The organism is Pseudomonas sp. RIT-562 (genome assembly GCF_026241895.1).
GTDB classification, from domain to species: domain Bacteria; phylum Pseudomonadota; class Gammaproteobacteria; order Pseudomonadales; family Pseudomonadaceae; genus Aquipseudomonas; species Aquipseudomonas mandelii_F.
Genome location: NZ_JAPJIV010000002.1, coordinates 114,387 through 169,618 on the forward strand (window position 1 = coordinate 114,387; position 55,232 = coordinate 169,618).

At 57.9% G+C, this 55,232-nt stretch carries 65 protein-coding genes and 1 pseudogene (1 of these 66 only partly in view); 27 read left to right on the top strand and 39 right to left on the bottom strand.

Annotated elements, in window-relative coordinates; all coding sequences use genetic code 11:
- Window positions 1–527 precede the first annotated feature (527 nt).
- From ORL50_RS03270 to ORL50_RS03290, 5 genes are all read left to right on the top strand, one after another.
- Window positions 528–695 (top strand): hypothetical protein, encoded by a 168-nt coding sequence (locus tag ORL50_RS03270; RefSeq protein WP_266009791.1) that lies wholly within the window; start codon window positions 528–530, stop codon window positions 693–695.
- Between the two features lie 393 nt (window positions 696–1,088).
- Window positions 1,089–1,775: a hypothetical protein gene (locus tag ORL50_RS03275; protein ID WP_266009792.1), complete on the top strand. Its 687-nt coding sequence runs from the start codon at window positions 1,089–1,091 to the stop codon at window positions 1,773–1,775.
- Window positions 1,776–1,918: 143 nt separating this feature from the next.
- The gene (locus ORL50_RS03280; RefSeq protein WP_266009794.1) at window positions 1,919–2,431 is read left to right on the top strand and encodes a hypothetical protein; all 513 of its coding nucleotides are present in this window, start codon (window positions 1,919–1,921) and stop codon (window positions 2,429–2,431) included.
- 403 nt (window positions 2,432–2,834) lie between these two features.
- Entirely contained in the window at window positions 2,835–3,047 is a 213-nt protein-coding gene (locus ORL50_RS03285; protein WP_266009796.1) for a hypothetical protein, read from the top strand.
- A 70-nt stretch (window positions 3,048–3,117) separates the two neighbouring features.
- Window positions 3,118–4,074 carry a DUF4238 domain-containing protein gene (locus ORL50_RS03290; RefSeq protein WP_266009798.1) on the top strand — a complete coding sequence of 319 codons (957 nt, stop codon included), beginning with the start codon at window positions 3,118–3,120 and terminating at the stop codon, window positions 4,072–4,074.
- A gap of 152 nt (window positions 4,075–4,226) precedes the next feature.
- Here ORL50_RS03290 and ORL50_RS03295 read toward each other — a convergent pair whose 3' ends face one another.
- Window positions 4,227–4,997 carry a hypothetical protein gene (locus ORL50_RS03295; protein WP_266009800.1) on the bottom strand — a complete coding sequence of 257 codons (771 nt, stop codon included), beginning with the start codon at window positions 4,995–4,997 and terminating at the stop codon, window positions 4,227–4,229.
- A 583-nt stretch (window positions 4,998–5,580) separates the two neighbouring features.
- Between ORL50_RS03295 and ORL50_RS03300 the strand changes: the two genes are divergently transcribed.
- The 3 genes and pseudogenes from ORL50_RS03300 (at window position 5,581) to ORL50_RS03310 (ending at window position 7,442) form a co-directional block, all read left to right on the top strand.
- Entirely contained in the window at window positions 5,581–5,814 is a 234-nt protein-coding gene (locus ORL50_RS03300; protein WP_266009802.1) for a hypothetical protein, read from the top strand.
- A gap of 168 nt (window positions 5,815–5,982) precedes the next feature.
- Window positions 5,983–6,711: a hypothetical protein gene (locus tag ORL50_RS03305; protein ID WP_266009803.1), complete on the top strand. Its 729-nt coding sequence runs from the start codon at window positions 5,983–5,985 to the stop codon at window positions 6,709–6,711.
- A 23-nt stretch (window positions 6,712–6,734) separates the two neighbouring features.
- Window positions 6,735–7,442, top strand: a pseudogene (locus ORL50_RS03310) (SOS response-associated peptidase family protein).
- Window positions 7,443–8,067: 625 nt separating this feature from the next.
- On the opposite strand, the gene ORL50_RS03315 reads toward ORL50_RS03310, so the two are convergent.
- The 35 genes from ORL50_RS03315 to ORL50_RS03485 all read right to left on the bottom strand — a co-directional run bounded on the left by ORL50_RS03315 (window position 8,068) and on the right by ORL50_RS03485 (window position 37,576).
- Window positions 8,068–8,862 carry a DNA adenine methylase gene (locus tag ORL50_RS03315; protein ID WP_266009805.1) on the bottom strand — a complete coding sequence of 265 codons (795 nt, stop codon included), beginning with the start codon at window positions 8,860–8,862 and terminating at the stop codon, window positions 8,068–8,070.
- Between the two features lie 150 nt (window positions 8,863–9,012).
- Window positions 9,013–9,558 (bottom strand): lysis protein, encoded by a 546-nt coding sequence (locus tag ORL50_RS03320; RefSeq protein ID WP_266009807.1) that lies wholly within the window; start codon window positions 9,556–9,558, stop codon window positions 9,013–9,015.
- Window positions 9,540–10,199, bottom strand: a complete 660-nt coding sequence (locus ORL50_RS03325) for a glycoside hydrolase family 19 protein (RefSeq protein WP_266009809.1) — start codon at window positions 10,197–10,199, stop codon at window positions 9,540–9,542. The genes ORL50_RS03320 and ORL50_RS03325 overlap by 19 nt, the downstream gene beginning before the upstream one ends.
- A gap of 57 nt (window positions 10,200–10,256) precedes the next feature.
- Window positions 10,257–11,300 (bottom strand): phage late control D family protein, encoded by a 1,044-nt coding sequence (locus ORL50_RS03330; RefSeq protein WP_266009811.1) that lies wholly within the window; start codon window positions 11,298–11,300, stop codon window positions 10,257–10,259.
- 68 nt (window positions 11,301–11,368) lie between these two features.
- Entirely contained in the window at window positions 11,369–11,575 is a 207-nt protein-coding gene (locus ORL50_RS03335) for a tail protein X (RefSeq protein WP_266009813.1), read from the bottom strand.
- Entirely contained in the window at window positions 11,550–12,395 is an 846-nt protein-coding gene (locus tag ORL50_RS03340; protein WP_266009815.1) for a phage tail protein, read from the bottom strand. The genes ORL50_RS03335 and ORL50_RS03340 overlap by 26 nt, the downstream gene beginning before the upstream one ends.
- Before the next feature lie 11 nt (window positions 12,396–12,406).
- Window positions 12,407–15,847, bottom strand: coding sequence for a phage tail tape measure protein (locus tag ORL50_RS28950; protein WP_323055218.1), 3,441 nt, complete (start codon window positions 15,845–15,847; stop codon window positions 12,407–12,409).
- Between the two features lie 154 nt (window positions 15,848–16,001).
- Entirely contained in the window at window positions 16,002–16,301 is a 300-nt protein-coding gene (locus ORL50_RS03350) for a phage tail assembly protein (protein ID WP_266009816.1), read from the bottom strand.
- Window positions 16,302–16,313: 12 nt separating this feature from the next.
- Entirely contained in the window at window positions 16,314–16,817 is a 504-nt protein-coding gene (locus ORL50_RS03355; RefSeq protein WP_266009817.1) for a phage major tail tube protein, read from the bottom strand.
- Between the two features lie 12 nt (window positions 16,818–16,829).
- Window positions 16,830–17,993, bottom strand: coding sequence for a phage tail sheath family protein (locus ORL50_RS03360; protein ID WP_266009818.1), 1,164 nt, complete (start codon window positions 17,991–17,993; stop codon window positions 16,830–16,832).
- Window positions 17,994–18,060: 67 nt separating this feature from the next.
- Entirely contained in the window at window positions 18,061–19,173 is a 1,113-nt protein-coding gene (locus ORL50_RS03365; protein WP_266009819.1) for a hypothetical protein, read from the bottom strand.
- Window positions 19,174–19,198: 25 nt separating this feature from the next.
- Window positions 19,199–19,513, bottom strand: coding sequence for a hypothetical protein (locus ORL50_RS03370; RefSeq protein ID WP_266009820.1), 315 nt, complete (start codon window positions 19,511–19,513; stop codon window positions 19,199–19,201).
- 12 nt (window positions 19,514–19,525) lie between these two features.
- Window positions 19,526–20,443: a hypothetical protein gene (locus tag ORL50_RS03375; protein ID WP_266009821.1), complete on the bottom strand. Its 918-nt coding sequence runs from the start codon at window positions 20,441–20,443 to the stop codon at window positions 19,526–19,528.
- Between the two features lie 16 nt (window positions 20,444–20,459).
- Window positions 20,460–20,819, bottom strand: a complete 360-nt coding sequence (locus tag ORL50_RS03380) for a hypothetical protein (RefSeq protein ID WP_266009823.1) — start codon at window positions 20,817–20,819, stop codon at window positions 20,460–20,462.
- Complete coding sequence (locus ORL50_RS03385) at window positions 20,816–21,907, bottom strand: phage tail protein I (protein ID WP_266009824.1); 1,092 nt, start codon at window positions 21,905–21,907, stop codon at window positions 20,816–20,818. Before ORL50_RS03385 ends, ORL50_RS03380 begins: the two co-directional genes overlap by 4 nt.
- Entirely contained in the window at window positions 21,900–22,742 is an 843-nt protein-coding gene (locus tag ORL50_RS03390; RefSeq protein ID WP_266009825.1) for a baseplate assembly protein, read from the bottom strand. The genes ORL50_RS03385 and ORL50_RS03390 overlap by 8 nt, the downstream gene beginning before the upstream one ends.
- The gene (locus ORL50_RS03395; RefSeq protein WP_266009826.1) at window positions 22,739–23,065 is read right to left on the bottom strand and encodes a GPW/gp25 family protein; all 327 of its coding nucleotides are present in this window, start codon (window positions 23,063–23,065) and stop codon (window positions 22,739–22,741) included. The genes ORL50_RS03390 and ORL50_RS03395 overlap by 4 nt, the downstream gene beginning before the upstream one ends.
- 5 nt (window positions 23,066–23,070) lie before the next feature.
- The gene (locus ORL50_RS03400; RefSeq protein ID WP_266009828.1) at window positions 23,071–23,292 is read right to left on the bottom strand and encodes a hypothetical protein; all 222 of its coding nucleotides are present in this window, start codon (window positions 23,290–23,292) and stop codon (window positions 23,071–23,073) included.
- Window positions 23,293–23,347: 55 nt separating this feature from the next.
- Window positions 23,348–23,941 (bottom strand): phage baseplate assembly protein V, encoded by a 594-nt coding sequence (locus ORL50_RS03405; protein WP_266009829.1) that lies wholly within the window; start codon window positions 23,939–23,941, stop codon window positions 23,348–23,350.
- Entirely contained in the window at window positions 23,938–24,468 is a 531-nt protein-coding gene (locus ORL50_RS03410) for a hypothetical protein (RefSeq protein ID WP_266009830.1), read from the bottom strand. Before ORL50_RS03410 ends, ORL50_RS03405 begins: the two co-directional genes overlap by 4 nt.
- A complete protein-coding gene (locus ORL50_RS03415; protein WP_266009831.1) occupies window positions 24,461–25,126 on the bottom strand; it encodes a hypothetical protein in 666 nt (221 codons plus the stop codon). Before ORL50_RS03415 ends, ORL50_RS03410 begins: the two co-directional genes overlap by 8 nt.
- Complete coding sequence (locus tag ORL50_RS03420) at window positions 25,123–25,443, bottom strand: head-tail joining protein (protein WP_266009832.1); 321 nt, start codon at window positions 25,441–25,443, stop codon at window positions 25,123–25,125. Before ORL50_RS03420 ends, ORL50_RS03415 begins: the two co-directional genes overlap by 4 nt.
- Before the next feature lie 2 nt (window positions 25,444–25,445).
- Window positions 25,446–26,441, bottom strand: a complete 996-nt coding sequence (locus ORL50_RS03425) for a major capsid protein (protein WP_266009833.1) — start codon at window positions 26,439–26,441, stop codon at window positions 25,446–25,448.
- Between the two features lie 62 nt (window positions 26,442–26,503).
- Window positions 26,504–26,848: a head decoration protein gene (locus ORL50_RS03430; RefSeq protein WP_266009834.1), complete on the bottom strand. Its 345-nt coding sequence runs from the start codon at window positions 26,846–26,848 to the stop codon at window positions 26,504–26,506.
- Window positions 26,845–27,999, bottom strand: coding sequence for a head maturation protease, ClpP-related (locus ORL50_RS03435; RefSeq protein WP_266009835.1), 1,155 nt, complete (start codon window positions 27,997–27,999; stop codon window positions 26,845–26,847). Before ORL50_RS03435 ends, ORL50_RS03430 begins: the two co-directional genes overlap by 4 nt.
- Window positions 27,996–29,477, bottom strand: coding sequence for a phage portal protein (locus tag ORL50_RS03440; protein WP_266009836.1), 1,482 nt, complete (start codon window positions 29,475–29,477; stop codon window positions 27,996–27,998). Before ORL50_RS03440 ends, ORL50_RS03435 begins: the two co-directional genes overlap by 4 nt.
- Window positions 29,477–29,683, bottom strand: coding sequence for a phage head-tail joining protein (locus tag ORL50_RS03445; RefSeq protein ID WP_266009837.1), 207 nt, complete (start codon window positions 29,681–29,683; stop codon window positions 29,477–29,479). The genes ORL50_RS03440 and ORL50_RS03445 overlap by 1 nt, the downstream gene beginning before the upstream one ends.
- Window position 29,684: 1 nt before the next feature.
- Entirely contained in the window at window positions 29,685–31,700 is a 2,016-nt protein-coding gene (locus ORL50_RS03450; RefSeq protein ID WP_266009838.1) for a phage terminase large subunit family protein, read from the bottom strand.
- A gap of 4 nt (window positions 31,701–31,704) precedes the next feature.
- Complete coding sequence (locus ORL50_RS03455) at window positions 31,705–32,310, bottom strand: terminase small subunit (protein ID WP_266009839.1); 606 nt, start codon at window positions 32,308–32,310, stop codon at window positions 31,705–31,707.
- 166 nt (window positions 32,311–32,476) lie between these two features.
- Complete coding sequence (locus ORL50_RS03460) at window positions 32,477–32,821, bottom strand: phage holin family protein (protein WP_266009840.1); 345 nt, start codon at window positions 32,819–32,821, stop codon at window positions 32,477–32,479.
- Window positions 32,822–33,014: 193 nt separating this feature from the next.
- Window positions 33,015–33,689: a hypothetical protein gene (locus tag ORL50_RS03465; protein ID WP_266009841.1), complete on the bottom strand. Its 675-nt coding sequence runs from the start codon at window positions 33,687–33,689 to the stop codon at window positions 33,015–33,017.
- Window positions 33,690–33,825: 136 nt separating this feature from the next.
- Window positions 33,826–36,525 carry a bifunctional DNA primase/polymerase gene (locus ORL50_RS03470; protein WP_266009842.1) on the bottom strand — a complete coding sequence of 900 codons (2,700 nt, stop codon included), beginning with the start codon at window positions 36,523–36,525 and terminating at the stop codon, window positions 33,826–33,828.
- Window positions 36,522–36,728, bottom strand: coding sequence for a TraR/DksA C4-type zinc finger protein (locus ORL50_RS03475; protein ID WP_266009843.1), 207 nt, complete (start codon window positions 36,726–36,728; stop codon window positions 36,522–36,524). Before ORL50_RS03475 ends, ORL50_RS03470 begins: the two co-directional genes overlap by 4 nt.
- Window positions 36,721–37,209: a phage regulatory CII family protein gene (locus tag ORL50_RS03480; protein ID WP_266009845.1), complete on the bottom strand. Its 489-nt coding sequence runs from the start codon at window positions 37,207–37,209 to the stop codon at window positions 36,721–36,723. Before ORL50_RS03480 ends, ORL50_RS03475 begins: the two co-directional genes overlap by 8 nt.
- A 139-nt stretch (window positions 37,210–37,348) precedes the next feature.
- Window positions 37,349–37,576: a transcriptional regulator gene (locus ORL50_RS03485; protein WP_266009847.1), complete on the bottom strand. Its 228-nt coding sequence runs from the start codon at window positions 37,574–37,576 to the stop codon at window positions 37,349–37,351.
- A gap of 99 nt (window positions 37,577–37,675) precedes the next feature.
- Between ORL50_RS03485 and ORL50_RS03490 the strand changes: the two genes are divergently transcribed.
- The 10 genes from ORL50_RS03490 (at window position 37,676) to ORL50_RS03535 (ending at window position 43,236) form a co-directional block, all read left to right on the top strand.
- Complete coding sequence (locus ORL50_RS03490; RefSeq protein ID WP_266009848.1) at window positions 37,676–38,425, top strand: LexA family transcriptional regulator; 750 nt, start codon at window positions 37,676–37,678, stop codon at window positions 38,423–38,425.
- 139 nt (window positions 38,426–38,564) lie between these two features.
- Window positions 38,565–38,774: a hypothetical protein gene (locus ORL50_RS03495; RefSeq protein ID WP_266009849.1), complete on the top strand. Its 210-nt coding sequence runs from the start codon at window positions 38,565–38,567 to the stop codon at window positions 38,772–38,774.
- On the top strand, window positions 38,771–39,142 hold the full coding sequence (locus tag ORL50_RS03500) for a hypothetical protein (protein ID WP_266009851.1): 372 nt from the start codon (window positions 38,771–38,773) through the stop codon (window positions 39,140–39,142). Before ORL50_RS03495 ends, ORL50_RS03500 begins: the two co-directional genes overlap by 4 nt.
- A 10-nt stretch (window positions 39,143–39,152) precedes the next feature.
- Window positions 39,153–39,428, top strand: a complete 276-nt coding sequence (locus ORL50_RS03505) for a hypothetical protein (protein WP_266009853.1) — start codon at window positions 39,153–39,155, stop codon at window positions 39,426–39,428.
- On the top strand, window positions 39,425–39,799 hold the full coding sequence (locus tag ORL50_RS03510) for a hypothetical protein (protein WP_266009855.1): 375 nt from the start codon (window positions 39,425–39,427) through the stop codon (window positions 39,797–39,799). Before ORL50_RS03505 ends, ORL50_RS03510 begins: the two co-directional genes overlap by 4 nt.
- Window positions 39,796–40,038 (top strand): pyocin activator PrtN family protein, encoded by a 243-nt coding sequence (locus ORL50_RS03515; protein WP_266009856.1) that lies wholly within the window; start codon window positions 39,796–39,798, stop codon window positions 40,036–40,038. Before ORL50_RS03510 ends, ORL50_RS03515 begins: the two co-directional genes overlap by 4 nt.
- Before the next feature lie 59 nt (window positions 40,039–40,097).
- Window positions 40,098–40,448: a YfdP family phage-associated protein gene (locus ORL50_RS03520; RefSeq protein ID WP_266009857.1), complete on the top strand. Its 351-nt coding sequence runs from the start codon at window positions 40,098–40,100 to the stop codon at window positions 40,446–40,448.
- 42 nt (window positions 40,449–40,490) lie between these two features.
- Complete coding sequence (locus ORL50_RS03525) at window positions 40,491–41,303, top strand: DUF2303 family protein (RefSeq protein WP_266009858.1); 813 nt, start codon at window positions 40,491–40,493, stop codon at window positions 41,301–41,303.
- 491 nt (window positions 41,304–41,794) lie between these two features.
- Window positions 41,795–41,992: an excisionase family protein gene (gene xisR, locus ORL50_RS03530; protein WP_122588920.1), complete on the top strand. Its 198-nt coding sequence runs from the start codon at window positions 41,795–41,797 to the stop codon at window positions 41,990–41,992.
- Entirely contained in the window at window positions 41,959–43,236 is a 1,278-nt protein-coding gene (locus ORL50_RS03535) for a site-specific integrase (protein ID WP_266009861.1), read from the top strand. The genes xisR and ORL50_RS03535 overlap by 34 nt, the downstream gene beginning before the upstream one ends.
- A 3-nt stretch (window positions 43,237–43,239) precedes the next feature.
- Here ORL50_RS03535 and ORL50_RS03540 read toward each other — a convergent pair whose 3' ends face one another.
- Genes ORL50_RS03540 through ORL50_RS03550 form a run of 3 tightly spaced genes read right to left on the bottom strand, consistent with a single transcriptional unit; the run spans window position 43,240 to window position 45,230 of the window.
- Window positions 43,240–43,923: a hypothetical protein gene (locus tag ORL50_RS03540; protein ID WP_266009863.1), complete on the bottom strand. Its 684-nt coding sequence runs from the start codon at window positions 43,921–43,923 to the stop codon at window positions 43,240–43,242.
- Complete coding sequence (locus ORL50_RS03545; protein WP_266009865.1) at window positions 43,877–44,497, bottom strand: hypothetical protein; 621 nt, start codon at window positions 44,495–44,497, stop codon at window positions 43,877–43,879. The genes ORL50_RS03540 and ORL50_RS03545 overlap by 47 nt, the downstream gene beginning before the upstream one ends.
- Window position 44,498: 1 nt before the next feature.
- A complete protein-coding gene (locus ORL50_RS03550) occupies window positions 44,499–45,230 on the bottom strand; it encodes a hypothetical protein (protein WP_266009867.1) in 732 nt (243 codons plus the stop codon).
- A gap of 267 nt (window positions 45,231–45,497) precedes the next feature.
- On the opposite strand from ORL50_RS03550, the gene mutS reads away from it, so the two are divergent.
- The 9 genes from mutS to ORL50_RS03595 form a co-directional block, all read left to right on the top strand.
- Entirely contained in the window at window positions 45,498–48,065 is a 2,568-nt protein-coding gene (gene mutS, locus ORL50_RS03555; RefSeq protein WP_266010592.1) for a DNA mismatch repair protein MutS, read from the top strand.
- Window positions 48,066–48,206: 141 nt separating this feature from the next.
- Complete coding sequence (gene fdxA / locus ORL50_RS03560) at window positions 48,207–48,530, top strand: ferredoxin FdxA (RefSeq protein ID WP_266009869.1); 324 nt, start codon at window positions 48,207–48,209, stop codon at window positions 48,528–48,530.
- A gap of 162 nt (window positions 48,531–48,692) precedes the next feature.
- Entirely contained in the window at window positions 48,693–49,661 is a 969-nt protein-coding gene (locus ORL50_RS03565; RefSeq protein WP_266009870.1) for a LysR family transcriptional regulator, read from the top strand.
- Between the two features lie 125 nt (window positions 49,662–49,786).
- Entirely contained in the window at window positions 49,787–51,241 is a 1,455-nt protein-coding gene (locus ORL50_RS03570; protein WP_266010594.1) for a 2-hydroxymuconic semialdehyde dehydrogenase, read from the top strand.
- 17 nt (window positions 51,242–51,258) lie between these two features.
- Window positions 51,259–52,071 carry a fumarylacetoacetate hydrolase family protein gene (locus tag ORL50_RS03575; RefSeq protein ID WP_266009871.1) on the top strand — a complete coding sequence of 271 codons (813 nt, stop codon included), beginning with the start codon at window positions 51,259–51,261 and terminating at the stop codon, window positions 52,069–52,071.
- A gap of 14 nt (window positions 52,072–52,085) precedes the next feature.
- On the top strand, window positions 52,086–53,039 hold the full coding sequence (locus ORL50_RS03580; RefSeq protein WP_266009872.1) for an acetaldehyde dehydrogenase (acetylating): 954 nt from the start codon (window positions 52,086–52,088) through the stop codon (window positions 53,037–53,039).
- Window positions 53,036–54,073, top strand: a complete 1,038-nt coding sequence (gene dmpG, locus ORL50_RS03585; protein WP_266009873.1) for a 4-hydroxy-2-oxovalerate aldolase — start codon at window positions 53,036–53,038, stop codon at window positions 54,071–54,073. The genes ORL50_RS03580 and dmpG overlap by 4 nt, the downstream gene beginning before the upstream one ends.
- Window positions 54,070–54,858 (top strand): 2-keto-4-pentenoate hydratase, encoded by a 789-nt coding sequence (locus tag ORL50_RS03590; protein ID WP_266009874.1) that lies wholly within the window; start codon window positions 54,070–54,072, stop codon window positions 54,856–54,858. Before dmpG ends, ORL50_RS03590 begins: the two co-directional genes overlap by 4 nt.
- On the top strand, window positions 54,855–55,232 hold the 5' portion of the coding sequence (locus ORL50_RS03595) for a RidA family protein (protein WP_266009875.1). The gene runs 48 nt beyond the window's last position; 378 of the gene's 426 nt are visible here — the first part of the coding sequence; it begins with the start codon at window positions 54,855–54,857; its stop codon lies off the right edge, out of view. Before ORL50_RS03590 ends, ORL50_RS03595 begins: the two co-directional genes overlap by 4 nt.

Below are 55,232 nucleotides of genomic sequence, written 5' to 3' on the forward strand. Positions count from 1 at the left end.
CCTCCTTTGCCCTACACCTTTCAACGAATTTGCCTGATATCCGATGAATAAAGCGCTCTCCGATCTGTCCTCCCACACGCCGATTGTGTTGGAGTATGAAGACGAAAACGTGCTATAGCCCCTCCCCATAAAGCCTGTAGGGCTTCTTTGACAAATTACTGAAAGTGTTCAGTTGGCATTGAGTGGCATAGATTGGCGGTCGGTTTGCCCCATTTTCGCCCCACGGCTTTCAAGCAATCGCTCCGACGATGGATTGGACTGACTTACCGCCACACACCAGAAAATAAAGGCTCAGATGACGGCCAAAAAAACCTCCGTACCAATTTCGTACCAGCAATATTCGCCCATCATTAAATTCTGTTTCCTCTCCTCCCCCTGTAGCAAATTTTAAGCAACCGTTTTCGACTCCAATCCCGAGCACTGTCGCTACTGTCAAATACCTTGGTGCATTGGCGCCCAGCCTCTTTGACTCCACCCGACTCATGAAGTTTTCAAGCTGCTACCGCTTTCCTCTTCACGGAATCGCGATGCCAAATACAGACCTGCTCCCTTCCCTGCTGTACAAAATCAATGAAAACCAGCTCGCCCTGGAAGCCGCAATTTTGGAACTCTCAAATTGGGTTGAGCAGCGTGGTTCGGCCGAGGTTGCCGGCAACGTTCGCGGCACCCTGACGGCTATCGACCGCAATAAATAATTCATCATGATGACGACCGCGGTACTGATGACACCGGATTGACTGCACAGCCAAAAGTGGACTTGGACGAAAGCCTCTTTTCGAACTATTGGTTGACCGTCAGATTTGTCTAAGATACCCGGGGCGGCTCAGTCCCCGGCCATCTTGATTGGGCAATGAGCGCTTTCCAATGCAGTCCCGGGGGTTGGTAAGCGTTCCAATGTCTCTGTACCAGTTAACGTTCAGCGTGCTGGCTTACGGCTCTTAAGCACATGCGAGGACCGCCACCTAATCTTACCGATTCTGGTGCGTTCACCGCACACTCAGTAGTGGCTCAATCGTCAAATGAAAAGCTGAAGCCGATCACTCTGTGATGCGCTACGCTCCAGCACAAACATCAGTGGAGACATCTTTATGAGAATTGTCGATTCAGTCGCCAAAGCAATTGCTGACTGGCAAAGTGGAGATTCTGAGTCGGCCATGCTGCATGCATGCAACGCAGTCAACGGTACAGCGACTAAAGCTTACAAAAGTATCGAAGGGGATAGAGCGAAGTTTACAACCTTGTTGCGTGATAATTACTCAATTCTTGGGCCAATGGGAATACCCGGAGTCGATTTGGACAAAACTCGATTTGGAGTAGATCTTAAAAAATCCAACCCCCAAATCAAGGAATTTGATTTGGCAGATTTGATTTATAAGATACACCGATGCAGCCACGGCCATGGAGATGAGTTACTTAAGGGTTTCGAATTGATCCCTGACGCCGCCGGCCCGCATGGGACAACTCATTTCAAATTGGATCTTGTGGATGGGACAGTCAGGTTAAGCGATCGAATAATTTTTGGGATGTTAGGTGTCGTGGTTTTTTCGCCAGTCAATGCGCACCAGAAATCTGATTATGAATACTTTTTGTCTTATGATGGGGTCGAGCTTCCGATAAATGAATGGTGGGGACGGACTCGCGATTTCTTGGAAATTGTAAATAGCGGGCGTAGCCCAGTTATAAATATTTATGAGTTTGGCTCGGACGAACCTGCACCTGCTCGAGTTTCCGGAGAGATGCATTTTAAATTGTTTGGAGAGTCGACTCTAAAATAGTAATTTCTGTACAAATTCCTCGGCCTGAGTCCGTTCGACCTGCGAAGCAGGTAAACTGCTTGCCGGTCTGATGACTGGGTCGGTTCGCTAACCACTCAGAGTCAAAAACTCCCAAAAACCCCGTACGCCACTATGGTATAGAAATGGATCTCGATGAAATCGCAGTAAATTACTATCATGATTCTTTGGAGCTGGCGCAAAAAGCATTAATATCTGGAGTAACCGTTTCCGGAGTCGCTTATTTCGTAGCTATATCAGAGGCGAGCAAGGCTCCCTATATAATTCCATTTTTGGAAATTGAAGTAAACTCATTAAGATTCTTCTCGACATCCTTGTTAATTCTTTATTTTGCGTGCGGCATGCTTTGCTTATATGGTGTGCAGAAGTCAATCGACAACTGGAAGCTTGTTTCAAATGAAGAGTTGTCGCTTAGATTACTTCATGTACCAAATATACTGTTGGTGGGAACCATTTCTCGAGCCTGCCTTTATGGGGGGCTTTTCATGGTTGGAGCCAGCCTGTCGTCACAAATTCTGGAAATTGAAGGATGGATAAATTCTTTGGTTGGCAGCTTATTGGCCTCTCCGTATTTCGTGGCGTTCCGATGTTCCTCGGATCTTAAAGACAATGCCAAGAATAAATCACTGGCTACCTAATAGGTGATTCAAGGCATTCTCCACGTCCATCAGGAAATGCGCATACCGCGCTCGCTTAGAGAATATCGGCTTTGGGTCGAATGTGAGCGCGCACGTAGATAGGGATTCGAACCCCTTCTTTCGTATCTGAGGGCCGCTCTAGGCAACAGAAAAAGGGATTACCGTGCTCAGCATAAGGCGTAAAGCCGCTTGAAACGGACCTGAATTTGCCCTGATTTTGCCAAAAAAAGATTCCGTTTGATGGGCTAGTTCCGGTAAAGCCTGCCCGCCAGAAATGGATCGGTGCGACCTTTCATACAGCGGCCTGACCTCCCTTTCCCGTCGACACCTTTTCGCGACCATCTGCAGCAACCGGGGGCCACGTGACTGCTATGCTTGGCTTTTCTCAAATGGAGACGATGTTATGCCAGGCGAATACTCAATGTCTGATCTACTAGAAAGGATCTATCACAACCAACTAGCCCTTGAGGCAGCGGTGATGGAGTTGACACTGTCGGTCGAAAAGCAGGGTTTAATAGAAGTTGGTGGAAACGTACGCGGCGCGCTGGACACTATTGGCGACAACGCTGGCCACATAAAACAGGCATTAGCTCGTTTGCGCTCTGCAAAATTCTGATTAGTCACTCCATTTGACTTCCATGCTGTTGAGAGGAGGTCGCCAATATCTTATTTACCGTAGGACAAAAATGAGTACCGACGCCAGAAATCATCATTACGTACCTCAGACTTATCTCCGAGCATTTACAGATGGGGAGTCGAAAAAATCAAAATTCACCGTTTTCGATGTTGCTACGGAAAAGCGATTTGAAACCGTCCCACGAAATGTCTGCGCAGTGCGAGACTTCAACCGAGTTTCTATTCCTGGGATGGACGCCAATGCTATTGAGTCTGGGATGGGTATTTTCGAATCCCTCATAGCCCCTGCCGTCGCGGAGATTAACCTGACTAATACGTTTGAGGGCGAGGCGAAAAATACCATCTTGAACCTTATGGCATTACTGGCAGTTCGGCATCCAGATCGACGAGAGAGCATGCGCAAGTTTCATTCTCAAATTGCCAAAATCACGATGGGAATGTTGCTCAATCGCCGCGAAATGTACGACAACGTTACAGCCGAAATGAGATCTGAAGGAATAATCAGTGAAGACAGCCCGTCCTATACTGACGTTAAAGCTTTCTTCGATGGTGGCCAATATGACATAGAAGTTACTAACGAAAGCCATCTAAATTCCGAGCAAACAATGCACGAAACTGCTTTGCCTCTACTTGCGGAGAGGAGTTGGATGCTTTATAGAGTCAATCCAAAAGACGGACACTTTATCACAAGCGACCATCCCGTATCCATCACTTGGCGTAATCCGTCCAACATTCCTCCCCTGTACAGACATAGCCCCGGATTTGGCATGCGTGATACAGAGGTGCTTTTTCCGCTAACAAAAAACTTAGTTTTGATCGGAATTTTCGACGGTGAGAGCGGATATCAAATTGCAAGCCCTTTGCTTGTAGCGGCAAGCAATTCCCGAGTGGCGAATTACTGCAGTAGGCAAATCTACTCGTCAAAGCGTTCGTTTACTGCTTTGAGCCCTCAAATGGAGATTATCAACGGACCCGATCTCCTTAAAATGCACCCGGCCAGTCGTTGATCCCTAGCGACGTCTGCCGATCCCCTCACGCGCGCCACTGCCACCAAGGCCAGTGGCTGTTTTCTGCCCGTAACGTATCGGATAATTCTGAACAAGATTGAATATGAAAAGACCGACGGATTGCCGGCCATAATTTCGACAATCGTGCAAACTTATTTCGTACGCTCTAATTGTGTGTAACGCAAATTCAACCGATATGACAACGAACAGTTATAACATCTAAACGGCGCCCAAATCTTATCCAACGGAACTGGAATCTTCGCCTCACACTCACAAGTCGCTGTAAAAACTTTCACAGGAACAAGTACTTTTGCACCTTCTTCTGTCACAACTTTACGGTATAGAGCATTGCACTTACTATTTCCACATACAGCAAACTCATCATTTTCGAACTCAAACTCACCGATGTGAACTATATTGCCGCAATCGCAGTTAGCGTTAATTACGTTTTTCGTCGCAAGGATCAATGTTGCACTTCGCACTCTCTCCAGATCAGCGATCATCGTAGCTAACGATTGACTCTGCAGGATTTTTGAGCCACCGCTGTCCCGTGCAGCATGGAGATAGCTTCCTAACTTATTGTAGTATTTTCTGAATTCCCTCCAGCTGACCGCCTGCGTACTTCCGACAGCAATCCACTCTTCTGGCAGCGCTCCATCTGGGGATGGGTAGCCTATGTCCATCTTTCCACTCTGATCAGAAAAAGGATCAAACGACGCCAAGGTTCTAATAATTTGATCGGGTTTCCATTCTTTTGATAAAGATCCCGGTACTACGTCGCCATATTGACTGAGTTGGCGATAAGCTATCAGTTCAAAGCAAAATCTTAGCTCTAAGCATGCGTATCGTAAGGAGTGCACCTCGTCACGTTCGACAAGCTCTTTTGCTCGATCAAGGTGTGGTGATATTTCAAACAGATCCACTGGCTTCCCTCCCATAGTTGAGCGAATCAGCATAATGCTCAAAGAGTAGCTAGTACACGAAAATCCTGTGGCGGCGAACGACAAAGCACGCCAGGTCAACAGCCATCCTCGATCAGTAAAGGAGCAACTTGCGGAAGAGGGCGGCCTAGATCTGGCCGATGTCGGCTAATCGCTATCCGAACGGCCCAATAGAACCCAGGATCGGAAAAGTTTTACCCCTTACCGGAGAAATCTTTCCGGCCCCTATAATCGACCCTTATTAAGGAAAGGAATCTCCGCAAATGCTGACGATTGATCCCCTCGCACTGGACGCATAGGCCGTTCATCTCTCCGGTTCTTAGCCCGCAGGCCAAGCGGTGTCAGACGCAGTAGACGCGCTAGAGACTGCGGCAAATGTGGGTAAAGAGGCTGAGCGGCTAGCCTGTCATAAAGCTTTGTATCGTGCCGCTGAAGAGCGAGAAGACGCATTTATCGACTTGGAAGAGGCTGTGCGCGGGGCGCTTTACGGGTCCGATGAAGATGCCGAAGAAGGCTAAACCTGATTCGTTTGGAGTAACAAAGTGAACTCAAAGGAGCCCTGTTCATGCCTCTCAATTCCAGTGAAGCCATAAAAGCACAGCGACTGGCGCGATTGCGCGAAGAAATTAGTGACTTACAGACCGACGGAGACCCCGAATCTTGTTCTTGGCGTCGGCCCATGATCGGGGGACGCATGCTTGAGCTGAAAGAGTTAGGAATTTTCGATCAAGACGATTTCGACGTATTCAATGACGAATTCAACGATGCGCTGTTGGCCAAGAAAATCGCGAGCAGGTGACGGCGCGTTACGAGAAACGTCCCGTGGCTGCGCGCTTGCCACGACCCTCGCCGCATTACCGCCCTCGGCTCGACAGAGAATCACTTCCCCCCTCGTCGCCTTACTCTCGCCTGAAAGTCACACCTAGATTACTGTATATAAAACCAGTACAAGGCAGTGAACCTTCTCATGAACTTCGATCAGGCCAAAGCGCTGAGGCTGCAACAGTGGCGCTCGACCCTCGACGACCACGACTTTCGTATGCAAAACCCTGAGGCCTATAGGCAAACACTTCACTCCATGAGCGCCACCCTGACGGCAGAAAGGGTAATTGACGAACTCCAGCGCTTTGACTTGAACGAGATGGCCAACGCCGCTTACTGGCATGCCGTTGAAGAACTGCAAACCTGTGCGGCCCACTATTGCGGTGCCTCGACCTACGACGTCATCAGCCACGGCAGCACCGAGCTGTTCGGTAAAATTGGTCGTTCGATTTTCTACGCCTCGGCGACGCTAACGGACGGTACCCGTCCCGCTTACGACGGGAAGATTTACCGCGATGCCAATGGAGCGGACTTGGTGCTCAACCCATCCGGCGCGGTGGGCAGAATCACTGGACTTATATTGACCCTACCAGATGGCCAAATGTACGACCTCATCGAAACGGGAAGAACCGTCGAGGGCGTCTCCCATGTGCCGATCGAGGATCCAGATCTCTACCGTGCCCTTGTGGACTTGGCCCAAATGGCACAGGAATGCCGAGACCTATGCGCGTTCGAAAAAATACGGCCATTTATTGACTTGGCCAAGTTTCGTTGCTGCCCTACATGCTTTGATCGATTCGACAAATGTGAGGATTGCTCAACCTGCTCGGGTAAAGGTTTTGTGACGAAGCAGGCCGGCACAGGTCAACCTTGAAGACATAGTCAGAGGAAATCATTATGTGCGGACGACTCAGCCAGTATCGGGGCATTCACGACTTTGTCGCGGCGCTGAGCATTCCTAACGTCTCGATCAACTATGCCGGCGACCAGCCTTTCGAGCGTTTTAACGCAGCACCGAGTACACGCCTCGCCCTCTTCCACCGAGAAGGTGAGTTTCTGCGTGCCGACATGGTTCGCTGGGGGTGGCGTCCGCACTGGGCAAAAGACCGTGCCGAGCCGATCAATGCCAGAGTCGAGAAAGTCGCCCATGGTCCATTTTTTCGCGCAATCTGGCCGCACCGGTAAATCATTGCCATCGACAACTGGTTCGAGTGGGTTGATGAGGGAGGCCCGAAGAAGCAGCCCTACCTCATACGTCACAGGGATCAGTCGCCCATACTTTGCGCTGCCATTGGGCAGTATCCAATCGCAGAACATGAACCAGGCGAGCACGATGGTTTTGTCATTATCACGGCGGACAGTGCAGGCGGTATGGTGGACATCCACGATCGCCGGCCGGTCGCATTAACGGCGAAACTGGCCCGTGAATGGCTGTATCCGGCCACGCCGGAGGAACGAGCCGAGCAGATGGCATCGCTCCAAGGTGAGCCGACCGAGGCATTCGAGTGGTTCAAAATTGACCGTGCAATTGGCAATGTGCGAAACCAGAGCCCCGATCTGATACTGCCGGCGGAGGAAGCACCTGCTGGTGATGAACTGTTTTAAGTCGACGTCGATGAGTAATTTTGGCGACCATCAACCTCGAGTACATCGAAATGATGCTGCGTGGCGTTTCTTTCTTCAAAGCGTTAAAGCGTTAAAGCGTTAAAGCGTTAAAGAGTTAATTCTTTAATTCTTTAATTCTTTAATTCTTTAATTCTTTAATTCTTTAATTCTTTAATTCTTTAATTCTTTAATTCTTTAATTCTTTAATTCTTTAATTCTTTAATTCGTTAATCGCTAATTCGCAGAGCTATTCCAACGTAAAAATTTTTCAACTCACATCTATCAAACCACGAATCTTATTCGTTGCCATACACCCTTAACCCTAGGGCAAAATTCATTTATACACCTATAGCCCGGGGGCACACTCCTCGCATACACCCATTGCCCAATGGCCAGTTCGCATCCTGATTAATAACATCCCGCTTGACGTCCCCCACAAATTAAAATTAAGGTATTACACGTCTAACGATACAAGTAAAAGCAGCAGCCGCACTAAGCACGTAAACCCTCTAACCACTTCGAGAAAGTCAATGAAGTTCATTAGCTCTGTACGACTGTGCCTAATCCTTGCCATTGAGACTATTCGGCTAATTCACTTTTTTGCCAAAAAACTCTTTGGTGAGGACTAAAACAATCCTCCCAATGCTTCCGGCGCCCAATTCATGATCACCAGCTCCCCGCTGACCTCGGTCTTTCCTTGCCTTTGATTGGTGTTGCAATAGCGGATATCCAATGTTTCGAAGTGAAAGCCCTCGAACACCCGGCGAATGTCTGGATGGTCGTTGATACTGACCATCACCTTGCCTTTGCATCGGCGCATGAAGTCGGCCATCCGCTCGTAATTCTCAAACGGAAAGTCCACCCCGTAGCCTGCGGTCTGCCAGTAAGGTGGATCCATGTAATGGAAGGTATGGGCACGGTCGTAGCGTTCCGCACATTCGAGCCAAGGTAGGTGTTCGACGTAGGTTCCAGACAGGCGCTGCCACGCGGCCGAGAGATTTTCCTCGATCCGCAGCAGGTTTATGGCGGGGCCAGTGGTCGCAGTGCCGAACGTCTGCCCGGTGACCTTGCCGGCGAAGGCATGGTGCTGCAGGTAGAAGAATCGGGCCGCGCGCTGGATGTCGGTGAGTGTTTCGGGGCGGGTCATTTTCTGCCACTCGAATACCTGACGCGAGCTTAGCGCCCATTTGAATTGGCGCACAAACTCTTCGAGGTGGTTCTGCACTACACGGTACAGCGTGACCAAGTCGCCGTTAATATCGTTGAGGACTTCAACGGGTGCAGCCTGGGGGCGCATGAAGTAGAGCGCGGCACCGCCGGCAAAGACTTCGACGTAGCATTCGTGGGGCGGAAAAAGAGGAATGAGACGGTCGGCCAGGCGGCGTTTGCCGCCCATCCAAGGGATGATGGGTGTGGACATTGATAGCAAGACCTTTACTGTATGGATAAACAGGTGCTAGGCTCGCCGCGCTTTGTGCACGGAGCGAGAGCCTTGGCTGGACTTGCAGGGATGTTCTGCAGGGACGGCGGCTGGGCTGGATGTTGACGCATCCACTCCGGCCGCTCTTTTTCACTTCGGTGTCGAGACTTCTTTGGCGTAGGCCTGACAGGCCGCCAGCGCAATCAATCCTCGGTCACCGTCGCCGGTGATGCCGACAATTCGTTGAGCATGCGCTGGGTCAAGTTCGGCTCTTGTGCCTCCATGAACCACGCCGCCGGTGCCGGCAACGGCTGACAGGCCGCCACCGCCTGGACCGAAGGGACCGGTGCTGAGTAGGACTGACAACCTGAGATTGGCAGTAGCAAGGCTACTAACCAGGAGCTGCTGAGCTTTCTGCGCATCAGAGAGTTTTCCATAATGGGTTTCATCGTTAGTTTTCAAGCGCCCCTCAAGAGCAAGGCGCTTGGTTTGTTCGGTCGTCAGAGTGGCCAGCACCGCGTCGACGCGAGCGGTGGCTTGTTCGGCGGCAGTGCGCGCCCGTGCCTCCAGCTCCTGGCCATAGCGCCAGTCTTGAACCACCCACGCGCAACCCGCAGCGGCACCGGCAATCACCATCAGCACCAGGGCGATCGCACAGGGACGCAGCGCCGGCGGAATCAAATCAAGGACAGACATAGAGCCTCCTTGGCGACCTTCCACAGCTCACGCCGCTCGGCGGCACCGTTGCCGCCGCCGTTAATCACTTGCGAGATGCGATCGAACTGGCCAGCGTCGGCCAGCTCGTTCAAACCGCGATCCCACCAGAACCAGGCCGCCGACAACGCGGCGAATTCGGCTTGTTCCAGCAGCTCGGGCTGCTCCAGCAATGGCAGGCCCAAAGCCTTGCCGCACAACCGGTAGTTGTCATGGAAGGTAATGCCGAGCAAACCCCGGCCCCGGTATTTGTAACCATCACCGGTGGCCTCAGGCCCGTTACCGTAACGACCGCCATACACGCGGTTGGCCATCTTTTCCGAGTTGCGCAGGTAACCCTGGGCGAAAGCCACTTCGGCCGGATCGACGCGCCCGTTGTGGTTGAGGTCAAAGCCATACTTGAACAACTGGGCGACCCGCTCAGCGTCCTTGTAATAGAGGCTTTCCGACAGCTTGGTCAGTTGCATGGACTCATGCCCGACCTGAGCAAGAAAAGCCGCTTGGCGCACTGGTGATCCAATGTCGAAACGCGCCATGGCGCGATTTAGGGCAGGCACAAAAACGCCCGCGACTGGGCGGGCGTTGGGGAGGATTCGCAGCAACTGCTGCAGAGTGAGAGGCATACAAACTCCAGGCATAAAAAAACCGCTCAAGGCGGCAGGGGACGCGCCAGGGCGGCGCTATTGCAGGTTGACGACTTTGACCGGCTTGGCCTCTTTCTTCTTGGCCTTCGCCGTGGCTTTGCCTTTCTTGCCGCCGTTGCACTCGACGGTGGTGGTCCAGCCCGACTGGGTGAATACCTGTTCCACTGAATCCACCAGATACTCGCCATCGAGACCGACCTTGAAGCCTTGGGCGTTGATCGTGACTTCGGCAAACAGATCCGTGCGCCCGACCATTTCTAGGCGCACGCCTGCAGTCGAACGGTTGAACGCCGCCAGGCGCGCTTTGGCGGCGGCCTCGGCGGCTGTCTTGTTGGGGTGAATGTGCCTATCGGTGTGCACGGCTGGCAGACCGGCCGGTGAATCGTCGTTATCCAGGGTGACCACCGACACCTTGCCGGTCTTCTTGTCCTGATGCTTGGTTGCCACGGCCTTGTGCGTGTTGCGATCGCCCAGGCGGAACTGCCAGCGGCTGACATCCCGGCGCGTCAGCGTGAGGGTGCCCAGGGGCTTGCCGCTCGCGCTTTCACCGCCTTGCCGGGGCATGACCAACAGTTTGCCGTCGCCGACTTTGGCGGTGCAGTCGTGCAGCTTGGCCAGGCGCGTAATGAAATTAAAATCCGACTCGCTGAGCTGGTCCGCCCGGGGCACTTTGGTGGCCACGTTGCACTCCGGCGCCCAGCCATTGCGCTTGGCCACGTCGGCCACGATCGCCGACAGCGGGACGTTATCCCAGCTCCCGCTGCGCGTGGTCTTGCCGCTGCCGCGCATGTCGCTGGCCTTGCCTCGGATCACGATCGTATCCGGCGGGCCGGAGACTTCCACCTCGTCGACCACGTAGCGGCCGAGTCGGGCCAAGTCCGCGCCGGCATAACCCAAAAATATCTCGATGCCGGCACCCCGGGCAGGCAACGCCACGGCGCTATCCCGATCGTCGATGCGCAACTCAAACTCGTCGGACTCCATCCCGGGTTTATCGGAGGTGCGCAGCAACAACAGCCGATCGTTGATCAGCGCCGTAATGTCGGCCCCATCAGCGACGATGCGAAAGGTGGGAGTCATGGATTTTTTCCAAAAGAAAACCCGCACAAGGCGGGCTAGGTCGGTGGGTCGTTACGCGTAACGCGGGGTCAGTCCCACAACATCACGACTTCCTCAGTCGCCACCGGCATATCCGGCAGCACGATCAGCAGGCCAGCGCGAAACGGTTGCGGCTCGCCGGCCAGCTCCGGATTGGCATCCAACACCAGCTCGACGCTGCGACTGAGGTGGCCATAGAAGTTATGGCAAATGGTGTCCAACAGATCCCCGTCAGACGTTCTGCAGGTCGTCGCCATAGCGGACAAACTCCAAGGTAAAAGCCTGTTTGCGTGGAATACCGCCCTGGAGCAGCGCGCTTTGTTCTTCCTCAATGCTTTTCAGGCACCAGTTGCCCAGGACGTGGCCATAACCAGTGGTCAGGCCCAGCGGTTTCAGTTGCCCGCCGATCCGGCGCAGTGTGTCGAGCTGCTTGATGCCGCCCTTGAAGCTCGGAAAGATCGCGCCCTTGAGCGTGATCTTTTCGTCCCCCATACCGACCGCTTGTTGCGCCGGTCGACGCGACAAGCGCTCTTGGGCCGCCCAACGGAATTCCGTCGATCGCCGCAGCTCGTCGAAAGCGGCCGTGTCCAGATTGAAGAAATACGGCTGCTCCTTGGGGTCGAGCGGCTGGATGATCAGCAGATGCGGGAACGGCTTCACAGCCTCCGGCGCCGGCGTGCTGATGCCACCAAAGGCGCCCGTGGGAATCACGTTGCCCAGCGCCGGGCTGATTTTGCCGGCGATCTTGTTCGCCGCCGTCATCGCCCGCCCGGCCTGATCCTTGAGAACGCCCAGGCGCTCGTCAATTTGTGACACCGCCCGGGTGGCCTTGCCGTAGGTGGCCACCACCTGGCCGACTTTCGACTGCGCCGCATTCACCCCGCGCAGGACGCGTTGCAGCTTTGCGCCGATCGCCGGGCCAATGATCGGCAGTCCTTCCAGCTCCGACGCAGCGCCGCTGATTTCGCCTATGGCGCCATTCACCGGGCCCATCATCCCATCCAGGCTGCGCCGTCCCGCCTCACCGGCAGAGGCGAGGTGTTTCAACCCGGCCTCCAGTTGCTCCATGTAGGGCATACCCCCTCCTGTTAAACGTGTGCTGCGTCATACAACGTGCGGCTAGACAACTGCTGAGTGATTTCGCGCATCTGCTGTTCCAAGAGCGGACGCAACTCACGGACCAATTGAGCCGGGTCTTTCACATCGCCCTGAACCGTCAGTGTCAGCGGTGCACTGATCTCGATTTTTTGCTCGACCTTCACCGGCGCCGCCTTTTGTGCAACCGCCGCCAGGAACGGCGCGGCGGCCTGCGCGGCCTTGGGCGTTTTCGGTACCGCCATAGAGCGCACCACATCCCCCGGACGGCTTTCGGCTTCCGGCAACATGGCTTTGGACGGATCGAATGCCGTTGGTGCACTGGAAGGCGCCACAGCTCCAGCTGGCAGTTCTGCCGGTGGGGGGCTAGACACTTTCACACTCAGCGACACCGGTCCCGGCGCCTCCGGACGGGCCGCTCTGGCCGCCGGCGAGCTGTTCAACATCACCGGCGCCGGTGACGGCACGCGCGGTGCCGGTTGCGGACGTTCCACCAATGGCGCAGTAGCGGCCGGGGCATTGACCACAATCGACGGCGCCGGTGTGTTGGGAACCGGCTGCGCACGCTCTACCGAAGGCGCAGGCGCCGCCGGCGGATTGAGCAACGTCAGCGGCGCCGGGGCTGGCACGCGCGGGGCAGGCTGCGCACGCTCCACCAACGGCGCAGGGGCTGCCGGGGCATTGACCACCACTGACGGTGCCGGCGTGTTGGGCACTGGCTGCGCACGCTCTACCGAAGGTGCAGACGCCGCCGGCGGACCGAGCAACGTCAACGGCGCCGGTGCTGGCACGCGTGGAGCCGACTGCGAACGCTCCACCAACGGCGCAGGGGCTGCCGGGGTATTGACCACCACCGACGGTGCCGGCGTGTTGGGCACTGCCTGCGCACGCTCGCCCGAAGGCGCAGGCGCCGCTGGCGGATTGAGCAACGTCAGCGGCGCCGGTGCTGGCACACGCGGTGCCGGCTGCGAACGCTCCACCGCCGGAACAGACGCGGCCGGGGCATTGACCCCCACCGACGGTGCCGGTGTATTAGGCAACGGCTGGGCAGACTCTACCGAAGGCGCAGGCGCCGCCGGCGGATTGAGCAACATCAGCGGCGCCGGTGCCGGCACTCCCGGCACCGATGGCGAGCGCTCCACCGTCGGCGCAGCGGCTGGGGCATTGACCACCACCGAAGGCACCGGCGCCGAACCTTGACGCTCAACCCGGGGCAGATCCGGACGCACCACCACATTCGCCGGACGTTCACCATCAGCCGGCGCGGTAGGTGCCGGCAAGGCCAACATTAACGGCGCCGCCGGCGGCTTGAATGATCCAGCAATGTCGCCCAATACCGGCGCGATATTCTGACCGGCATCGGCCATCATCAACGGCCCGGCGGTCGGCATCGAGGTCGACGGCTCATCACCGCCAAACATCGCTTTGCCCAACACACTGCCCAGCGCGTCACCGCCCATATTGCCCAGGGCCGCACCGACCAGGCCACCGACCACGGTGCCGATCACCGGCACCACCGAGCCAATGGCCGCACCCGCTGCAGCGCCGGCGATCGTGCCCGCGAAACCACCCACCGCCTCGCCGTAGCCCTCGGCCTTTTCATCTTTGGTTGTGGCGTTGTCGTAGGTGTCTTTGGCCTTAAACCCGGCATCTATCGCGGCCAAAATGGCTGGACCTTTGACGCCATCACCCAGCGGCCGACCACGACGAACCCGCCCGCCTTTGCCGCCCTTCTTGTCCTTGCCGCCGCTGTCTGCGCCGCCGGCATCCAGCCCGCTCCCACCGGCCGGCAAGTTGGTCACGATCACTTTTTGCGGGATGTTGGGGTTACCCATCAGCGAACCGCGCCCGAGGTTCATCAGGCCTTTGCCGATCTTCACCCCGTTGACCACGGTGCGCACCGTAATAAAGCCCGCGGCTACCGTGGCCACCGCCTGGACCAGTCGCGGCGACTCATCGGACACCGAGCTAAGCCCCCGGCCAACCGAGGCCAAGCCATCCGCCACGGCATCGGTCACGGGCCGCAAAGCGTCCCCCACGGCACGCATTGAGTCGTCCATGCCCTGGGCCATTTCGGCCCACTTCTGCGCCGACGTTTGCCGGCGTTCTTCCAGGTTCTTATCCAGAATCCCGGTCGCGCTGGCCGACTCCTTTTTTAGCTTGTCGTACAGATCCTTGTTCTGCATGTACGCGGTCAAGGCGCCCTTGACCTGCATGTCCGCAAACAGATCACCGGTGCGCAACGCTTGCTCCAGGGACACCATCATGGCCTTGGCTTTTTCCGGGTCCGTCTCCTTACCGATTTTCGCCGTGGCTTCGGCCATGGCGGCAGCTTTCTTCGGATCGGTCGCGGCGATGTACTTTTGCGCCAGGGCAAAGCTGGATTCCAGCGTCGACATACCGTTCTGCAGACCGGTTTGCATCGAGCCCTGATAGTCGATCCCTACGTCTGCATACGCCTTAACCGTGTCGCCGGAGCCGATTTTCTCCATCCAGTTTTTGAGGTTGTTCGCCGCCTCATCGGAGCCACCAGCGGTTTTCATTTGCACCTGCAGCATGGCGCCCAGTTGCGTCACCGAGTCCATCCCGGTGATACCCAACTTGCCCATGCCTGCCAGCAGCTCAGGGAACCAACGCGCCATGTCGGCCGCTTCAAAGCTGCCTGCCTGACCTTGAAAGGCGATCGCCTCCAGGGCCTTTTGCATCACGGCCGGGTCGGTGATCCTGGCGTTCTGCCCCAAGGCGTTGATCATCTTCGCCGTTTCGCCGCCATCCGAGCCTTGACCGATCACGAACTTAGCCGCCGTCGGGGCATAGTCCAGGGCCTTACTCAGATCCATGCCGGCACCGACCAGCGAGTTCACCACCTCGGCCACTTGGTTGCGGGCCATGCCCGAGTCCCTGGACGTCTCGATGATCGTCTTGGACATCTGCGCTTCTTGCGGCGTGCCGGCTATCCCCGCCTTGATCGAGATGTCCCGAATGATCGCGCCATAATCCGCGCTGACCTTGGTCGGAATCGCCATTACGGCGGCGCCGGCCGTGGCCTGGCCGAGCGTACTTTTCAGCCCGTCCCGACCCTCTTCAATCTGCTTGTGACCCTGAGCTTTTAGCTCAGCCTTGCGCGCGGTACGGCCCAGCGCTTCATAGGCCTTGCCCAGCCGCCCAACCTCAACGCCCTGTTTCTTCAGGCTGGAAAGGTTCGCCTCCAGCTTACGCAACAGGCCGGTCGCGCCCTTGTCACCGGAGTCATGGGCCTTTTTCCATTCATCCCGCAGGCGCATGGTGTCGCCAATGGTGTTTTGCAAAACACGCGCATTGGCTCCCACCGCCTCCAGTTGTTTAATCTTGTTTTTGACGTCCTTGAACGCCGCCCCCAAGGAGGCATTGACCGCCCCGCCAATCACCAGGCCGAGCGCTAACTTATTCGCCATGTCTGTGCCCTATACGTCGGGAGGATCAAGGGCGGCTCAATCCGTGAGCCACCAGACCATTTCGGAGAACGGCATGGCCATGATCTCGGCGGCCGAGAAATTAAACTCGGACGCCAAGCGCTTGGCCAAACCCTTCATTTCGGTGGGTATGAAGTTATTCGTCACTGACCAGGCGAAAATATCCGGCCTGCAGACGCGCATGGTCGACCAGTTTGAGCGCGACCAGGTCGTTTTCACCGACCTGTGTCAGCGAGGCAAACATCACCATTTCACGCTTGTCGTCGTCGCCATTGGCGGCCGCGTTGGCCGCGCGCAGGTCACGCACGCAGGGGGCGCGCATAAACAGCTTGTCGGTTTTGACATCGGTGACGTCGATCGGATACTTGAGCGTTACGGTAACGCCCTCGTCAGTCACTTCCATCCACTTCGGTAGAGCTTTGATTGCTTGAGACATGTTGGTTAATCCTTAAAGGCCCAGGTCTTGGCGCATGGACGCCAGTTGGTCAACGCCGTCGATCACCAGCACGGCGCCGACCATGTCGATTTCATAGATCAGGCGGCCGTCGACTTCCAATTTGTAGTAAGTCAGCGCCATGGCGTGTTTGATTTCGGCTTTCTCACCGGCCTTCCAGTCGCCCGGATCGACCTCTTTGAGCATGCCGCGCACGGTCGCGATCACCGCCTTGGTCTTGCCCTTTTGGCCCTTGAACGAGCCACGGAACACCGCGTTACAAGCGGTCTGATCAGCCAGGCCGAAAAACTTCATCGACTCACGGCGCGCGCCGGTGGTGACAAACGAGGCCTCGAGCTTTTCGACGCCCATGTCCATTTCGATCGCGCCGGCCATACCGCCGCCGCGAAACTCTTCGGTCTTGATCGTCACCTTGGGCGGGGTGAAGCTCGGAACGTCGCCGGCGAAGCTGGTGCCGTCTACAAACAGGTTGGTGTTAGTCAGTACTTCAGGAATCATCGAGCGGCCCTCTTAGGCGGTTTCAAGTACTTCGGTCAGCCACTGGTTAGTGACCTCGACGCGGAAATTCGGGTTTTCGGCCGGCGGTACGTCGGTGAAGCGGACGTTCCAATAAACCTTGCCCTGCTCCAGCTGACTGGCGGTGTTCAACTCGCCGTCCGCGTACACCTCGAAATTGATCACGGCGCCCTGATTTTTCAGGTCACGCATGAAGTTGGTCAGGCCGTCCGTAACGTCCTTGATGTAGGTCTTGGTGATCGAGCGATCGACCGCCCACTTGTGGCCGTACAGGATCGCGTCCATGACCATGTCTTGCGTGCGCACACGGGTGACAAACATCCACTTCGGATCAGCGGAACAGGTGCGGTTACCCCACAGGCGGAACCCGTCGTCACGAATGATGGTGGTGATCCCGGCGTTGTTGAGCAGGTTCGCCCGGCAGGTTTCGTCGCCGTCGAGGAATTCGATCGGGCGGCCGGTACCGGTGATGCCCACAAACTCTTTGTTCGACGGCGACGCCCAGAAACCGTACTCGGCATCCGTCCAGGCAAACATGCCGGCGACCCAGGCCGAGGCCGGTGCATCGACGGTCAAGCTGGTTCCGGTGTCCCAGTACTTGATCCCCGGATCAACGAAAAACGCGCGCTTGCTGCCGAAGCTTTTGCGGTACAGCACCGCTGCCTCGTCGGTGGTGTTTGGGCCGTCGATGATTGCGACCGCGCGCAGCTTTTCGGCCAGGCTGACCAGCGCGGTACCGACCGCCGAGGTGGCGGTGTGCTTCGGTGCGATCAGCAGTCGCGGCTGGGCGTTGAAACGGCTCTTGCCGTCCAGCAGCGCTTGCATGCCGGTCCGTTTGCCGTCGGCCTGAACGCCGCCGATGATGGCCGACGTCAGCAGCGCGCCGTCGGCCACCTTGGCCACACCCACACCCACAATCACCGCCTTGGAACGGGCAAAAATGGCCTTGGCCGCTTTGGTGATCGCCGCGTTGGGCCCCCAGGCCGCCACCGCCTCGCTTTCGCGGGTGATCAGCAGCAGCTCATTGGGCTGAGCGGTCGCTGCCGGCAACACTTCAAAGGTGTCGCACAGGCCAATGATCGAGGACGACGGCAGCGCGATCGGGCGCGAACCGGTGTCGACGTTCGTTACAGTAACGCCGTGAAAAAAACCAGCCATAAAGGTCAATCTCCAGAAACGAAAAAGCCCCGCATAAGCGAGGCTGAGAGGTGAAACAGTTCAAGCGTTACAGGACGAAAGCAGGCCGGGCACCGAAGTTGGTAGCGCCATAAGCGCGGGTGTCGCGCAGGTACAACGCACGAACCCCAGCCAATGCACCATCGGTCCAGCTACCGCCACGCCACGCCATGCGCTCACCATAGTTGCGCGCGTGAATAATGTCGCCGTCAGCCACATCCTTATGCCGGAACAGACCGAGAGCCAGCATCAAAGCCGGAGCAGTGACACCTGCGGCGGCGGTCATCGTGTTGAATACGCCCTGTAAAATGCCGAGGGTCAGGGAGTTATCACCTATGGTCCCGTTACGGTTGATGATGTCTGCACTGAGAATTGGCGTTCCGCCATTACCAACGACGGTCGCGATCGGTGAATCCAATTTGGCGGTACCGGCGGTGCCCGGCGCAACCAAAGCACCATCACTTAGACGAATTGCTTTCCAAGCAGCGGAGGCAGCAGACAGATCGGCCGTTACCGCATCGTTGTTGGGAATAATCTGGAATTCACCATCAAACAGGCGCATTCCCGCCTGAATTTCCCAGACATTGCCCACCATATCGGAAATACCATTGGCCGAATTATCGTGCCGCCAGCTCGCCGGACCGGAGCCCGTCAGGGTTGCAGGGTCGGTAGTGGTTGTCCCTGGGGGGCCGCCATCCACGCGTCGAGCCGTTTCAAAGGTTGCGTCCGAGCTTCGGCCGTAGTTGGTGCTTCCGCGCGGAGCGAAGCCATTCTTGCTGCACCACAGCATCAGAGCCGCCCATTCGGCATTGGTGCCGAGGTGCCAACCTGCGCCAGCAGCGCGCGCGGCATTACTGAAGGTGTCGAAGTTGTTGCTGCGAGCCGGATTCACGTTGGGCAGGCTGAGCAACTCGCCATTCTTAATGGCACCCGGGTAGGCACCGTAAAAGAATTCTGATTTTTCAATGCCGTTGACAATGAATGCTGGGTGTACACCCACCCCCAAAGAACCCGGCGCTTCGGCCACGTCTTCAAGCATGAACTTGGGAATTACGTTCATATAGCTCGGCTGACCTTTTGCGGTATACAGCACGGTTTGACGGCCGCCACTGGCTGCCTCTACTGCCGCGCGCAGGTCGTCTTTGATGAAAATTGTTGGCATGTGAAAGCTTCCTTAAGTTGCGCGCTTAGGCAGTTGGCCAAAGGGTGATAACGAGGGTGTTCGGGTCCAGCGGGAGACGTTGCGCTGGGGTGATCAACTCACCTTCGTCGCCGTGAATGGCCTCGCTGTACTGCGCTGGCGGTACTTCGATGATCGCGAGATAAGCACCATTCCCGCCAACCTGAGCGGTCGCACCGTTGTGGCGAATCTCGACGACTTGGCCAGAATCGGATTCGTGCTCGCTCGCGTCGACCATCACGCCGGCAACGGTGATTTGCGTACCGCTAACGCCGAAGTCAGCCACCGGCTGGCTTGGCTGCATCAATTTAATCTGAGGCATGGAAATCTCTCGTTAGTTGTTGAGTTTGCTGACGCGGTAGCGCACCCGCACGTTGTCGGCGGCAGAAGCCAGCTCAAGGGTGAATCCGTTGGTGGCACGGCTTGCGACGTTCAGCGACTTGCGCTCACACGGTGCGCCCTCGGCGCTAACCACTTCAAAGTCGATCCGGTAGTCGTTGGCCGACAGCGTGCTGATCGCCACAAACTGACTGACAGGCGTGTCCAGGTACTGCGGAAACCCCAACTCAACGCGACGCAGACTGGTCAACGTGATGTTGGCCAGGGTCGGATCGGTGGCATCGGTGCTGTTCGGTGGAATCGTGACGGTGTACAGCCGGATCGCGCCGACTGGCACCGTCTCACCGATGGCCGTGACGGCCATTTTCCAGCCGTTGGCCGACAGGTACAGATAGACCACCACGCTCGCGCTACCGGTGGAAATGTTGCTCGGGACCGAGGCCATGTTGTTGCCGCTGAGCACCGAGAAGGCCCGCCCCTTGGCGAAACACACACCCGCGTCCAGATTCAGGTTGCGCGCCGCCGTAGTGGACTTGGTGACCGTACAGCCGGACACCACGCCCCGGTTTTCAATCAGCAGCTCGCCTTCCTGCTGTAGTTGCTGCTTCAGCGCCTGCACCGAGCGGTTGGCCACGCCGACCTGATCCAAGGCGTATTTCACCGCCGCCGTCAGCTCGTCGATGTATTCCGGCGACAGTGACGCCTGTGTTTGCTCGATGCCGGTCAAACGATCGGCCAGGCTGGCTTTGCCGCCCCGGGCAGTGTTCACCTCATCGGCGAACGCCTTGAGAAACACGTCGTTGTCGATCAGGGTTTGATAATTGGGGTTCCAAGTATCCGGGTGTTTCGGGTCAGTGGTTTCCAGCTTGCGCAAAAGCGCCTTGAAAGTCGCGCTGCCAGTAAGGTTGGCCATGCGTTCGGGCTCCGGGTCAGTATTGGAAGGTCAGTTCAAAGTCCATTTCCGTTTCCGGCTCGAACTCTTTCGGGGTGATCACACGACGCCCAATCAAGGTGCCGTCAGCGGCCAGCGCCGCCACTTCACGCAGCACCCGCACCCCCACGATCGCCCCGGGCAAGGTGGCCACCGCCTTCACGGTGACCCCGCTGACCGTGACCGCCGCCGCGATGCGGGTGAACTCGGCCTGTAGCGCCGTATCCTCCAGATCGTAGGGACGGTTACCGGTGCCAAAGGCCAGGTGCGAAATGCGCGGCAGTGCCGTGCCATTGGCGGCCGCCAAAGCGACCTTGCGCCGGTAGGCATTGCTGGCCGCGATTGCGGTGGTGCTCATAGAGCCTCCTGAGTAACGGTTGAGCCGCGACGAATGCGCACCAGGCCGCTGAACCAAAGCTGATCCGGGCCTTGCACTTCGCCGAGGTTGCTGGAGCCGTCGAGGGTGTCCTCGGTGTCGGCCAGCGTTGGGTAGTAGAGGTTTCCGCTCTCGATCCCGCCGAAGCCATCAAGGGTTTCGCCGGCGATGGTGTAAGCCCCATCCAGAAAGTCAGTGCTGTCGAGGGTTTCCGGCCGCTCCAGGCGGTTGCCGCCCAGGGCGGTGCCACACAACTTGATCCGGCTCCGGCCGGTGATGCCGAGTTGGCCACCATCCAGCGGCTCACCGGTGTAGCGCTCCGGCAGCAGATTGCTGGAACCGTCCAGCGTGCCGATGCCATCGAGCAGGTCCGCCAGCGTTTTACCGCCGAGCAGGTCGCAACCGTCCAGGGTGTCGAAGCTCGGTACCGTGATGCGCCGGCAATCCTTGAGCACCATGCGGCCGCGGGCCTTGAAGCCGGTTAGTTTGGCTTGCGCCTCAAACTCAGCCGCCGCAAACATGATGATCGCCGCAAGACGCGAGCGAGCCGGCGCATAGGCTTCACACACCACCGCGATTTTCTTGAGCATGTCCGAAGTGGAAATACCCTCGGCGATGTTCAGGCGCAGCGCGTACTCTGCCCAGTGGTTTGTCGCAAAGCGAAAGCTACCGGCCAACGCCGACAAGTTGCTCAGGCCGTCCAGCTTGTTGCTGCCATCGAGCAGTTCACCGCCGGCATCCAACCATTCGTGCTGTAACTGGCGATGCTCCATCAGCTCACAGCCGGGGTAACCGATGGCCGTCAGCGCCTGCTTGATCGCCCAAGGCGTGCCCCGCTTGCGGTGCCAGGCCAACGCCCCGCGAATCAGATCGCGCCGTTGTTGGTCGGTGGTGGCCAACTCCCAAAAGTCCACCGACAACGACCAGGCCAAGTGCGGCAAAAACAACTCGCTGCACTCGTCCACGTTCCACAGCGTGCGCAGATCAAGCGGCAACTGATCAACCGCGAAGGCATCAGCCACCGCACGCTCCAGCAACGTGCTGTTAAGCGGCAACAATCGACTAGACATAGTCGGTCACCACTTCCAGCTCGATGCCGGTGCACAACGCCGCCTGTTGCAGCTTGGCGGGGATACCGCCGGCCGGGCTTAGCAACACCGCCCGCGCCGCGCCGGGCTGGTGTAGTGCCGCGTACAAACCCGAAGGCTCGACCGCCTCACCAATGGCGAATTGCTTGGCGGTGTACGCCTTGGCCGCTGCATTGGCGGCCAACAACAGCGGCTCAGGGGCTGCGCCACTGGCCACGTACAGGCGCGCTTTCAGGACATAACGCACCACCGTGGCCGACACCACCAACACCGCGTCATTCAGCGGCCGGACGTCGTCCGCAGACAGCGCGGCCCGCACGATGGCCAACAGCGCCGGCGACGCCACCCCGTCACCACTGCGCGATAGCACGGTGATGCGTACCACCCCCGGCTCCGGCCGGTCGACAAAGGCGTCCAGCACCTCGCTGCTCGCGCTTTTCGCGTGGTACCGATAGGCGGCCAAGGGCCCGGCCGTGCTGTAGCCATACGGCGCCTGGCGGCCCCGCTCGCGATAATCATCGTCGCCTTCACCGTCCAAGCGCTTGGCATCGAGCAAGGCCAGCACATGATCCAAATCCGACCCCCTGGAACTGGCCAGCAGCACCGACCGGGCCGCATCGTTGATCCTAGCGCGCATGGTGATGCGCTCGTAAGCCACTTCCTCCAACAACTTGACCACCGGATCGGACTCCAACACCGCCGACCACTGGTCACCCATGGCCACCCGAAAGCGCCCGAGAATGCCTTGATACTCATCCTCATAATCCAGCGTCTCGACCAGGTCCGGCACCGGCAACAACGACAAATCGACGTTCATGCCTTCACCTCCAGTATTACTTTGCTGCCCAGGTACTCACCGTGCAGCACCAGGCCGACTTGCCCATCCAACACGGATTCGACGCTGACCCGATCCAGTTTTATGCGGGGTTCCCAACGGCCGAGCGCGCGAGCCACTTCAGCCTGTACCGTGCTTTTCCAACCCCCGTTCACCGGCAAGTCGACATAGCGGCGTAAATGGCTGCCGTACTCCGGACGCATCCGGCGGCTGCCCAGCGGCGTGGTCAAGATGTCCTCAATGGACTGGCGCAGATGCGCGATGCCGGAAATGGGTTGCCCGGTGTGGCGATCCATTCCGATCATCTACATCACTCCTTGAGCAGTTCGTGTTCCGCGCTTGCGTCCAGGTAGGCCAGCGCTTCAGCATCGGATGCTGGCACGGAGAGTTGGCCTTTGAGGACGGGCAAGGCTCGCCCGGTTTTCGGAAGAATGAGGGTGCGGGATGTGTAGAGTTTGTCGCGGTAGACCTTCACCCCATTGAATGGCACTGGATTCTGTCTAGGGTTTTCTTCGTCTTTGGGTTTGTTCACGGTTATCTCCAGGCGTAAAAAAACCCGCAATCGGCGGGTTGTGAGAAAAATACGATCAGTGTTTGTGGTTGGCCGAGTTGCCGCCGGCGTCCATGATCTTGGCGGCGCCGGTGATGTCCTTGGCCACGTTCAATGCCCCGGCAATCTGCACATCTTTCGATACGCGTAACGCACCGGTGATTTCTACGTCGGCAATCAACTTGATGTTGGTGGTCGTAACCGTCACGGCGTTATCCGTGGTGACCGATTCCGTGGCGCCTACTTTGGTAACCACCCGCCCGGTCGGCAAGGTGATGGTGTAGGACTTGGCTTTCCAGTCGTAGACGAGTGAGCCGCCATCCGGGAAGCGCCACACTTCGACATGGTTGCGGTTGTCCGGAGGCGCACCGGCATCCCCGTATAGCCCGGGAATAAACGTGCCCATACCCGCCTCACCGCTGGGGTTAAACAAAACCCCCTGCTCCCCAATGCTCGGCGCCCGCCAATGCCGCGCTTCACCAGCCGCCAGGCTATGCCAGCGCACCCAGGCGCTAATCCATTCGCCGGACTGGACGCGCACCGCCGGCGCAACCAGATCCACCCCGACGACTACGCAGGGCATCAGCATGGCCGCGATCATGCGGTCATGCTCGGCGGTTGCGTAACTCATCCCAGCGCCTCCGGAGCGACATAGTCAGCCTCATGCCCCGGCCCGATGTCTGGACTGAACCCGAACACCAGCGAACCCGGGGGCTCGTCGGGCCAAGGCCATTCCTCAACACCGAGGTAAAGCTGGTGCGTCCACTCAACCAACCAAACCACATAGCCGTCCAATTCAGGCTTCGTCCAATCTTGCATGGCCTGGACAAACTCTGCCGGCTCAACCTGTACGTCCCACGTCTGCGCCCGGAGCAACACGGCCAGTTGGGAAGCAAGTTGCACAGCCTGTTGGCAATGGCGAGGAAGAATGGGGTCGACAATGACCCGCGCCTCGAACCTGCAAATCAGCGTCGTCTCCCCGCTGCCGGTATCCTGGCCCGGCTCCATGTCAGCCAACTCGATGAACACCGCCGGCAGCGCAATACGATCCTTGATATTTGGCCAAGCCGTCACCGCCCGGATGCCTGGCAGATGACGTGACACATGTTGCTCGATGGCCTGATACAGCTGGTCCAGGCTAAAAGGCTCGTCAGCCATGCGCAGTCCTCTTTAAGTACTTCTGCAGCTCGAAGTTGAATTCTTGCTGCAGGATTTCGAGTAACCGTGCATCAGCACGTTTAACCCAATTATCGAAGTGCGGCCTGGCCTGCTCGAGCGACACCTTGGCCTTGGCCAGCGGAAAGCGATTCCCGTTTTCCGCGACCCATCCCGAACTGGCACCCCGTCCTGCCGACACGGTGCTGTCCGGATAGTCGTTCGCATTGAAATGCTGACTCGCCGTGCGGATCCAGATGTCGGGTTTGTTCCCATAGACCTGCTTGAGGAAAGCTCCCTGGTAACGCCGTCCTGCTACCGACACACCGTTGCCAGTCTGCCGCGCTCGACCGATGCGGCTGGACTCAATGGCATTGAGTCCAAACCACAATTTACCGCTGGCCGCGCCACCGGCGACGGGGTAGCTACGCAAGCGCTGTCGAACTGCGGAGACGGCAATTCGCTCCTGACGACTGACCGCCCGTGCAATGTGTGTACGCAGCCAACCCAAGGTTTTGTTGATCGCTCGACGCTGTGCGGCGGCGGCTGCTTTGGGCACTACCTTGGCAAAATCATTAAACGCCTTGAAGTCTGCGACCGACGATTGGATGGAGATCATCCCGCCGCCGGCCGAGGGCTTGAAGTAGCTACCGACACTCATGCGCGCATCCTCAAGATCAGGGCCACCAGACCGTCGCCGCTGGGCTCCAGCTGCAGCAGGTCATAATCGCCGCCACCGTCCAGCGCAGGCAGGTCGATACTGACCAATAGGCCTTGTTCCAGCCCGAGCGAGTCGCTGACACGAATCTCAAACCGGGGCTCACGCAACCCGGTGTTGAGTTTGCCAAACTGCGGCTGCAGCCAAGGCGCCGCGAACATGCCAAGAACCGGCGCGTCCCGGCCTTCGATTCGCGCGGTGTCGCCCAACGTTTCGAACACCACCGCATCGACCTCGGCGACCAGATCGCGAAAGCCCACGGTTACAGCTCCAGCAGGATTTGCGCGAGTGGCCGGGTGCACAGGTGCAGCGGGTTAGACTGCGCTTCACCAGCCATGCCCTTGTTGAACGGCAGCGGTTCGATCTTGCTGTAGTACGGCACGCCTTCCGTGTTGACCGTTTCCATATAGTCGGCCGGGGCAAATACCGAGATGTATAGATCCGGGACGCCCTCGGGAATCAGCAGCGCCTTGTCATCATGGATAAAGGTCACGCCGGCGATTTTGCCGCGATACCGCTCCCATACAATGCCGCCAAACTCGAAACTCTCGCGGGCATCACCCCGCAGTGCCGCCGCTTGCTGGCTGTTGAGATAGGTTTCTTTGACCGATTTATGAACCAGCAATTTATTCCAGAAATTCTTACCACACAGCGCTCGCGAGCCACTGCTGGTGACACTGCCGAGCGCGTCTTCTTGCAAATCCAACGCTTCGCCACATTTCACACGCAACTCGGTGTCGGCGCTGTTGAGGCCCATGGACATCTTCTTGCGGGTCACACCGAAGGTCTTGTAGATGTCCAGCAGCACGGTCGAACCGTCAGCATCAAGGATCTGACCATTGAGCGCCCCCATCCGCTGGAATTCATGCGTGGCATCCAGCTGCCGGCGCGCTTTCGCCAGACGCTTATTGACCACATCCTGCACCGCCTGCAGTTCCGAACGGGTACCGAAGGCTCGAATACCCTGGATCTCATCGGCCTTGATCGCAAAGCGTTGCGGCAGGTGCACGGTGTTGAACGGAATCAGGTTGCGCTTCGTGCCGCTGACCACCAGACCCGATGTGCCCCGCTCACCCGCCGGCACCAATGCCAGGGTGTCGCCGTCCTTTTCAATCTGCACCGTCAAGGTGGTGATGCCCTCTTCCTGAAACAGGCCGAGGCTGCTGATGCGACCAGGCAGGTATTCTTGCTCGTTGATGGCGGCAGTCAGCGAAGAAACCGAAAACGCGTCGTCGTTAAAAATTTCAATGTCAGCCATGAAGCAATCTCCGGAAAACAAAAAACCCGCACTGGGCGGGTTGGGTCGTAAAGGATGTCGTCTTAGCGGACGATCAAGAAGTGGGTCGCCAGCGCCTTTTCAGCTGCAGGATCGAGGCCGGTGAGATGGGCTTCGCTGACTTCGGCCAGGCGCACCACAGCACGACCACGACGGACCACATCCGACTCGCCGAGCGGACCATAAAGAATGGCGATCGCGTTTTCGCTACCGTCCTCGGCGGTTGGGTTGTAAGCAGCAAACTCGCCGCTCGCGCTGATCAAGCCGAGAATCTGGCCAGGCTCAAGCGCGGCGCCGGCAGCGACGTTGATGGCTTCGCGGGAAATATTGCCGGCCGCTTCGGACAGGAGGAATTCACCTGCGTGCATCGGCTCTCGTTGAATGGTCATCGTCTTGCTCCTGTAGCGGATTGGGATTTACCTGTCCGGGCGGCCTGACGGGCGGACCAGATGGACGGTTGATCAATTTGTTTGGCCTGCACTTTGGGAGCAGGGTCATCGTCCAGCGGCAAACTGTTGTCGATTTCGAAGCCCTTGCCGCTGGTGACGATCTTGTCGAACAGACGTGCTCGAACGGCCGCCACATCCAACCCAGCGGCGACATATTCGACGCTGAACTCAGGCAACCGCGCCGCCACGCAAAGATCGTTCACGGCTTTTGCACGGGTCAGCCCGGCTTGAACGATCGCTTCGCTTTCAAGCTGGGTAGAGCTGAGCAGCGGCTCAATCAAATTACTGATCCCCGCCTCGGTGCACCTTTGGGTGATCATCAGTGCGAGCTTTGCCGAGTCGACCACGGGCGGCGTGAGGGGCGGATCGTTCGGCTCCAAATCCGGGTCAGGTTCATCAGGCTCGTCGAGCTGAGCGAGCAGGTCAGAAGGTGCGTGCTGGTATCGTTGTAATACGGCACCTTGTCCCAGGCACGCCTTAACGGAAACACCGTCGCCGACTTCATCAGCTAGGCCCAAGGCCACCGCTTCGCTGGCCGTCAGCCAGGTTTCAGCGGCAACCAGCCGGCGCAACTCGGCTTCGTCGATGTCCGATGCCTTCGCCTTGTAGGCAGCGATGATCGCCTCCATCGTTTGATCGAGGACGTCAGCCACTTTGCGAAAGTCCTCCGCATCCCCGGCTGCATAGGTCCAGGGGTTGTGAATCATCAACATGGCGTTGGACGCAATGACCACCCGGTGCGCGCCGCACACCGCCACACTGGCTGCACTGGCCGCGAGCGCGTCGATCCGACCGGTGCACCGCGCACCTAATCGCGACAGCGCGTTATGCATGGCCAGACCGTCAAACAGGTCACCGCCAATGCTGTTGAACGCCGCGATCACCGGCGAGATGCCGTCGTCCATCGCACGCAAGTCCTGTACGAACTGGTTGGCCGTGATGCCCCAGGCGCCGATCTCCCCGTAGACAAATACCTCGATGACACGCTCGGCAGCCTCGCCATTGGCCTGCAGCGCGTACCAGGTTTTGTCCTGCACCTGCACACGCTGACCGGCCTTGTTGTAAACGCGCGGGCGCGCTTTTTTGCTCATGGTTGCTCCTTTTCGTCGAGGGGGACGAATGCATCGAGAGTGGTGTAATTGAGGCCAAGGGCCGTGGCTCGGGCCAGATCAGCGGCGTTTTCTGCGTCGACCGTTTCGGCGTCGTATCCCGTTCGCAAGACCATTTCGCTGCGCGAGGAAAAGCCTGCCTGCACTTCCATCCGTCGAGCTTGAACGTCCTGCACCGGCTGGATGTACGCCCAGCCTTGCGGTACCCAGCGGGTGCGAAGGTATTCGCGGCGACGCTGCGCGTAATCCTCCAACACCAGCACACCCGACAGCACCGCCATGTCCATCCAAGCTGCGCGCACGGGGCGGCAAAGCTGATGCACATAGACGGTGAATTGCAGCTGCTCGAGCCGGCGTCGAAATTCGTTCAGCACGACTCGTAGCGCCCGATCGTTAACTTCGCGCATGTCTCCGGTAAGGATTTCGTAGGGCGTCCCGGTACCCGCTGCGGCGGCCATCAGTTGTTGCCGCATAAAGTCGGGATAGTTGTTGCCGGCATCCGGCGGCTTGGAGAACTCGACCTCTTCACCAGGCCCCAGCTCCTGCATGGTGCCGGGCTCCAGTGCGACCATCGGCGTGAAGCCGTCACCGTCTAGATTCAGCGGCTGTCCGGTGACCGGATCGCGCGGCACTGGTCCGGAATCAGGCGCTGGCCGACTAATGAAGCCGGCAAACAGGTTGGCGACCTCCTGGCGAAACAACACGGCGTCATCGTAGTTGTCGAGACTGCGCAGGCGTTTCAAAACCGGCGACAGTCGCGGCACGCCGCGCAGTTGGCCCGGCTCGACCGGTTCAAAGATGTGCAACACCTGCGAAGCAGGTACGCGGACCAACTGGTTGTAAGCAGCGTTCAGCGATGAGGCATCGCGCGGGTGGGACAAGTACATCCAGTAGGCAACGCGTTTCCCGCCTGGAGTGAACTCAATTCCGGCACGGATGATATTCCCGGATTTGGTCGTCTCGAACTTGTCATGCGGGACGAACTCCGGTGCCAACGCTTGAATCTGCAGAGGCACCGCCAGCCCTTCATTAAGGTTCCGAGGCCGCAATCGGACAAAGCACTCGCCTGAGGTTTCGACCGTGCGGGCGATCAGGGCCTGCTGGCCGTTGAAATCAGTGCGTTCATCCGCGTCCGATTCATCCACCCAATCGTCCCACAGCTCCTGCAGCAATTTGCGCAGGGCTTCATCGTCGGTTTTTGGCCTTGGCGTGATGCCGGTACCGATTAAGTTGCTGACACGCTTGTCGATCACGTTATAGGCATACGGGTCATTGCGAACCGCTGCCCTGGAACGAGAGCGCAGGTTGCGCAATGCCGGCGTGTTGATGCTGTTGATCCCGTTGTCAGGAGCATCCCAACCAGTCGAACGACGGCCCTCCCCGGCGCCTTCGTAACTGGCTTTGATGTTCGACGGCAACACGAATCCGTTACGGGTGAGCGTCGGAAAGTGGCGAGCCATTAGATTCCCTTGCCTCCGTGATATAGCCGAACCACGCGAGACCGTGGCCCGGCAGCGCTGAGCAGCGAGGTACGGATTTCTTCGCGCGCTTTGAGCAGCTCGTCCACGGTGCGGTACTCGACGGTACGGTCGGTGTAACGCACGACTTTTTCACCGCGCGCGATGGCCGTCTCAACTGCGTCGAGGTGCTTCTGGGTAAAGGACATATCAGCGTCTCTTCAGGTAACCGCTGGTGGAGCTGCGGCGTTGAGGTGGCGGTGCTGCGGGTCGCGATTGCACGGCCGGAGCAGTGGGTTGCGAAGCCGGTTGCGGTGCAGCAACCGGGGTTGCGGGTCCCATGACGCGTTCGCCTTGAACAGGCTTGATACCCAAGGCTTCGTCGAACAAACCAGACTGCGCTAGGGACTGACGCACCCGCTCCCAGTCGTGTTCTTTGTAGCGATTGAGGCCCAGGTAATGCGCCATAGCCAGGCAATACACCATCAGGTCGAGCGCTTCGTTTCGCTCGGCCTTGCCCTTGACCCACTCGATACGTTTGTGGCCACGGATGTAGCGAGCCACTTTGCGTTCCGCGACGCACTGGTCGAAGAAATCGTCCGGCAGGTCATTGGCAAAATGCAGTGCACCCGGGCCTGATTCGAACGGATAGCGGTTGTAGATCCAATCTTTGGCCGTGTCGGTACCGACAAACCACAACTCGGCACCGTTGCGTTCGGTCTGGCCCTTCCAGGTCACGTCGACCATCGACGGGCGTTGAGCAATCACCGGCTTACCGGGTTTACTCGCCCCCTTGATGGCGAACACATTCCGCCAGCGGCGAACGCGGCAGAACTGGTACACCTCATCGGTGTGGTGGCCGCCGGAGTCGACGGCCGTAGCGAGAATGCCAAGACCGACACCGCACGGATGGCGATATTTAGCCTTGAGCAATTCGTCCAATGCGGCCCAGGTGCGTTCGTCTGCGGGATCACCCGAGACCACCTGGTAGTCCACAACCCAACGCTCCATACCGACGCCCCAGCCCATGGCCATGAACTCCAGACGGTTGGCCTGCACGTCGACGGCGCCAGTGATCATCATCACAGCAGCCGGCAGCGAACCGAGGGTGAAAGCTTCCAACCGCGCCCGCTGTCTCAGCACGTCGGCTTTGGTCTGCTCTTGAGCTGCGTCCCAAACCTTCGCCAGACGGGTGTTGTAGAACACCTGCATGGGTTCTAGATCGCCTTTGGCCTGGGCCTTTTTGGCCTTCTCGAATTGCTTGGCGAGAGACTTCCAGTCCATCCAACCGAGTGGCGAATACAGCGCGTTGAGGTGGAAGCCCACCGTCTCGCCGTCGCCCTCGGCGTGAGCGCGCCATTCCCCTTTGGTGAGCATTTCACCCTTGTGATACTCCTCGATCAGCACGTCACATTCAGGCCCAGCGCACTGGTAGTGCACCACGCTGAAGTCCTTCGAGTAATGCAGCCGTTCCCACTCAAGGATCTGCATGTGTCCGCAGCTCGGGCACGGCACGTAGTAGTAACGCTGGTCACTGCCGTCGAACAGGTCGGAGATCCGAGACGCGCCCTTGATCGTGGGCGAGCTGGAGAAGTAGAACTTGGCGTTGCGGCCAAAGGTACTGCCTCGGGTTTCCGCCAGTTCGATGGGATCGCCCTCCTCGCCGATGTCGACTTCCCAGCGGTCGATCTCGTCGCCGTAGACGTAGCGCGCAGACAGTTCCGACAGGTTGGCGGCAGAGCCGGCGGTGGTGACATACAACGTGCCACCCTCGAACTCCTTGGTATCCATGGTGTTGCGCGAATCCCGCGAGCGGTTGGCCGCCACACGTTCGCGCAGTACCGGGGTTGCCTTGATCGTTTTGCCGATACGCGACGACACCCGTTTGGCCAGACCGAGACTTGGCAGCAACGCCAAAATATTCGACGGCGCCATGTGCATCAGGCCGCCGATCCAGTTCAACCCGATCTGAGTTTTCATCAGCTGCGACGCGACCATGGTGATCACACGCTTGCAGGGGTGAGCCGGCGAAAGACAACGCATCGGCTCGCGGGCATACGGTGTACGCGAGGTGCGGTACTGGCCCGGCTCGGCGGCGCCGGTGTCACGCGGTATCCGCATGTACTCGTCGGCCCACTGATCAATCCAGACGTCCGGGTCGGGCCGTAGCCCACGGAAATACGCCTCTCGGTACACCTCTGCACCGTCAGGATATTCCGTAGGCATAGGCTTAACTCGTGGTCAGTGCTTGTTCAAGGTCCGCTGAAGACATGCGTTCAGCGTCTTCCAGTGAGCGACGAATTGCCGCCGTCAGGTGCTTTTCGATTTCCCACGGGTCGGTCATGGACGCCAGTTCGGGAGCGAGTTGCGGAGGCATGCCGAGCAGTTGGTCGCGCAGCATACGGCCGGCGTTGTAGGCGCCAGTTTTAACTGCTGACAGGGCGACCAGCGAGCCCTTCACCTTGTGCAGCTCGATCTCGGCGAGCTGAGCAAGGTTGTGTTCACGCAGCGCCCGGGCCTTCTGGAAGTCGGGCAGTTGTTGCCCCGCAGGCATGGACGCGAGTGGCGGTGCAGCCGTTGACGTCGGCTCGACCTGACTGGATAACTGGCTGTACACATCACGCTGAAGACGGTCTTGGTGATGCCGGTCAGAGACCGCGGTCTTACTGGGATCCGCTGTTTCTCGAATCAGCGCTTCGCTGGCCGTGACATCGACCTGTTTACCGTCGGCGGTCAGCACCAGACGGTTGTTGTTTTTCAACCAGGTGATGTAGCTGGGTGCCCTGCCAATCCGAGCCGCGAAGGCGCTCTTTGACAGGTACATTGGTTCTGTCATAAGCCCTCCTTTTCAACGGCTTTTCAATGGAACCTTTCGATTTCAATGGATTGAATTTCAGTAAGCTGGAGAACCTGCCGCTAACAACTTCCCGCGGGTTTCCGACCCCGTACCCACCGGATAACCCCAGGGTCCCCGGCGGTTTTCGGTGCCCCCGGCCGGTGCATCACCCCTGTTCACCGCCGGAGGGTGGCACTTCACAGACACCCAGCCGCTTGGCGGCCCAGCGCTCGTACAACCCGATGGCAACATCGGCGCCGGCCATCGCAGTCAAACAACCTAAGCTGCCAGCCGTCCAGATCGACATGCCAGCAGCAATCATTAACATCATCGCGGAAACACCGCAGACAATGCAGGCACCGGACCGGAGTGCCAAACGCCGCAACAGTGCCCAGCCGCGCGCACCATCTTTATCTGCTCGCCACATCTCACCCGATACGCCACCAACCAAGGCCAGTACGATCACTAACCAGATTGGCATCTCTGCCAGCGCTTGCTGCTCATTTGTCATGTTGTGCCTCGAGTAAATGAGCATGCCAAACACAAAAAAGAAAACCCCGCCGGGGTGGCAGGGTTTTCAGTGTCGTGGCTTTCGCCATGACGGAGTGCACAGCACGTGCTCGGGGGAAGCGCCAAGGCGCAAATTTCATATCGTGGTGACTTTTTACCCCCTGAGTACGGAACCGAAAAGGGGGCATTTTCGGTTATCCAACTCGACGCAACTTTGACGCGACTTTGAATAGACTTTGAGGCAAAACACCCCGACCAGCGGTCAGCCACTTGCGGGCATCAGCACGCTCGGCTAGCACCTCCAGCAGCCTCTCGTGCAGGCGATGCACCTGGTCGTAATAAGTCTGCTTGGCCTTCGATTCCAACCCCAAAAGATGCAACTGCATCAACCAGGTCGGTGCCGGGTCATCGCCGTAACGCAGGCCAGCCAAACGCATCAACCGATCACCCTGCTCATCCTGCCGGCCAATCTCCGACAGCGCCGCCCCAACTTCCTGAGCGACTGCATCGGGACCTGCACCCGCGCCGAGAATGATTCGCGACCCAGGTGTACCGCGAGGCGCTGAACCACCCCACTCCATGATCGTCGCCATCGGGCTGCCCATGCCACCGGCCTCGCCGTTGTGGCGGCATTGCTCGCCCCAATGCTTCAACAGTACCTCCATTGCCTCGATCATCGCCCTTCCCCCCGATAAACCGAACCCGACACAAAAAACCCACAACCCGACACAAACCCAACACAAAAAAATCCCTTTAAAATCAACATCTTTATTAACTTTGAGTTGAGTGTGTTGGGTTTGTTGGGTTTTTCTGCCCTCGCATAAGAAAAAATACCGCCCTCCGCTTTGAGTGCAAATAACGTCACGCATGCGCGCACACGACGCCAAACCCAACACACCCCACACACCAGCCGAGAACCCGCGTTACTCAAGGCCTGAACCTGTGTTGGGTAGCCAAAACCAACCCGACACACACTCAACACACCCGACACACTTTTAGGCGTATTCATGCGGCAGCCGCCTTGATGTGCTCCCAGTTGTCCACATTCCAGCCCGCCAGCTTCGCCTGGGCCCGCCAGCTGTTGACCGTCTTGCCCAGCTCGGCCGCCTTCAATGATGGGGGAAGGGAAGCGTCGGGATCGTTCGGAAAGAAGAACGCACCAAAGCGTCTGTTGCTGCCTTCAGTCCAAGGGATAGAGCGCGTTTTGTCCACCTCCGAGCCGATGAACAGCGAGAACTTCGTCTGGCTCATCACATGCTCTTTGTTGCGATGACACCACTCAAGGAACAGCGAGTAGAGGTCGGTCGAAAGACATACACCCCACAAATCGCGGCCCAGCTCGCCGAACTTCCATAGGTTCAGGAAGGTTTGCCAGCCCGCCCGACTCAACGCCACCAGACGCTCACGCGCCGATGTGCTCGGTGGCCGTGTGCGCTGGTCAAAATCACCGAGGTCAATCGACAATAGCCACCCGTAAAGCGCCGCTACGCCGCCATTCTTCAACTCATGGCCGATCGCCTTCTGGCGAACTTCGGGCAGGGTCTGTTCCGGCCACATTACCAACATGCGCCGGTCACTCTCGCTGATGGGCCACGGCATGATCTCGTTACTCAGGAACACCGCGTTCATGTGGTTGGCTTCTTCCCAGCCATTGATGAACTTGGACTCCATACGCACCGTCTTGCCGGTGATCAAATGCTTGATCTTGCCCACCTGGTTGTAGCGCTGATCGCGGCTGACAACCTCTTCAAATACCGACCAAAGCTTGCGGCTTTGCCAGGCGTTGAAGTTGCTTTCGAGCTGGGTCTGCCCAACGGTGGCAGCGTACTGGCCGTAAAGCATGCCCATCGCGTCGGCGAACAACAGGCTTTTCCCGGATCCCTCCATGATGGAGTGCATCAATACAGCCGTATCCATCTTGGCACCCAGGTGCTGCAGCGGGTACGCCATCCACCGCGTCAGCCACTTCGCGGCATCCTGATCATGGTTGCAGAGGAACGAAATCAGCCAACGCAGATTTTCGCAGGCAGCTTCGTTATTGACTGGCTCAAGCGGCAAACCGTCGAACGTGTTGATGTACACGTTCGGGTCTTTGGTCATCGTCGGGTCAAACACAATATGGTCAACATCAACCACCCGCCGCTCGCTGCTGTTCAACCACAAAGGGTAAGTATCACCGAGGGCCATCTTCACCGCGCCTTCCGCCACACGCCGCTTCTTCTCCCGGTCCCACACGTCCTTCGTGCCATCTATGTAGACGTAACGTTCGGTCGGCGGCATTCCAAAAGCACCACCCTTCTTGCCTGACATACGCCGCGATTGCTCGATGTCACGTACGTGCTCATCGGAAATCAACTTCCGCTGTTCGGTGTTCTCCAGCCACTGCTTTGCCAATGGCTTACCGACCCGGGCTTCAAACGCTGACTTCTTCATAACCCGCGATTGGTCGAAGTCCCACACGTGGGTTGTCCCTTCCACCAACGCAAACCGACGCAGAACGTGTTCAAGCGTCAACACCTCCCCCGCCCCCCCAATAGGAGCCGGAGCGGCCTCGCTGGTGGCGTCGACTGTATAGCTCGGCTCGCTCATATCAGCGGATGGGGTCGGGGGAAGATCCTCCGGACCAGGTCGTGACGAACGCTGCATGCCCAACATTCGCGCAGCATCCTTCACCGCCTTCAATTGATCGCCGCCGTGCTCGAGTAAACAGAACACCTCGAATGCATCATTCTGATGCCCGTTCGCGAGCGGATCGGCGCCGTGGTGCGAATACACCTTGTCTTCGGTGATTGTTACACCCGGCAGGCCGGTGCTGCTCTGCGGATAAAGCCACTTGCTGCCCCGCTTGATGTAACCGTGCGTGCGCAGCAATTCCTCAACGTTGTGGCAGCGGTTGAACTCATCGATCACCGACGGCTGTTTCCCCGCTGTAGGTGCTGAACGCTTGTTGACCTTCGCCGGCAGCGTGGTTGCCTTGATCGCCCATGGGCACGCTGCCTCGGCATCACGCTTGAAGAATTCCCAGTTCTGCCAAATCGTCAAAAGATCGCTGGTCAACGTCGGTAGACCATAGGTGCCGTTTGGCGGCGTTCTCCAAGTATATGGCTTGCCGGTACCCGGATGAATTGAAGGCGGGAACACGTCCTGCACCAACCCAGCACGCAGTTCGAACACCGTGAAGCGCTTGTACTCATCGGCCTCCGCGCGCGCCTCAGCTTCCCCTGCAGCATCGCCCTGCTCTTTCGCAGCCTTGGCTTTTTCCATCAGGCCTTTGTGAATAGAACCGTCGGGGTCTTTTTCATTTGGCCAGGAAAGAGAATGCCGGGTCAGCTCAATGCCTTCCGGCAGTTTGAACAGCACCCGGAAGCGCGCTGGGTTACCAACAATGGTCGGATACACCGACGCCATGGCATCCAAATCGACACCCAGCAGCTCATACAACACATGCCGCGTCCACTGAACGTCGTCGACATCCAGCGAACAGACACGGCTAGGCCCAAGCACGACGCCAAGGTTGTGATTAGGGTTTCGTTGCCAGAATGCTTCAGCCGTGGCGGCATCAGTAATGTAGCCACCGGGTTTGTTCCACCCTAAGCCTTTTGGGGCTTTCTCACCTGGTTCAATGGATACCAGGGCGAGGTTGAAAGTATCGATGTAACGTTTTGCCCATGTGGCGATGGCTATTCCTTTGGCCGGTTCAATCATCGCCGGGCCTCCCGCAACCCCTGACAATCGACACAGGTTTGGCAACCCGCAATCGTCTGCTGTCGAAGCACCGGAATAGCATCGTCGCAATCCGCACAAAACTGGGCGCTGACACGGCTTGATGGCGCAACACGGATACGCTGAAGAGCAACGTCGAGCAGGTATTGCGCCTGGTCGTTGGCGCGATCGATTTCGTCAGCCATGGTTGCGATCCTCCATTGCCTGACGAGCACCCGCCATGATGCCTAGGACTTCGCGGATCACGTCCATGCCCTGCTTTTCAAGATCGAGAACTTCGTGGAGCTCCCACACGTTGTCGGCGGCACCGTCGTGCATCGCAGCTACAAATTCACCGGTTTCGCCGAGCAACTTACCGACGGCCTTTAAAGCATCGCGTGTTGCTGGCACTGGCACCGGGCGGTACCAGACAGCACCTGCTGGACGCATCAGTGCATCGAGCAAACGAGAGTCGCCTGTGAGCCTGATCAACTCTTCAAGTTCATCGGGATTCAGCCAACGGCGCTCTTCATCAAGCTTGAGTTTCTTCTGGAGAGTGTCGTTGTCCAACACCATGTCAAAGGCAAGGGCGGTGATTCCGCCCTTGTAGTCTCGACCAGCCCGATAGATCGCCTGGCGCAATGGAAGGACCGGACCCGCGTCCGGCAATAGATCTGTTCGACTCATAACCGTAAATCCCCTGTTTACGGTGTAGCCATAAGATGGGGTAGTCCCTATCCTACAACCACGACCGATGTGCATGTGCTGTGTGTCGTCGTCGCTGGGCTGGGGGATCTTTGGTGAGAGGCCCCAGCCCGGCACCTTTTTAAGCCGCTTTGGAACCGCGTAGATAAGCCCAGTCAATGTCTGCACGAAGTTGCTCGCAAGTGACTGAACCTGCCGACTCTCGCTCGATGCCGACAGCCAACGCGGCGCCAGCACGGCGGTTACCGTAGGCGACCTGCTTCAGCTGGCCTACCGAAGTACCGCACCGGCTGGCGAATGCTTCCAACGCCGCCTTATCAAGACTTTTCAAATATTCGTGCAAGGTCATAAGCACCCCCTTCTGGACGCTGAGATTAGCAATTGCTAATGTTTTGAGCAATAGCAAAACGTAATTTACTGTTTGCTAACGGAAAGCGATGATTGGGGAATGGATATAAAGAAATTGCGAATTCAAGCTCTGCGAAACTTGATGGGTGAAAAAACCCAGAAAGAGTTCGCTGAGCAACATAATCTGGACGCCTCCTACCTCTCGCAGCTGCTCAACGGGCATAGAACGCTCGGCGAAAAAGCGGCCGCAAATCTCGAGGCGAAAATCGGCCTTCCTGAGGGAACGCTCAGGGCTCCATTTGTCCCAATGCACGACTCCACGGATGGACACCAGCAACAGGCATCGGAGGATCAGGCGGTTAAGAGTAACGCCGACTTCCTGGGCCCCATCGACGTTTGGGACGATGACACTCCATTAGATGATGACGAGGTTTACGTGCCGTTTCTTAAGGAAGTTGAACTGTCCGCGGGAAGCGGTAGGACGGCAGTTCAACAGTCTCATAAGCAAAAACTTCGATTCGGCAAAAGGACTCTGAGACGCCAAAACGTCCAAGCCAATGAAGCCGTATGCGTAACGGTTAACGGCAACAGTATGGAACCCGTGCTGCCCCACGGAAGTACCGTCGGAGTTGACCAAGGCTGCACGACTATTACAGATGGAAAAATGTACGCCCTGAATCACGGCGGCCAGCTACGCGTGAAAACGTTGTACCGCCTACCTGGTGGGGGCCTGAGAATGCGCAGCTACAATCGGGATGAGCATCCCGACGAGGAATACAGCGCGCTGGAACTGGTAAAAAACGAAATCATCGTTATTGGTAAAGTCTTCTGGTACTCCGTTTTGTTGTAGTCCTCCCAGCATCAAAGAACCCGCCAAGTGCGGGTTTTTTTTGCCCATCACAAAATTAAATTAGCATCTGCTATTGCATGTTTATTTAGCTGTTGCTAATTTTGCACTCGTATCTACCTCTCACCAAAGAGTACGAGCCATGCAAACCACACAGCACAGCGGTACCCGCTGCCCGGTTTACCTGCATCCATCCGCATGCAGCAGCCGCACCGCAGTCGAAGCCATTCAGCGCCGCACTGGGCTACTGGTTATCGCTAATCCAAAAGGCCGCATAGCGACCGTCACGCCATTCGATGCCACCAATGTCGCCGATGACAGCAACTGGCCGTTCGGAGGCGATGCAGCATGAATAGCTACCTGATCCCACTCGCTAAACAAGAGTTACTGCATCACATGCTGCAGGTGGGTGGCGCTGCTGTGTGCCCACTTCACCGGCCAGAACAAACCATCCACGCCAGCTTTGAGGTTGAGCTTACCGACTGCAGCGCACTCATCAGCGTGGACTTCGGCGATCACACCGGCGAACTGACCCTCAAGCGCTCAGATCGCGCCAATCATCTGCACCTTCGGGATTTCATCCAGGACATCGCGAACGGCCGCATTGAGTCGGCAGCGCCTACGCCGCCAGAGCAACCCGGTAGCGCAGCGCAAATCCAGCAAATGCTTGCCGAGTCGGAAGCGCTGCTGAACAACGTTCGAAAACTGCTCGCAGCCTGAGGACAGTGCCGTGAATCGCACTTTGGATCAAACGGCCGCCGTGCTCGGCCTCAAGCCCCGCGCCTTCCGCACCAGGTTGCGGGAACTGCGCATCCTGACCAATGACGGCGACCTGGCTAGCCATCACCGCGACAGGGGCTATTTGTTCTCGGATCCGCGCAGCGTCCAGATCGGAAACACCAACCGCTACAGGCATTACGCCGTAGTAATGGTGAGGGAAGAAGGCGTCGAGTGGATCGCTAAAAAACTGAATATCACCATCACGCACAAGGACGCCGCAGCATGAGCCAGAACGCTATTACCCAAGCCATCGGCGCACTGAAGCTGGTTCCGATGTTCCTCAATCACCCGACCGTCATCAGCCGCGCCACGCTGATTGGCGCATCAGCCGAAGCCGTGCAGCTGCTGGAATCGTTGCCCCCGGTCAGCGCCGAACTGGCCGAAGTATTCCGCTGCGTCGACGCGGTCATCGGCGAAGGGCAAGTCGCCTACGTCACCCCGACCAAATCACCGGAATACCCCTTCGGCGCCGTTGTCGCTGACCAACGCGGCAACGTCTGCGCAGCCGCCATGGGCAAAAGCAAAGAAGGACTCGCCGAATTGATCCGCCTCAAGTTGCTGCCCCCATTGGAGGGGTTCGGGGAGGACGCGGCATGAGCAGCACCCTCGACCAACTTCGGCGCCAGTTCGCAACACCGTGCCCGACGCTCGCAGCCGTTCGCGAGCACTACTTCTCGCACATCCGAACCGACCGCCACTTGCTGACCGAGATCAAGAAGGGCCGCATCAAGCTCACGGTCAAGCGCCTGCACGGCTCCACCCGAGCCAAGCCGGTGGTTTACCTGCACGACCTGGCCGACTACCTCGACGCCCAAGCGTTGACTGCAGCTGCCTGACTCACCGGTGGCCCTTGCCGTTCAGGGGCAAACAACTCGCACTCAATGAGGCACAGCACATGAAACCTACAGACACAGCCGAATTCATCGGCGAACTCAACGCAGGCGTCTTCGCGAACCAGATTGGTCACGCCCTATCCGAAGTGGCATCGGGTGTCGTCGACAACGGCAAGGTCGGCTCGGTCACGCTGACTTTCACCCTGAAGCAGATCGCCGACAGCCACCAGGTAACGGTCAACCACAAGCTCACCTACAAGGTGCCAACCAAACGCGGCAGCCGTAGCGAAGACACCACCCTCGACACGCCAATGCACGTCAACGAGGGCGGGCGGCTAACCCTGTTTGCCGAAGCTCCACGCGCCGGGCAACTGTTCAACCGAGACGCCGCACCGATTCACGCCAAGTCTTAAACCACCCTGCTCCAGTCCTCTCACCAAAGGGAAATAGATCCAATGGAAGCCAAAGCAATTCAGTTGATTCAAGACACTGCTGTACTGGCCTACGCCAAGCCGCTCAACACCTTCACCCCGTCGTTAGTGCTGCCGTCCGACCAGAAGATTCACAGTATCGAGAAATTCCAAGCTGCTCGCAGCCGGTTCCGTGGCGCGCTGACCACCCACTCACTGCTGGATTTCGGTAACTACGTGATGGACCAAAGCACCGGGTCCACAGCCGCTGGTTTTGTAGACGCTGAAGCTATGGCATGCACCGTAATTTTCAACCTGGGCGACACAAAAACACCGGGGCACGGTGATTTCACGGCCACTCTGAACCTGAGAAAGACCGCAGCATTCCGTGCATTAGAACGTGCAGCCTCTATCCAATTCGCGCAGAAAGACCTTAGCGACTGGATCGAGGACTGGGCATCAAACCTCCAGGCACTTGCCGCTGACGACAGTCAAATCGATCTACGCAAAGCCGCAAGTGCCATCCGTTCCATCAGCATCGAGCAAGCACGCAAAAGCGAACACGTTGTTGGAGACCTGAGCGCATCCCGTTCAGCAATGGACCAGATCGAGGCCAAATCCTCTGAAGGGCTGCCCGCCGAATTCCTGTTCACCGTCGAGCCATACGAAGGGCTGAAGGTCCAGATCATCCGCCTTCGCGTTGCCGTACTCACTGGTGGCGACAAACCCCTGCTGCGCCTGCGCTGGATTGGCGAAGAACAATTGCGCGAAGACCTCGCCCAAGAGTTTAAGGATGTCGTTCAACAGGAAGTTGGTGGCGGTGCAAATCTGACTATCGGCAGCTTCCACCTGGGCTAACACGCAAGGCAACACCCCGCTGCCTTCCTCTCACCAAGATCACGGCGGCGGGCACTACCGAGGAACACAGCACATGCAGACTCGCGAAGACCGAAAACAGGAAGTAAGAGACTCTGTAATCGGCGCATTCCCTGAGGCAGAAATCGTATTAGTGAACGACGACAAAGAGTTGTGCGTCCACTTTCGATTTCCCGGCTGCAGCGGGATAGCGTCTTGGAAGTACGGCGACGACAACGTAACTCTGGATAAACAAGACGAACAGGCATGGCTCGCTTACCGGAAAGCCTGCAAGCACCGGCCGAGCTGCACGAAGGCCACCCCATGACCGCCCTTCGCCGAACAGTCCGAATTCGTCGCGGGCAAATGCCGCCTCTCGATTTACAAACCATCTGCGACAAGTGCAACAAGTCGCGGGCACATGGCAACCATCAAGCATGCAGCAAACAGCGCCAGGCAGAAGGCATCGCACGGCGCCAAGGGGAGCATCGCCAATGAGCCTTCCACGCTGGGTAATGATCAACCGTGCATCCGAACTCACTGGTTATAGCGAAGACGCCATTCGCCATAAAGTGAAGAACGGAACCTGGGCCCAAGGTCGCATCTGGCGCAAAACTCCAGACGGCCGCATTGCAATCAACATGACGGAGTACGACAAATGGGCCGAGAGCGCGCCGCAGCAAGCGGCTTAGAAGCCGAGCTGGCGAAACACAAAGGCATCGAGTTGCACGGCGGGAATATACGGATCGTATTTATGTGGCGGCGAATTCGGTGCCGTGAGTCCCTTGGCCTTCCGGTTACAAAGGCCAACATTAAACATGCTGCCCTACTCAGGGCCGCAATCACTCATGAAATCAAGACGGGCCGTTTTGATTACAGCCGTCACTTTCCAGGTTCGAAGAATGCGACGGCTTACAGCAACGTTAAGGACGAACGGTTGGCAGCACTCATGGCCCGCTATAAACCATTGAAGGCCGTCGACATAACTCCTATGACCGAAGAAAAATACCGTTATGCATTGGATATCTGTACCGAACTCATTGGTCCGGACCGTTTGGCGGGAATACTTCTGCCCGAGGATATTCAGTTGCTCAGGACGCAACTGATCTCCACAAGAGCACCGTCGACTGCGAATCATTATCTAGCTACATTCGCGGGTTTTTTGACTTGGTGCGAGATGAATGGCTATTGCCGCGAAGGGTTGTCTGCGGCGTGTATCCGATTCGCGATGATAGGGCGCGAACCAGATCCGCTGACTAAGAAAGAATTCGAACAGCTTCTCAGCAAAGGCTGCCTCCATCCACAAGACTCGGCGGCCATTACTCTTGCGGTTTACACGGGCATTCGTCCGGGCGAGCTGTGCGCCTTAGCAGTTGAAGACATCGACCTCACTGCGGGTCAAATTAACCTCACCAGGGCAATCACTGCGGACGGCTCTTTCAAAGTCCCCAAGACTGGAAAGCCTCGCGTGGTCCTCTTGATGCCACCGGCTGTTGATGCCTGCAAAATACTGATGGGACTGGTCGCCGACCACTTACCACATACGATCAAAGTCTATATGAATCGTCACGAAAGTCGCCTCGAAACGGTAACACCTCTATTGTCCCCAACAACACAAGCTCGGAAAAAAATCATCAACCCGTGGTTTATCCCAACATCATGGAATACAAAGTGGGCGGCCATACAAAAAAGAGCGGGGATCCGGCCTCGCCGTGCTTACCAAAGTAGGCATACTTATGCTTGTTGGTGTCTAACCGCACGTGGAAATTTGGCTTTTATCGCAAAACAAATGGGACACAAAGATTTTACTATGCTCGTGGATGTCTACGCTAAATGGATGGACGATGAGTCGACAGCTGAACTGGAAAGAATATGGAATCAACTCTCCAGCTCAGTGCTACAGAAGGATGTCACTGCCAGCAGGCACACTGTTTAAAGCCTACAAACCATGGACTTCATGCAAGAATTCTTTTCCAACAACTCGAGCTCGCTCAAAATGAAGCGGCACTCCTGCAAATCGACTTACAGAACCTATAACTTCCTCAGGACGAAATCGTGCAGCGGAACCAATATTTGCTTTCATCCTGGCTGCATGTTCTACGCTAAGTTCCTTTTCAAAGATCTCAAATATGCGTTTCTGCCACTTCAAATCCTCAGGCCTAAACTTCCAGGTGCCTACATCTACTATGGCGAGCCCATACAGGTGAAAAAAAGCCAACACAAACGTCGCACAGGTGAGCCCCCGGCCACCATCCGCCATAAATGCCAGATCAATATCGAACGATTCAGAACCGTCGTAATCGAAATTGTAAGGTATCTTCGTACCAGTTTGCTTCCACATGCGCTGAGCTAACTCTGCCAATAAATCCAACTCATCAGAAGAGAAATCATCACACGGCACCAACAGATATTCAGGTTCGAGGAGGTCATTACGAAAATCGTAGTTACCTCCCAAGTGGAGCAACCTCAAGTCAGTAGAACCGATATCAGTGAAAACAATAGCAGCATGATTCCAACCTGGTGCGAACTCCCTAAATGCCACACCAAAAACTTTGACACTTCCGAAGAAAGAACTGTCAGGCAAAGTTCGAAATGCGAGATGCGGACAGACCCCGCAAAGCACGGGTTGGATCCTGCCCAGAATTCGCGAGATGCGCATAGACCACCTGATACAATAATTTCCAGTTCGACAACTTATCTTTCGCCTGAAATGACGACCTTAAAAAAGCTACGTTAGTTATAGGTCGTAGCCGTTTCGGATCAACTCCAGCTAATAAGTTATCTAATGTCAGATAGTCACCTACATCTACCAAGTCTTCTACAGCGTCAACTACGCCGCGCAATGCAGTCCGACTTTGACTTGAATCTATCAGCGCTGCAGCGTCATTCCAGTAGATATATTCAAGACGCTCACTCACAAGACGAACTTTTGTTTCGTCATTAGTGGAAGGCGAAACCTTTTTCTTCACCTTGACTGGCGAAACAATCTGTGTGGCACGACTCGCACTTGGAGCATCCGTAGTTGCAATCGAAGCATTTTTCGCCCCTTTCCATCGGCGCAGCGTCGGAACAGCATCTATGGAACTTGAGGAAAAGCCAAATTGATCCAGCCACGGTTGATTGTTAGCACCTACTGCAACGATATGCGCATAGCATCTATCAGTGCTAAACGAACTATGATCAACTTGATAATCCATATCAACTTACCTCAGCCAAGGTGTTCTTCAGCTCCGCAAAAAGACCTTCAACTATTTTTCCGTAAGAGTCCTGATGCGGTAATTGAGCGGTCATTGCAGTATTAAGATCCAGATCAAGCTGAAGTGCATACTTAACCTCTGCGCTATTATCATTAGTAATGATCTGCCCTTCAGCCGGCATAAACTGAAGAAAGTGCATAGTTAACTGCGTCCACTTACAAATCCTATTAATCTCAATGCCTGACGGTCGCATTTTCTTTGGTTTGTTTTGCTGAAAAACCACATCAATACATGTTTTTTCAACATCCAAGAATGGTAAAGATTTTTTCATCATTTCGAGAGTATCGGACGAGCTCTGAGTAAACGAATTTACCTTTGCGCCAACAGCGAGTCTCGCAGACTTCGGAAACCGCATTTTTACTAGACTATCTCGAAGACGATCAGCAACACACACCAAGCTCCCCATAGAAGGAAACTCTGGCGCTGCAAGGTTCACTTCAGGTGCCGCTGGACTCATAGTTACGTCAATCCGTCCTTGTTGAACGGCAACGACGAGATGGCTACCTTCCCACACGCCCTCTTCGTTTCGAGTTCCTAAGGCTTTTTTCGTCGTGATCGAATCGGCATCCCGACCAGTGATTGCCGACCACGTGATCAAATTCGCGGAGGTATCAGGGCACCCTAAAAAGGTGAATCTAAGGGATTCGGTTTGCCAATCAAGACTTTGAGTCATAGGATTCACTGGATTCGATGGTCGACGCTTTACGGTATTTGTTAACACCATTTCATAGGTGATGACACCTAACGGGCGAGTGTAGCTAAACGTGCAAGATTTTGCATAGGAACATCACTTTTGGCTCCTGCTCACCGATCAGATTGAAAGCCGATCAATCTCGATGCTCGCGCCAATGGGATCTTCCATCAGATATAGTAAGCAATAAGCCCCATTTTTGCCCCATGCTTTCAACCGAGCAAACTTAAGTACCTGATGAATAAAGCTATTTCTGATCTGTCCTCCCACACGCCGATGATGCAGCAGTACTGGCGCCTGAAAAACCAGCATCCCGACCAGCTGATGTTCTATCGCATGGGCGATTTCTACGAGATCTTCTACGAAGATGCGAAGAAGGCCGCCAAATTGCTGGACATCACCCTGACCGCGCGCGGGCAATCTGCCGGACAGGCGATCCCCATGTGCGGGATTCCTTACCATGCGGCGGAGGGTTACCTGGCGAAGCTGGTGAAGCTGGGCGAATCGGTGGTGATCTGCGAGCAGGTCGGTGACCCAGCGACCAGCAAAGGCCCAGTCGATCGCCAGGTGGTGCGGATCATCACGCCGGGTACGGTCAGCGACGAGGCGCTGCTGGATGAGCGCCGCGACAACCTGATCGCGGCGGTGCTGGGCGACGAGCGCCTGTTCGGCCTGGCCGTGCTGGATATCACCAGCGGCAACTTCACGGTGCTGGAAATCAAAGGCTGGGAAAACCTGCTGGCCGAGCTGGAGCGGGTCAATCCGGTGGAGCTGATGATCCCGGACGACTGGCCGAAGGATCTGCCGGCGGAAAAGCGCCGCGGGGTTCGTCGCCGTGCGCCGTGGGATTTCGAGCGTGATTCGGCACTGAAAAGTCTGTGTCAGCAGTTTTCCACCCAGGACCTGAAAGGCTTCGGTTGCGAGAACCTGACCCTGGCGATCGGCGCGGCCGGCTGCCTGCTGAGTTATGCCAAGGAAACCCAGCGCACTGCCCTGCCGCATTTGCGCAGCCTGCGCCACGAGCGCCTGGACGACACGGTGGTGCTGGATGGCGCCAGTCGGCGCAACCTGGAGCTGGACACCAACCTGGCCGGTGGCCGCGACAACACTTTGCAATCGGTGGTCGACCGCTGCCAGACCGCCATGGGCAGCCGCCTGCTGACTCGCTGGCTGAACCGACCGTTGCGCGATCTTAATGTGCTGTTGGCGCGCCAGACTTCCATCACCTGCCTGCTCGATGCCTATCGATTCGAACAGCTGCAACCGCAGCTCAAGGAAATCGGCGACATCGAACGCATTCTCGCGCGGATCGGCCTGCGCAACGCCCGTCCGCGGGACCTCGCCCGCCTGCGTGACGCGCTCGGTGCGCTGCCGCAACTGCAGGTAGCGATGGCCGAGTTGGAAGCGCCACACATCATTCAACTGGCCGCAACCACCAGCACCTACCCGGAGCTGGCGGCATTGCTGGAAAAAGCCATCATCGACAACCCGCCTGCGGTTATCCGCGACGGCGGTGTGTTGAAAACCGGCTACGACAGCGAGCTCGATGAGCTGCAGTCCCTGAGCGAGAACGCCGGGCAATTCCTGATCGACCTGGAAGCGCGAGAAAAGGCCCGCACTGGCCTGTCGCACTTGAAGGTCGGCTACAACCGCATTCACGGCTATTTCATCGAATTGCCGAGCAAGCAGGCTGAATCAGCGCCAGCGGATTACATACGACGCCAGACCCTCAAGGGCGCCGAGCGTTTTATCACTCCGGAACTCAAGGCTTTCGAAGACAAGGCGCTGTCGGCCAAGAGCCGCGCCCTGGCCCGCGAGAAGATGCTGTACGAGGCATTGCTCGAAGACCTGATAGCGCAGCTGCCACCGTTGCAGGATACCGCTGCGGCACTGGCCGAGCTGGACGTGCTGAGCAACCTCGCCGAGCGCGCGTTGAACCTGGACCTGAATTGCCCACGCTTCGTCGACGAACCATGCATGCGCATCAGCCAGGGCCGCCACCCGGTGGTCGAGCAAGTGCTGACCACACCGTTCGTGGCCAACGACCTGAGCCTGGACGACAGCACCCGCATGCTGGTAATCACCGGTCCGAACATGGGCGGTAAATCCACCTACATGCGCCAGACCGCCTTGATCGTGTTGCTGGCACACATCGGCAGTTTCGTTCCGGCGGCCAGTTGCGAGCTGTCGCTGGTCGACCGCATCTTTACGCGGATCGGCTCCAGCGACGACCTGGCCGGCGGCCGTTCGACCTTCATGGTCGAGATGAGCGAAACCGCGAACATTCTGCACAACGCCACCGAGCGCAGCCTGGTACTGATGGACGAAGTTGGCCGCGGCACCAGCACGTTCGACGGCTTGTCACTGGCCTGGGCTGCAGCCGAGCGTCTGGCGTTCCTGCGTGCCTACACCCTGTTCGCCACGCACTATTTCGAGCTGACGGTCCTGCCGGAAGCCCAGCCCCTGGTCGCCAACGTCCACCTCAACGCTACCGAACACAACGAACGCATCGTGTTCCTGCACCACGTGCTGCCAGGGCCTGCCAGCCAGAGTTATGGCCTGGCCGTGGCGCAATTGGCCGGTGTACCCAGCGAAGTGATCCTGCGTGCCCGCGAGCACCTTGGCCGCCTGGAAGCCACGGCCTTGCCCCACGAAGCCCCTAAGCCCGTCAAAGGCAAACCGGCCGCACCGCTGCAGAGCGACATGTTCGCCAGCCTCCCGCACCCGGTGCTGGATGAACTGGCCAAACTCGATCTGGATGACCTGACGCCCCGCAAGGCTCTCGAAATGCTCTATGCACTAAAGACACGGATCTAACGCACTTGCTTGCAAGCTGTTAGAATCTCGCGCGGTTTGGGATGCTGCAGGCTACAGCCTGGCCTGCAGACTATCGCTCCCGAACCTGGCGACCCCAACGTGAAGGGGCTCCGCTGCCGCCGCCTGAGGAGAAAATTAGAAATGACCTTCGTCGTCACCGACAACTGCATCAAGTGCAAGTACACCGACTGCGTAGAAGTCTGTCCGGTGGACTGCTTTTACGAAGGCCCGAATTTCCTGGTGATTCACCCGGATGAGTGCATCGACTGCGCGCTGTGCGAACCAGAGTGCCCTGCTGTGGCCATCTTCTCCGAAGATGAAGTTCCGGCCGGCATGGAAAACTTCATCCAGCTGAACATGGAATTGGCCGAAGTCTGGCCGAACATCACCGAACGCAAGGATCCACTACCGGATTCTGCGGCATGGGATGGCAAGCCAGGCAAGATCGAACACCTCGAACGCTGATCTGATCGCGTTCCCGAAAAGGCCCCTTGTGGGCCTTTTTGCTTTTCTGCGGTCTGTGGGAGCAAAGCTTGCTCCCACAGACCAGTCCACCGCTTCAGCAGTTGCAAGCTGCCTGACGATTTGATACCAGTGACGCCCCCAAAGCGTAACTAGAGGCCCGGCATGAAGTTCACCACGATCTCCGTTGCGCGAAAACTCAAGTTTTACCAATTGGTAGTGTTTGATCAGGTGCTGCAGAGCGGCTCACTGGTGCGTGCCGCCCATGCGCTCAACCTGACTCAACCCGCGGTGACGAAGATCATTCACGAGCTGGAATCGTACTTCGATGCGCCGTTGCTGATTCGTGGCAATCGCGGGGTGACGGCCACAGAACTGGGTGAACTAGTGGTGCGGCGGGCCAAGTCGTTGCTGGCGGAGTTGCGTTCACTGACGGACGAGGTCAATGCCTTTCAGGAAGGTACGTCCGGGCATGTCATGGTGGGCACTCTGATTTCCGCTTCAACCTCCCTGCTGCCCAGGGCCATGCAGCTGCTCAAACAACAGGCGCCCGGTGTGCTGGTGTCGTTGCGGGTGGGGCAGATGGACCAGTTGTTTCCGGCACTGGCGGTAGGGGAAGTCGATCTGGTGGTGGGCCGGGTGCCTGACGATTGGCGCTGGCGCAACGAGTCACCGATGCTCGATGTTGAAGTGCTGTATGCCGAAGAGTTGAGTGTGGTGGCCGGCGCCAGCCATCCACTGCACGAGCGCTCGCCCGTCAGCCTGGCGGACTTGCACGAGTATCCGTGGGTGCTGCCGACTCGCGATTCACTGCTGCGGCGTACCGCAGACAAGTTGTTCGCCGAAGCCGAACTGGCGACGCCGGGTAACGTGGTCGAGTCGCTGTCTATCCTCACCAACATCACCCTGATGCAAGATCAACAAACTGTCGCGCTGATGCCGTTCGAGGCTTCGCAACAATTCGTCAGCGCCGGTTTGCTCAAGGCGTTCGACCTGGGTGAACCATTGCAGTTTGGCGATATTGGTTGTTTCTTCTCCAACACGCGGGCGTTAGGCCCAGCAGCACGGTTATTTCGCGAGTGCCTGAATCAGGCCCGTTGCGAGTCTGATGAGCGCCAGCCACCGGCCATTTGAGATGCCACTTCAGGTATTCCATTTAGAAATATCAAGGCCAAACATTTTTATTATTCACTAATATCTACTCTCCCTACACTCCCTCCGACTACCCATGTTTTCCGGAGGTTGATGTGTCTGCACCCTTGCAGTTGCTGCGTAATTACGTCTCGGGCGAGTTTGTCGCTTGCGAGCAGACCTTCCCCAATATTTCGCCCATCGATGGTCGGACACTCAGCCATGTCTGTGAAGCCGACAAAGCGCTGGTCGACCGCGCTGTAGCGGCGGCCAAAGCCGCGCAGCACGGACCTTGGGGTGACTACAGCGGCAGTCAGCGCGCCGAAGTATTGCACCGTATCGCCGACGCCATCGAACGTCGTTTTGAAGAGTTTGTCGCCGCCGAAGTTGCCGATACCGGGCGCCCGGTACAACAGGCGCGCACCCTGGATATCGCCCGCGGAATTCACAACTTCCGCACCTTCGCCGAGCTGATCAATCAGGCTGGGAGTGAGTGTTTCGAGATGCGCGCCGCCGATGGCAATGACGTGTTCAGTTACTCGGTGCGCAAGCCCCACGGCGTCGTGGCGATCATCTCGCCATGGAACCTGCCGATGCTGCTGTTGACCTGGAAAGTTGCCCCGGCGCTGGCGTGTGGTAATTGCGTGGTGATCAAACCGTCGGAAGACTCGCCCTCCACAGCTACGCTGCTCGCCGAGGTAATGCACGAAGTTGGCTTGCCCGCTGGCGTGTTCAACCTGGTGCACGGTTTCGGGCCGGGGTCGGCCGGCGAATTCCTGACGCGTAACCGGGATGTGGATGCCATCACCTTCACCGGCGAGTCGCGCACCGGCGAAACCATCATGAAGGTCGCTGCTGAAGGTGTACGGGATGTGTCTTTCGAACTGGGCGGCAAGAACGCAGCCGTGGTGTTCGCCGACTGCGATTTCGATGCGGCGGTGGCCGGCGTTCTACGGTCCAGCTTCACCAATTCCGGCCAGGTATGCCTGTGCTCGGAACGGGTGTATGTCGAGCGGCCCATCTTTGAGCGCTTCGTTGCGGCGATGAAAACCGGCGCCGAAGCGTTGAAAATCGGCTACCCCGATGAACATGACGTGAACATGGGTTCGCTGATTTCCCACAAGCATCGCGACAAGGTGTTGAGTTACTTCGAACTGGCCCGCAGCGAAGGCGCAACAGTGGTCACCGGCGGCGGCGTGCCGCGCTTTGACGATGCGCGCGACAACGGCGCCTACGTGCAACCGACCATCTGGACTGGCCTCAACGACGACGCGCGATGCGTGCGCGAAGAGGTGTTCGGCCCGGTTTGCCACATCGCCCCGTTCGATACGGACGACGAGGTCGTGCAACGCGTCAACGACTCGGCTTACGGCCTGGCAACTGCCCTGTGGACCCGCGACTTGAAGCGTGCTCACAAGGTTTCACGGCGCTTCGAGGTCGGCATGGTCTGGGTCAATACCTGGTTCCTGCGCGACTTGCGCACTCCGTTCGGCGGCACGCGCCTGTCGGGCCTGGGACGTGAAGGCGGCCGCCACTCCCTGGATTTCTACTCGCAAATCACCACCATCTGCGTCAACCCTTGAGCCTTGGAGTTTCGCCCATGCATGCAGCTCTTATTGAAGCGGCCAGTCGGCTGCGCCAGGCCGAACGCGGCGGGCAACCGTGCGCGCCAGTTCGCGAACTGATCGCCAGCGCCCTCGCCGCCGACCCTTGCGCCGACCCGGTCGCCCTCGCCTACGCCGTGCAGCAGTACAACAACAGCGCGGCCATTGAAGCCGGCCAGCGTCCGGTGGGGCGCAAAATCGGCCTGACTTCGCGCGCCGTCCAGCAACAGCTGGGAGTTGATCAACCGGACTTCGGCCAACTGTTCGCCAGCATGGCCCGTGGCGACGATCAGCCGATTACCTGGCTCGACACCCAACAACCAAAGGTCGAGGCGGAAATTGCCTTGGTGCTGGAACACGACCTGTGCCACGAACACCACACCCTCGCCGATCTGATCCGCGCAACCGCGTTCGCCCTGCCGGCCATCGAAGTGGTAGGCAGCCGAATCGCCCAGTGGGACATCCGTCTGGTCGACACCATTGCCGATAACGCCTCCTCAGGCCTGTTCGTTCTTGGCAGCCGTCCGGTGCAGCTATCACAGCTGGATCTGGTGCGCTGTGGCATGAGCATGACCCGGGGCGGCGAGCCGGTGTCGGTTGGCGCCGGTGCCGCCTGCCTGGGTAACCCGTTGAACGCCGCCGTGTGGCTGGCCGACACCATGGCGCGCCTCGGTACACCATTACGCGCCGGCGACATTCTGCTGACTGGCGCCCTCGGGCCAATGGTCGCGGCGCGGCCAGGCGACGTGTTTACCGCACATATCCAGGGGCTGGGCAGCGTCACTGCTACCTTCGACCTGCAATCGTGATCGGGGAACCCAGCATGAACCAGAAACTGAATATTGCCATCGTCGGCTCGGGCAACATTGGCACCGACCTGATGATCAAGGTCTTGCGCAACGCCCGGCATTTGCACATGGCGGTAATGGTCGGCATCGACGAGCATTCCGACGGCCTGGCCCGCGCCCGGCGCATGGGCGTGGCGACTACCCACAATGGCGTCGAAGGCTTGATAGAGATGCAGCAGTTTGCCGACATCGACTTCGTCTTCGACGCCACCTCGGCCACTGCCCATGTGTACAACGCGGCCTTGTTGCGCGATGCAAAACCCGGCATCCGCCTGATTGACCTGACCCCGGCGGGGATCGGACCGTACTGCGTGCCGGTGGTGAACCTGGAACACAATCTGGATCAGCTCAACGTCAACATGGTCACTTGCGGCGGCCAGGCGACTATCCCGATGGTGGCCGCCGTATCGCGCGTCGCCAAAGTGCATTACGCCGAGATTATCGCCTCGATTGCCAGTAAATCCGCCGGCCCTGGCACCCGCGCAAACATCGACGAATTCACCGAAACCACCTCGCGCGCAATTGAGGTAATCGGTGGCGCCGCCAAGGGCAAGGCGATCATCGTGATGAACCCGGCAGAGCCGCCGCTGATCATGCGCGACACCGTGTATGTGCTGTCCGAAGATGTCGATCAGGCCATCATCGAGGCATCTATCGAAGAAATGGTTCAGGCAGTGCAAGCCTACGTGCCGGGTTATCGGCTCAAGCAACACGTGCAATTCGACGTCATCAGCGCCAGCGCTCCCCTCCTGATTCCCGGACATGGCACTTTCAGCGGACTGAAGACTTCGGTGTTCCTCGAAGTTGAGGGCGCCGCTCACTATCTGCCCGCCTACGCCGGCAACCTCGACATCATGACTTCCGCTGCATTGGCCACCGCCGAGCGCATGGCGCAGTCGATGCTGGGCGCCCGAGGAGTTTCGCAATGACTTTCAACCCTGGGAAAAAACTCTACATTTCTGACGTCACGCTGCGCGACGGCATGCATGCAATCCGTCACCAGTATTCCTTGAGCCAGGTGCAGGCCATCGCCCGCGCGCTGGATCAGGCGCGAGTCGATTCGATTGAGGTCGCACATGGCGACGGCCTGCAAGGTTCAAGTTTCAATTATGGCTTCGGCGCCCATACCGATCTGGAGTGGATCGAAGCCGTCAGTGATGTGCTGACTCACGCCAAAGTCGCGACGCTGCTGCTGCCCGGCATCGGCACCCTGCACGACCTGAAAAACGCCTACATGGCCGGGGCCCGGATCGTTCGCGTGGCCACCCATTGCACCGAAGCCGACGTATCGCGCCAGCACATCGAATACGCCCGCACGCTGGGCATGGATACCGTCGGTTTCCTGATGATGAGCCACATGATCAGCCCACAACAATTGGCTGCGCAGGCGCTGCTGATGGAGAGCTACGGCGCTACGTGCATTTACGTGGTCGACTCCGGCGGTGCGATGGGCATGCAGGATATCCGCGAGCGGTTCCAGGCGATCAAAGCCGTGCTCAAGCCGCAGACCCAGACCGGCATCCATGCCCACCACAACCTGAGCCTGGGCGTGGCCAACTCTATTGTCGCCGTTGAGGAAGGCTGTGATCGCATCGACGCGAGCCTCGCTGGCATGGGTGCCGGCGCAGGTAATGCGCCGCTGGAAGTATTCATTGCCGCTGCCGAGCGTCTGGGCTGGGACCACGGCACTGACCTCTACACCTTGATGGACGCCGCCGACGATATCGTGCGCCCGCTGCAGGACCGTCCGGTGCGAGTCGACCGCGAAACCCTGGCCCTCGGCTACGCCGGCGTCTACTCGAGCTTCCTGCGCCACGCCGAAGTAGCCGCGCACAAATACGGCATCAAAGCCGTGGATATTCTCGTCGAGCTAGGCAAGCGGCGCATGGTCGGCGGACAGGAAGACATGATCGTCGACGTCGCACTGGACCTATTGAATTCGCGCAAGGAGCAACGCCCATGAGCACCGACATTGCCTACATCGCCAACGCGCTGGATCAGGCCGCACGCAAAGCCGAGCCAGTCACCCAGTTCAGCACCCACAGCCCATTCAGCCTCGACGACGCCTACCTGATCCAACGTGCTTCGATGCGCCATCGCTACGAGGCAGGCGAACGTACGATCGGCCTCAAGCTGGGCTTCACCAGCCGCGCGAAGATGATCCAGATGGGTGTCGACAGCCTGATCTGGGGCTGGCTCACCGATGCGATGCTTGAAGAAGAAGGCGGCATCGTCGACCTGCAACGCTTCATCCATCCAAGGGCCGAACCCGAGGTGTGCTTTCTCACCAAGCGCACGATCGACCGACCGCTGACCGCGCTGGATGCGGTCGATTACCTGGAAGCCGTGGCGCCTGCGATCGAGATCATCGACTCACGTTATCAGGCGTTCAAGTTCAGCCTCGAAGACGTTGTGGCCGACAACTGTTCGTCAGCCGGCCTGGTGGTCGGCGCCTGGTCCAGAGACTTCGCCAACTTGGCCAACGCCGGGGTGCTGATGCGCGTCAATGGCCGTGTGGTCCAGGCCGGTTCCACCGCCGCGATCCTTGGGCATCCGCTGCGCACTCTGGTACAGGCTTCGCAGTTGTTGGCCAAGGCGCAAATCGCCCTGCCCGCCGGCAGCCTGATCATGGCCGGCGCCGCGACGGCAGCAGAAGCATTGTTCCCGGGCGCGCATGTCAGCGTGGAAATTGCCGGTTTCGGCGAGTGCGGTTTCAGCACTGCAGCGCAGCAAGGAGAGATGCAATGAGCAGCACCCGAGCCACCGTCGTGCCCGGCAAAGCCACACCCCGCGGACGCTTTCCTCACATCCGCCGCGCCGGTGATTTCCTCTACGTGTCGGGTACCAGCTCACGCCGTCCCGATAACAGTTTTGAAGGCGTTGAAGTCGACGCCATGGGCACCACGCGCCTGGACATCGGCGCGCAAACCCGGGCGGTGATCGAGAACATCCGCGACATTCTCAACAGCGAAGGTGCAGGCCTTGCCGACCTGGTTGAGATCAGCAGCTTTCTCGTCGACATGAACGATTTCGACGGTTACAACCAGGTTTACGCGCAGTACTTCGACGAAACCGGACCCACCCGCACCACCGTGGCCGTGCACCAATTACCCCATCCGCAT

Bases quoted from the DNA above. Each gene is read 5' to 3' on its own strand.
- ORL50_RS03280 (WP_266009794.1), top strand. From the start codon at position 1,919: ATGGATCTCGATGAAATCGCAGTAAATTACTATCATGATTCTTTGGAG.
- ORL50_RS03355 (WP_266009817.1), bottom strand. From the start codon at position 16,817: ATGATTCCTGAAGTACTGACTAACACCAACCTGTTTGTAGACGGCACC.
- ORL50_RS03565 (WP_266009870.1), top strand. From the start codon at position 48,693: ATGAAGTTCACCACGATCTCCGTTGCGCGAAAACTCAAGTTTTACCAA.
- ORL50_RS03520 (WP_266009857.1), top strand. From the start codon at position 40,098: ATGAAACCTACAGACACAGCCGAATTCATCGGCGAACTCAACGCAGGC.
- ORL50_RS03330 (WP_266009811.1), bottom strand. From the start codon at position 11,300: ATGACTCCCACCTTTCGCATCGTCGCTGATGGGGCCGACATTACGGCG.
- ORL50_RS03430 (WP_266009834.1), bottom strand. From the start codon at position 26,848: ATGACCATTCAACGAGAGCCGATGCACGCAGGTGAATTCCTCCTGTCC.
- ORL50_RS28950 (WP_323055218.1), bottom strand. From the start codon at position 15,847: ATGGCGAATAAGTTAGCGCTCGGCCTGGTGATTGGCGGGGCGGTCAAT.
- ORL50_RS03350 (WP_266009816.1), bottom strand. From the start codon at position 16,301: ATGTCTCAAGCAATCAAAGCTCTACCGAAGTGGATGGAAGTGACTGAC.
- ORL50_RS03290 (WP_266009798.1), top strand. From the start codon at position 3,118: ATGAGTACCGACGCCAGAAATCATCATTACGTACCTCAGACTTATCTC.
- ORL50_RS03375 (WP_266009821.1), bottom strand. From the start codon at position 20,443: ATGGCCAACCTTACTGGCAGCGCGACTTTCAAGGCGCTTTTGCGCAAG.
- ORL50_RS03340 (WP_266009815.1), bottom strand. From the start codon at position 12,395: ATGCCCTACATGGAGCAACTGGAGGCCGGGTTGAAACACCTCGCCTCT.
- ORL50_RS03535 (WP_266009861.1), top strand. From the start codon at position 41,959: ATGGGCCGAGAGCGCGCCGCAGCAAGCGGCTTAGAAGCCGAGCTGGCG.
- ORL50_RS03545 (WP_266009865.1), bottom strand. From the start codon at position 44,497: ATGGATTATCAAGTTGATCATAGTTCGTTTAGCACTGATAGATGCTAT.
- ORL50_RS03370 (WP_266009820.1), bottom strand. From the start codon at position 19,513: ATGCCTCAGATTAAATTGATGCAGCCAAGCCAGCCGGTGGCTGACTTC.
- dmpG (WP_266009873.1), top strand. From the start codon at position 53,036: ATGACTTTCAACCCTGGGAAAAAACTCTACATTTCTGACGTCACGCTG.
- ORL50_RS03365 (WP_266009819.1), bottom strand. From the start codon at position 19,173: ATGCCAACAATTTTCATCAAAGACGACCTGCGCGCGGCAGTAGAGGCA.
- ORL50_RS03525 (WP_266009858.1), top strand. From the start codon at position 40,491: ATGGAAGCCAAAGCAATTCAGTTGATTCAAGACACTGCTGTACTGGCC.
- fdxA (WP_266009869.1), top strand. From the start codon at position 48,207: ATGACCTTCGTCGTCACCGACAACTGCATCAAGTGCAAGTACACCGAC.
- ORL50_RS03510 (WP_266009855.1), top strand. From the start codon at position 39,425: ATGAGCCAGAACGCTATTACCCAAGCCATCGGCGCACTGAAGCTGGTT.
- ORL50_RS03300 (WP_266009802.1), top strand. From the start codon at position 5,581: ATGCCTCTCAATTCCAGTGAAGCCATAAAAGCACAGCGACTGGCGCGA.
- ORL50_RS03390 (WP_266009825.1), bottom strand. From the start codon at position 22,742: ATGAACGTCGATTTGTCGTTGTTGCCGGTGCCGGACCTGGTCGAGACG.
- ORL50_RS03500 (WP_266009851.1), top strand. From the start codon at position 38,771: ATGAATAGCTACCTGATCCCACTCGCTAAACAAGAGTTACTGCATCAC.
- ORL50_RS03285 (WP_266009796.1), top strand. From the start codon at position 2,835: ATGCCAGGCGAATACTCAATGTCTGATCTACTAGAAAGGATCTATCAC.
- ORL50_RS03550 (WP_266009867.1), bottom strand. From the start codon at position 45,230: ATGACTCAAAGTCTTGATTGGCAAACCGAATCCCTTAGATTCACCTTT.
- ORL50_RS03325 (WP_266009809.1), bottom strand. From the start codon at position 10,199: ATGCCTCTCACTCTGCAGCAGTTGCTGCGAATCCTCCCCAACGCCCGC.
- ORL50_RS03395 (WP_266009826.1), bottom strand. From the start codon at position 23,065: ATGATCGGAATGGATCGCCACACCGGGCAACCCATTTCCGGCATCGCG.
- ORL50_RS03480 (WP_266009845.1), bottom strand. From the start codon at position 37,209: ATGAGTCGAACAGATCTATTGCCGGACGCGGGTCCGGTCCTTCCATTG.
- ORL50_RS03440 (WP_266009836.1), bottom strand. From the start codon at position 29,477: ATGGCTCGCCACTTTCCGACGCTCACCCGTAACGGATTCGTGTTGCCG.
- ORL50_RS03445 (WP_266009837.1), bottom strand. From the start codon at position 29,683: ATGTCCTTTACCCAGAAGCACCTCGACGCAGTTGAGACGGCCATCGCG.
- ORL50_RS03590 (WP_266009874.1), top strand. From the start codon at position 54,070: ATGAGCACCGACATTGCCTACATCGCCAACGCGCTGGATCAGGCCGCA.
- xisR (WP_122588920.1), top strand. From the start codon at position 41,795: ATGAGCCTTCCACGCTGGGTAATGATCAACCGTGCATCCGAACTCACT.
- ORL50_RS03475 (WP_266009843.1), bottom strand. From the start codon at position 36,728: ATGGCTGACGAAATCGATCGCGCCAACGACCAGGCGCAATACCTGCTC.
- ORL50_RS03405 (WP_266009829.1), bottom strand. From the start codon at position 23,941: ATGAGTTACGCAACCGCCGAGCATGACCGCATGATCGCGGCCATGCTG.
- ORL50_RS03270 (WP_266009791.1), top strand. From the start codon at position 528: ATGCCAAATACAGACCTGCTCCCTTCCCTGCTGTACAAAATCAATGAA.
- ORL50_RS03580 (WP_266009872.1), top strand. From the start codon at position 52,086: ATGAACCAGAAACTGAATATTGCCATCGTCGGCTCGGGCAACATTGGC.
- ORL50_RS03465 (WP_266009841.1), bottom strand. From the start codon at position 33,689: ATGCGTGACGTTATTTGCACTCAAAGCGGAGGGCGGTATTTTTTCTTA.
- ORL50_RS03410 (WP_266009830.1), bottom strand. From the start codon at position 24,468: ATGGCTGACGAGCCTTTTAGCCTGGACCAGCTGTATCAGGCCATCGAG.
- ORL50_RS03575 (WP_266009871.1), top strand. From the start codon at position 51,259: ATGCATGCAGCTCTTATTGAAGCGGCCAGTCGGCTGCGCCAGGCCGAA.
- ORL50_RS03450 (WP_266009838.1), bottom strand. From the start codon at position 31,700: ATGCCTACGGAATATCCTGACGGTGCAGAGGTGTACCGAGAGGCGTAT.
- ORL50_RS03360 (WP_266009818.1), bottom strand. From the start codon at position 17,993: ATGGCTGGTTTTTTTCACGGCGTTACTGTAACGAACGTCGACACCGGT.
- ORL50_RS03470 (WP_266009842.1), bottom strand. From the start codon at position 36,525: ATGATTGAACCGGCCAAAGGAATAGCCATCGCCACATGGGCAAAACGT.
- ORL50_RS03460 (WP_266009840.1), bottom strand. From the start codon at position 32,821: ATGACAAATGAGCAGCAAGCGCTGGCAGAGATGCCAATCTGGTTAGTG.
- ORL50_RS03415 (WP_266009831.1), bottom strand. From the start codon at position 25,126: ATGAGTGTCGGTAGCTACTTCAAGCCCTCGGCCGGCGGCGGGATGATC.
- ORL50_RS03315 (WP_266009805.1), bottom strand. From the start codon at position 8,862: ATGTCCACACCCATCATCCCTTGGATGGGCGGCAAACGCCGCCTGGCC.
- ORL50_RS03275 (WP_266009792.1), top strand. From the start codon at position 1,089: ATGAGAATTGTCGATTCAGTCGCCAAAGCAATTGCTGACTGGCAAAGT.
- ORL50_RS03305 (WP_266009803.1), top strand. From the start codon at position 5,983: ATGAACTTCGATCAGGCCAAAGCGCTGAGGCTGCAACAGTGGCGCTCG.
- ORL50_RS03495 (WP_266009849.1), top strand. From the start codon at position 38,565: ATGCAAACCACACAGCACAGCGGTACCCGCTGCCCGGTTTACCTGCAT.
- ORL50_RS03455 (WP_266009839.1), bottom strand. From the start codon at position 32,310: ATGACAGAACCAATGTACCTGTCAAAGAGCGCCTTCGCGGCTCGGATT.
- ORL50_RS03515 (WP_266009856.1), top strand. From the start codon at position 39,796: ATGAGCAGCACCCTCGACCAACTTCGGCGCCAGTTCGCAACACCGTGC.
- ORL50_RS03385 (WP_266009824.1), bottom strand. From the start codon at position 21,907: ATGTCTAGTCGATTGTTGCCGCTTAACAGCACGTTGCTGGAGCGTGCG.
- ORL50_RS03335 (WP_266009813.1), bottom strand. From the start codon at position 11,575: ATGGCGACGACCTGCAGAACGTCTGACGGGGATCTGTTGGACACCATT.
- ORL50_RS03485 (WP_266009847.1), bottom strand. From the start codon at position 37,576: ATGACCTTGCACGAATATTTGAAAAGTCTTGATAAGGCGGCGTTGGAA.
- ORL50_RS03380 (WP_266009823.1), bottom strand. From the start codon at position 20,819: ATGAGCACCACCGCAATCGCGGCCAGCAATGCCTACCGGCGCAAGGTC.
- ORL50_RS03435 (WP_266009835.1), bottom strand. From the start codon at position 27,999: ATGAGCAAAAAAGCGCGCCCGCGCGTTTACAACAAGGCCGGTCAGCGT.
- ORL50_RS03425 (WP_266009833.1), bottom strand. From the start codon at position 26,441: ATGGCTGACATTGAAATTTTTAACGACGACGCGTTTTCGGTTTCTTCG.
- ORL50_RS03490 (WP_266009848.1), top strand. From the start codon at position 37,676: ATGGATATAAAGAAATTGCGAATTCAAGCTCTGCGAAACTTGATGGGT.
- ORL50_RS03320 (WP_266009807.1), bottom strand. From the start codon at position 9,558: ATGTCTGTCCTTGATTTGATTCCGCCGGCGCTGCGTCCCTGTGCGATC.